Source organism: Duganella sp. GW821-FHT07F09, from assembly GCF_059418705.1.
Genome location: NZ_JBWKQJ010000006.1, coordinates 170963 through 227395, shown reverse-complemented (window position 1 = coordinate 227395; position 56433 = coordinate 170963). Strand labels below are relative to the sequence as shown.

Sequence of the window (56433 nt, the reverse complement as noted above, 5' to 3'; positions counted from 1 at the left end):
CGTTCGAGCAGCCCGACGTTCGCGCTCTCGGACATTGGTTCGTCGCCGTCGCCACGCATGGCCATCGTGATGACGCTTTCGTAGTTCCGCGTGTTGCGCAAGCCGCCGGCCCAGAACTCGCGTAGCGTGTCGCCGTTTCGCTGATAGTCCCACGGGCCTTTGCCATAGCGGTGCCATTCCTGCTGGGCTCGCATCATCGGCTCATGGTGCGATGTGCCCATGACAATTCCCATCGTGTCAGCCAGCTCGCCATTGCCTTTGTCGTCGTCATAGAAAGACGAGTACCACATCGCGGGCCAGAGGTAATTCGCCCGCATGCGTAGCATCAGTTCAAACAGTTTCTCGTAAAACTGCCGGTTGAAGCCGCCGAAACGTTCCTTTGCCCAGTTGGTGAGCGCCGGCGCTTCGTCGTTCAGGAAAATGCCGCGGTATTGCACGACGGGCTTCTCCGCAACGCGCGTGGCGAGCGGAATGGTGAGCGAGCGGTGGCGGGGCGTCGGCACATCGGCCCACCAGTGCCACGGCGAGACGCCGATCTGTTCGGACAGCGTATACAGACCAAAGATCGTGCCGCGTTTGTCGCTGCCCGCAATGACCAGCGCGCGCTTCACGCCGGGCATAGGATCGACGACAGCCTGGATCAGAAAACCTTCCCATTGTCCGGAAAGGTTCGTTACATCGATTTTTCCGTCCTTTGCCAACCGGTCGATCACCGGGTGCCGGCCCAGCGTGCCCGCGATGATGATGTCGTCCGCCATGGTCACGGTGTCCGTGCGCCAGGCCGGGGTGGCGCCGCTGACCTTGCCAATATCACGTTGCACATCGCGCGCCGCCCGCAGCACGCCGGCGAAATCGCCGGGCGACACCAGCAGCGGCGCCGCGCGCCCTTTGGCTGCAACGACCACGCCGTCGCCGCCGTCCAGCTGTACAAAGCGGGCTGTGCCGAGCGCATGGGCCGTGTTTGCGGCCACCAGCCAAGCCAACGCCGCAAGCAGCCGGGTAAGCCGGGCAAGGTTGACGGTGCGGCCTCGGGTCGCCGTGCGAGTAGTCGGCAACATCACCGCAGCATGCAAGGCATCTTGTTATTGAACTTCCAGCCGGGGATCAAGTACTGCATCGCCACGCCGTCGTCGCGCGCGCCCAGGCCCATGCCGAGGTAGAGCTGGTGCGCGGCCTCGACGGCCTCCATGTCCAGCTCGACGCCCAGGCCCGGCTTGGCCGGCACCTTGACCATGCCGCCCTCGATCTTCAACGGATCGCGGGTCAGGTGCTGGCCGTCCTGCCAGATCCAGTGGGTGTCGATGGCGGTGATTCTGCCCGGCGCGGCGGCGGCCACGTGGGTGAACATCGCCAGCGAGACGTCGAAGTGGTTGTTCGAGTGCGAACCCCACGTCAGGCCCCATTCGTGGCACATCTGCGCCACCCGCACCGAACCCTGCATGGTCCAGAAATGCGGATCGGCCAGCGGAATGTCGACCGATTGCAGCTGGATCGCGTGGCCCAGCTCGCGCCAGTCGGTGGCGATCATGTTGGTGGCGGTCAGCAGGCCGGTGGCGCGGCGGAACTCGGCCATCACTTCGCGGCCGGAGTAGCCGTTCTCGGCGCCGCACGGATCTTCCGCGTAGGCCAGCACGTCGTGCTGGTCGCGGCACAGGCGGATCGCGTCCTTGAGCAGCCAGCCGCCGTTGGGGTCGAGCGTGATGCGCGCCTCCGGGAAGCGTTCGGCCAGCGCGGTGACCGCTTCGATTTCCTCCTCGCCCCTGAATACGCCGCCCTTGAGCTTGAAGTCGTTGAAGCCGTAGCGCTGGTACGCCGCCTCGGCCAGGCGGACCACCGCCTCCGGCGTCAGCGCCGCCTCGGTGCGCAGGCGCAGCCAATCGTCGGCGGCGTCGGCCGGCGTGTCGGCGTAGGGCAGGTCGGTGGCCCTGCGGTCGCCGATGTAGAACAGGTAGCCGAGCATTTCGACGGCGTCGCGTTGCTGGCCGTCGCCAAGCAGGGCGGCGACCGGGACGTTAAGGAACTGGCCCAGCAAATCGAGCAGCGCCGCCTCCAGCGCGGTGATGGCGTGGATCGCCACGCGCAGGTCGAAGGTCTGCAGGCCACGGCCGCCGGCGTCGCGGTCGGCGAAGGCCCGGCGCGCGTGGTTCAGCACGGCGTTGTAGTCGCCCAGCGCGCGGCCGACCACCAGCTCGCGCGCGTCCTCCAGCGTCTGGCGGATCGCCTCGCCGCCGGGCACCTCGCCGACGCCGGTGCGGCCGGCGCTGTCGGTCAGGATCAGCAGGTTGCGCGTGAAGTAGGGGCCGTGGGCGCCGCTCAGGTTGAGCAGCATGCTGTCGCGGCCGGCGACCGGGATGACGCGCATGGCGACCACGCGCGGAGTGTCGAGGGAAGAGGGTTTAGGTTGTTGTGGCATTGTGATTCCTGGTCGGTGCGTGCTAATGATTGCGCTATCATTCGATCATACCGGCCGCCCTTGGAAAATTCAACACAAATTTGCTCATCGGATTGACTTTTAAGCTCGCGGTAATGATTGAAAATGATGCGCTACTGTATAATCCGGTGTTATGGATAACAAAAAAACCACCAAGCCCGCCGTGAAGAAGGCCAAGCCCGCCGCTAAGGGCGCCGCTAAAGCCAGCGGCAAAAACGCCGCGCCAGGCGCGACAGCCAAGGTTGCCGCCAAAAACGCCGATAAGAACGATCTGCGGGTGTTGCATACGCCCACCGCCGACCTGAGCGTCAGCGGTGCGACCCTGATCGATGTCGCCAAGGTGGCCGGGGTGTCGCCGATCACGGTGTCGCGTGCGCTCAACCAGCCGCATCTGGTCCGCCCGAACACGGTGGCCAAGGTGCAGGAGGCGGTGCAGCAGACCGGTTATGTGAAGAACATGATGGCCGGCGCGCTGGCGTCGAACCGCAGCAAGCTCATTTCGCTGGTGCTGCCGACCATCGCCACGCCGATCTTCGCCGACATGGTGGAGGCGGCCAGCGACCGGCTGACGCAGGCCGGCTACCAGGTGCTGCTGGGCTTGTCGCGCTACGAGGCCTGGCGTGAAGAGGTGCTGGTCGAGACCATTCTGAGCCGGCGTCCGGACGGCGTCATGCTGACCGGTACGCTGCACACCGATATCACCCGGCGGCGCCTGCAACTGGCCCGGATACCGGTGGTCGAGGCGTGGGACATGTCGCCGTCGCCGATCGACATGGTGGTTGGTTTCTCGCACGAGGGCGTCGGCCACGCGCTGGCGCGGCATCTGGTCGAGCACGGCTACCGGCGCATCGCCGTGCTGTCCGCGGACGATCCGCGCGCCGAGCGGCGCAACCAGGGTTTGCAGGCCGAGCTCGCTAGAATGGGGATCGCCGTGGCGGCGGTGCAGACGATGCCGCCGCCGACCACCATGCAGGCGGGGCGCGAGGGGTTGACGCGGCTGCTGGCGCTGGCGCCGGACATCGACGCTGTCTACTGCAGTTCGGACACCCTGGCGCACGGCTTGATGATCGAGGCGATGAGCCGTGGTTTGAAGGTGCCGGAGCAACTGGCGGTGATCGGCTTCGGCGATTTGAATTTTGCCGCGCATACGCATCCGCCGTTGTCGACGGTGCGGGTGGACGGGCGCAATATCGGGCTGGTGGCGGCGCAGGCGATACTTGACCGCATCGATGGCGTGGGCGGGGACCAGGCGGCAGCGTCGCGCGTGTTCGATACGGGGTTCGAGTTGATTCAGCGCGGTAGTACGTAAATTTGCCCGCGATGGACGCGTATCCCGGATGCGGACCTCGATACATTTTGGTGCGTTTCGACGGCGCGTGCATTGGCGGATTACGGCGTGCCGCCTAATCCGCCCTACGTGTTTTAGAAGTTGTTCATGTCGATGGACATGGTTCATTCCCTTCGGCGGCCGTCCCACCTAAGCTTGAACACCGTCCAATGCGCCAGCAACCGGTTCAGCACCGGCAGCGCCAGCCCATGGCTGCGCGCCACCTTCTGCTGCATCGCCAGCGCCGGCGACGGCGCGCCACCTTTGACCGCGAATAGAATCCGGTTATTCCCCGCAATGCCGCGAAACCAGCAAATCCGCCCCTGGAAAGCGTGCCGCAGCCGCCGCAACATCGCGCCATAGTGCGGGTCATAGCTGAATATATTTGCCACCAGTACGCCGCCGGGCCGCAGCGCGCGGCGGCAATCGGCGTAAAACGCCGCGCTGCCCAATTCCGGCGGCAGGCCGGCGGCGTCGAAGCCGTCGACCAGCAGCACGTCGACCGCGCCGCGCAACTGCCGCATGTACAACGCGGCATCCGCTTCGACCACGCGAAAGCGCGCATTGTCGCGCGGGATGGCGAATTGCTCGCGCAGGGCGATGACGTCGGCGCGCAACTCGAGCACGGTGATGCGGCTGTGCGGCAGGTAGCGGTAGCAGAACTTGGCCAGCGACCCGCCACCGAGCCCGACCATGACGATGTGCTCGGGCCGTGGATGAAACAGCACAAAGCACATCATCGCGCGCGCGTAGCCGAGGATCAGGTCGTCCGGGCGCGACAGCCGCATCTCACTTTGGATCATGCCCGGTTCGAATTCAAGCGAGCGCTTGTCGCCGCGCGTGTGGACCAGGGGACGAAGGGGAGGTGGCGTCAAGATTTGTTGTCTTGTGGATTTACATGGGCGATTTATAGTAGCATGCCGGTCCGGCGACAAGGGCTAAAAGCGGCGCGATTGTGTCACAGGCGGTCGCGGCCGCCATGCTTGCATTTACAGACGGAAAAATAATAGGTACATTGACGTTAGCCCCGGCAGCCCCCTGGCTGCCATCTTGGAGAGAGACGATGTTTTTAGATCACCCTACGCTTACCGCCACCAACAGCTTGACCGAACCGGACCGCATCGAGCGCCTGACCCGGGTCTACGGTTACGTCGTCGCACTGGCTGACGTGGCCGGCAAGCAGACTTTCATCGAGAAGGTCAGCCAGCTGCACGACCACAAGGGCACGCTGATCGTGTTCTGGCACGACGCGCCGACCGAGGACGAAAAAGTGTACTTCACCCAGGCATGGGCCAGCAAAATGGGCGACGGCAGCACCAACGTCGAGCACGAGGTCTGACCAGCCCCCGGTCATGGATATAAAAACCCTGGTACTGGCGCTGGCGCTGGGCAATCTGAGCCTGTGCGCGGCGCTGTTCTTTTTTGAGCAGCAGCAGAGCACCAGCGGTGCCGCTGCCGGCCCCGCGCGCACCGCCACCTGGTCCCGGGCCAAGCTGTTCCAGGCCGTGGCCTGGACCCTGCTGTACCTGCGCGGCACCTTGCCCGACTTCCTGACGATCCCCTTCGCCAACGCCTTGCTGTTCACCGGCTTCGCGCTGGACGCCTCCGCCCTGTGGGAGCAGGCCGGCCGGCGCGTGTGGCGCCGCTATCTGGTGCCGGTGCTGGTGGCGGCGATCACGATCTTCGTCAGCGCCTGGCTGCTCGACAAGCCGGCGCCCGAGCGCATCGCCATCACCTCGGTCGTCATGGGCTTCTTCTTCGTCGCCGGCGCGGCCGCGCTGGGACGCGGCTGGTCGGCCGGCACCATGCTGCGCCGCTATCTGGTGGTGGCCATGCTGGTGCTGGCGCTGGCCGTGGTGGCGCGCGGCTTGCTGTCGCTGGCGCTGCCCGAAGGCTGGGGCTGGGTGAGTCCGGCGCTGATCCAGGGCGTCGGCATCGCCGCCCTGTATTTGATGATGCTAAGCAACGCTTTCGGCTACCTGCTGCTGGCGCACGAGCGCCTCGACGGCGAACTGGCGCGGCTGGAGGTGCTCGACGCGCTGACCGACGTGCCGAACCGGCGCGGCTTCTACCAGGCGCTGACGCCGTGGATGGCGCTGGCGCGCCGCCCGGGCCTGCCGACGGCGATGATCATCCTCAATCTGGACCATTTCAAGCGCATCAACGACGATTACGGCCACGCCGTGGGCGACATGGTGCTGGTGGCGATGGTCGATGTCTGCAAAAAACAGCTGCGCGACAGCGATTTGATGGGCCGCCTGGGCGGCGGCGAGTTCGCCATCCAGCTGCCGCGCACCACCCAGGACGACGCCATGATGGTGGCAGAGCGTATCCGCAACGCCATCGCCCTGCTGCCGGTGAAGGCGGAAAAAGCCGTCATCAACATGACGGCCAGCCTGGGCGTGACCACCATCCGCGCCGACGACAGTGCCGTGAGCCTGTTCAAGCGCGCCGACGAAGCGCTGCGCGAGGCCAAGGCGTCCGGCCGTAACCGGGTGGCCGAGGCGCAGTCGCCCGCCGGCGCGCTGGAGGCGTAGGCCCGCACAGACATGTTTGGCGCGCGTTTCATGGCGTGCGCGTGGCGTGCGCGAGCATGGGCGTCATCACGCTGTCATAATGGGCGCATATCGTGATGATTTTCGTAACCGTGTAAATCGTTTAGTTTGATTCCGGTCTTATCCGAACCAACGCAAGCCTTCGTAGCCGTTTGCACAGAGAGGCTTTCATTTATGTACGCAGCAGTAGATTTGGGTTCCAATAGTTTCCGCCTCCACGTCGGCAAGCATGACGGCGATGCGATCCGCGTGCTGAAAAGCGTGCGTGAACCGATACGCCTGGCCGCCGGGCTGGACGACAAGGGCAACCTGACGCCGGCGGCGATGCAGACCGCGCTCGCCTGCCTGAAGAATTTCCGCGCCGTGCTGGACGGCTACAAGCTCGACGGCGTGCGCGTGGTCGCCACTTCGGCGATGCGGGTGGCGCGCAACGCCGCCGCCTTCCTGCCGCAGGCCGAACTGGCCATCGGCCATCCGATCGAAATCATCTCGGGCGAGGAGGAGGGGCGCCTGATCTACATGGGGGTGGCCAACGCGCTGGCCACCCCCGGCGAGCGCCGGCTGGTGATCGATATCGGCGGCGGCTCGACCGAGTTGATACTGGGGCGCGGCCAGGAGATCGAGAAGGTCGAATCGTTCAGCGTCGGCACGGTCAAGCAAAGCTTGGCGTTCTTCGTCGGCGGCCGGGTCGACGCGCCGTCGTTCGAGGCGGCCATCCTGTCGGCGCGTAGCCATTTCGAGGACGCGGCACCGCCTTACCGGCCGCAGTTCTGGAAGCAGTGCTACGGCTCGTCGGGCACCGCGCGCACGATCGCCGACATCATCGTCAAGAACGGCATCGGGCGCGAAGTCAACGCCACCACCCTGAGCGCGCTGAAACAGCGCTTCATCGAATTCGGCCATGTCAGCAAGATCGAGATGGCCGGCCTGCGTCCGGACCGCGCCGGCACCATCATCGGCGGCCTGGCGATTTTGATAGGCCTGGTGCGCGAGCTCGATATCCCCGTGGTGCAGCCGATCGAGGCCGGCCTGCGCATGGGCGTGATGTGGGATTTGCACCTGCGCTCGACCAAGCGCGATCGGCGCGAGCAGTCGGTGCAGGCCTGCCTGCGGAAGTTCCACGTCGATGAGCGCCGCGCCAACCGCGTGGCCGACGACGCGCTGGCCCTGTACCTGCAGACCAAGCCGGCCACCGAGGAGTACACGCGCCATCTGTACTGGAGCGCGCTGCTGCACGAGGTGGGGCTGGTGGTGTCGCAGACCGGCTATCACAAGCACGCCGCCTACATGATCGAGAACGCCGACCTGCCGGGCTTCACCACCCGCGAGCAAAAGGTCATGAGTCGCCTGATCGTCGCCCACAAGGGCAATCTGCGCAAGGTGGTCGAGGTGCTGGCCGAGCCGGATTTCGCCAAGGCGGTGGTGGCTCTGCGGCTGGCGGTGCTGTTTATGCACTCGCGCATCGATATCGATTTCAGCCTGCTCAAGCTGCGCGTGAAGAACCGCATCGAGCTCGAGATCCGCCGCGAATGGGTGGCCGAGCATCCCACGCTGTCGTACTGGCTGGAGAAGGAACAGGAAAACTGGGACGAAGTGGGCGTGGATTTCACCATCCGCACCAGCGGTTAACGAAGATCGAGACGGGAGACGCCGATGACCGACCGCACGCAGCGCCGCCTTAGTGGGCCAACCCATGGGCCAACCCATGGGCGAACCATTGAAGGTCCCTTTGGGCGGGCCTTTGCCGCCGCCTTGCTGGCGCTGGCGTTGCCGCTGGTATCGCACGCGGCCGACAAGCCGAAGGAAGTCGTCTCCCTGTGCTTCGAAGCGCAGGACGTGCTGCCGTGGCGTACCGAGAAGGGCGGCGGCCTCAATTTCGAGCTGCTCAAAATGGTCGAGCAGCGGCTCGACATCCAGTTCAATTACCTGAGCATCCCGTGGAAGCGTTGCCTGGCGCAGCTGAAGGCCAACGCGGTCGATGGCGCCTTCGCCGTCAGCTACAAACCTGACCGGCGCGAGCTGGGCGAGTACCCCGGCGGCGAGAAAATCGACGTCGGCAAGCGCATGCACGTCGACCGCTATGTGGTGCTGCGCAAAAAAGGCAGCAAGGTCGAATGGGACGGCAAGAGCTTCCGCAACCTGGACGGCCCGATCGGCTTCCAGCTGGGGTATTCGGTTGGCGACGTGCTGCGCGCGCAGAACCTGGAAGTGGACGAGGGCAGCCAGCGCGCCGTCGAACTGGCCCGCAAGCTGATCGCGGGCCGCGTGGCGGCGGCGGCCATCGGCGGCAGCGACGCCGGTGGCTTGATGCGCGGCCCGCTCAAGGCGGAACTGGAGCAGTTGCCGATTCCGATCATCGAAAAACCCTATTTCCTGATCCTGTCGCACGCGATGGTGGCGTCGCGGCCGCAGTTGTCCGAGCGGATCTGGCGCGCCGTCGAACAGTCGCGCAACAGCGCGGCGTACAAAAAGCTGGAACGGGCGGAAAGTGCCAGTCATTGACACCAGGCCGCCCGCCGCCGCCAGCGACGCCGCCGCCGACGCGGTGTTGATGCGCGGGCGTGGCCCGCTTGCGCGGCTGCGCGGCGCGTGGCGCAGCAATATCTTCCTGCGGCTGGGGTGCGGCATCTTCTTCGCGCTGGCCGTCTCCACCGCCATCTACACCACCTATGTGATGCAAACGCTGCGCACCGAGGCCGAGCAAAACCTGCGCGAGAGGGCGGAGCGGTGGACGGCGGTGCTGTCGCGGGCGCTGGCGCGGCCGCTGTTCGATATCAACAGCGCGGCCGTCTCCAGCGTCGTCGACGCTTCCGGCGCCACGCCGGAAGTGCTGGTGCTGCGCGTGCTGGCGCCCAACGGCGCCGAAATCGCCAGCTATGTCTCGCCGCTGCGCGAGCCGGTGGCGGCGATCCACCTGCGGCGCGACATCAGCTTCAACGACGCGCGCCGCACCTATGAACTGGGGCATATCGAGCTGGCCTTCTCGCGCCAGAAAATGGACGAGGACCTGCGCCGCCGCATCTTCGACACGGTCGCCGCCAACCTGCTGCTGGCGCTGGGCATCGGGCTGTCGATCTTCCTGGTCGCGCGGCGCGCGGCGCGGCCGTTCTCCGACATCCAGGCCAGCCTGGAGAAGCTTACGCACGGCGAGACCGACATCAAGCTGTCCGGCATCGGCCGCGAGGACCAGGTGGGGCGCATGTCCGAAGCGGTACTGCGTTTCCGCGATACGCTCACGCGCCTGCGCGACGCCGAGCGCGAACTGCGCGACCTGAACGCCGATCTCGAAATGCGCATCAGCGAGCGCACCCGCGAGCTGACCGAGTCGATGCTGATCGCCGAAGAGAGCGAGGCCAAGCTGCAAACCATCGTCGACACGGCCCTCGACGCGGTGGTGCGCATGAATCCCGAGGGCTGCATCGTCGGCTGGAATACCCAGGCCGAACGGATATTCGGCTGGAGCCGCGACGCGGCGCTGGGGCGTGAACTGGACCAGACCATTATTCCTCCGCGCTTCCGCTACGACCATCATCGCGGCATGCGGCGGCATTTGTCGGGCGGCGGTGGCGGCGTGCTCGATACCCGCATCGAGGTATTCGCGCTGCGCCGCAACGGCGAGGAATTCCCGATCGAGCTGTCGATCACCAAGGTGAGCACGGACGCGCAGGGCGGCTATGAGTTTTGCGCCTTCATCCGCGACATCAGCATACGCCGCGAGCGCGAGCAAAAACTGGTCACCGCCAACGTCATGGCGGAAGCGGCCAATGTCGCCAAGTCCGAATTCCTGGCCAATATGAGCCACGAGATCCGCACGCCGATGAGCGCCGTGCTGGGCATGGCCTATCTGGCGCTGCGCACGGAGATGACGCCCAAGCAGCACGATTACATTAGCAAGATCCACCTGGCGGCGCTGTCGCTGCTGGGGATCATCAACGACATCCTCGATTTCTCCAAGATCGAGGCCGGACGCCTGGAGCTGGAGTCGATTCCGTTCCTGCTGGACGACGTGCTGGCCCATGTCTCCAGCGTGACGGCGCAGCGCGCCCTCGACAAGCAGCTCGACTATGTGATCGATGTCGCCCCGGACGTGCCGCGCTATCTGGTGGGCGATCCGCTGCGGCTCGGTCAAGTGCTGATCAACCTGGTCAACAACGCGGTCAAGTTCACGCCGGCCGGATCGCTGGAATTGCGCTGCGCGCTGGCCGGCGGCGCCGCCACCGCACCCGATGGCAAGGCCGGGCTGTGTTTTTCGGTGCGCGATACCGGCATCGGCATGACGCCGCAGCAGAAAGGTAAGCTGTTCCGCGCCTTTATCCAGGCCGACGGATCGACCACGCGCCAGTACGGGGGAACCGGCCTGGGGTTGTCGATTTCGCAGCAACTGGTGCGGCTGATGGGCGGTAATATCGACGTCGAGAGCCGGGTCGATCACGGCTCCACCTTCCGCTTCGAGGTGGTGCTCGCGGTGTCCGACGCGGCCGCGCTGGCGGTGCGCGCGGCGGTCTACGAGGGCCCTGTGGCGGAGCTAAAGCTCGACGCGTCGCCGCGCCGCACCGCGCGCGTGCTGCTGGCCGAGGACAGCGCGGACAACCAGGACGTCACCAGGGAGCTGCTGGCGTTGCAGGGCCTGGACGTGGAAGTTGTCGGCAACGGCCAGTTGGCGGTGCAGCGCCTGCTGGCGGCCGGGCCGCACGCCTACGACCTGGTGCTGATGGATCTGGGCATGCCGCTGCTGGACGGCTACGAGGCCACCCAGCAACTTCGCAAGGATGGCCGCTTCAACGAGCTGCCGGTTATCGCCGTGACCTCGCATGCGCTGGCCGACGTGCGCGCGCGCTGCCTGGCCAACGGCATGCAGGACTACGTCACCAAGCCTATCGATCCGCAGCGGCTGTACCGGGTGCTTTCGCGCTGGCTGGGGATGTCGATGAAGGTGGTGCCGCCGCTGCCGCCGCGCGCGGAAGTGCAAAATGTCAGCGAGGAGGATGCGCGCCGGGCGATCGCCGAGCTGCGCGTGCTGTTGGCGGAGTTCAGCGGCGAGAGCCTGGATTACTTCGAGAGCGTGCGCGCGAGTCTGGCGACGATATTGTCGCCGCAGACCATGGGACGTCTCAAGCATCACATGGAACAGTATGAGTTTGAAGCGGCGGGCAAGTTGCTGGCCGCCGTGGCTGATGAAGACGAATGAGGAGGTGCCATGAACACGAAAGCCGATGACCGTGCAACGGTGTTGATCGTTGACGATACGCCGGACAATCTGACCTTGATTGCCGGTTTGTTAAAAGACCGCTACAACACCAAGGTCGCGACCAGCGGCGCGACCGCGCTGCAGATCGTCGCCTCGGCCAAGGTGGATTTGATTCTGCTAGATATCATGATGCCCGACATGGACGGCTTCGAGACCTGCCGCCGGCTGAAGGCCGATCCCGCCAGCAGCGCCATTCCCGTGTTGTTCCTGACGGCGAAAGGGCAGGCCGAGGACGAGGTGATGGGCCATAAAGCGGGCGGCGTGGATTTCCTGCGCAAGCCGGTCAGTCCGCAGCTGCTGTTCGCCCGGGTCGCAGCGCATTTGCGATAACGCAAGCAAAATTTACGTAAATGATATATATTGTTTATATTGTTGATTAATTTGGAGTAAGTATGAACAAGCCCGTAAACGGTCTGGCCAACGGAAAAGCGCCAACGACCAAAGCCGCCGCCAAGCCAGCCGCCGCAAAAATCGCCGTCACCCCGGCCGCCAAGCCAGCCGCGAAACCAGCCGCCAAGCCAGCCGCCGCAAAACCCGCGGCAGTGAAACCGGCCGCCAAACCGGCAGTCAAGGCAGCCGCCAAACCTGCAACCAAGCCCGCCGCCAAGCCAGCACCAAAAGCTGCCGCTAAACCGGCTCCTAAGGCAGCCCCTAAAGCAGCCCCTAAGGCAGCCCCTAAGGCAGCCGCCAAGCCAGCTCCAAAAGCCGCCGCCCCCAAGGCCGCCGCGCCAAAAGCTGCGCCGAAAGCGGCCGCGAAATCGCCTGTGGAAACTTCCAAAACCGCAGCCGCCAAGCCGGCCGCGCCGGATGTCGCCAAGCAGAAACTGCCAAAGGAAAAGCTGGTACGCGACAGCTTCACGATGCCCGAACAGGAATACGCGGTGCTAAGCCAGGTCAAGAAAGCCTGCCTGAAAGCCGGTTTCGAGATCAAAAAGAGCGAATTGTTACGTATCGGCGTTGCGCTGATCAGCCAGATCGACATGGCGACGTTGCAAAAAGTGCTGGCCAGCCTGCCACAGCTGAAGACCGGTCGCCCGAAGAAAGGCTGATTTAAAAACAACACTTGTGCGCATGTCACGGAACTGACATTAAGTTGTCATTTCCTTGAAGTATTCGACCGGTACGCTTGCTTCGTCTTCCACAGAAAGGATGAAGCATGCAAACCTCGATCATACAAGCGGACGTCCGAGCGACCTCCGGCAAGCTGGTGCTCAGTATGGCAAGCACGCCCGAAGAACTGCGTGAAGTACAGCGCCTGCGCTACAAGGTGTTCATCGAAACGATGGGACTGAGTTCGCTGGTGCGCGAGGATGGCCTCGACAGCGACGAATTCGACGAGCATTGCGATCATCTGATCGTGCGCGACGCCAACACCCTCAAGGTGGTGGGCACCTACCGCCTGCTGAGCGCATCGCGCGCCCGCAAAATCGGCCGTGTCTATTCCGAAGGCGAGTTCGATCTGGGCCGCCTGAACAATCTGCGCAACCGCATGGTTGAAGCGGGCCGCGCCTGCATCCATCCCGACTATCGTGGCGGCAGCGTCATCATGCTGTTGTGGTCCGGCCTGGCCGAGTACATGCGTCGCGAGAATTGCGACTATCTGGCCGGTTGCGCCAGTATCAGCCTGGCCGATGGCGGCCACAATGCCGTCGCCGTGTTCCAGTCGCTGATCGGCCAGCACATGGCTCCTTCTGAATACCGCGTCACCCCGCATCTGCCGTTCCCGTTTTCGAAGCTGGAAGCCGCGCAAAAACCGCAGGTGCCGCCGCTGCTCAAGGGCTACCTGCGTTCTGGCGCGTGGATTTGCGGCGAACCGGCATGGGACCCTGATTTCGAAAGCGCCGATTTGTTCCTGCTGCTGCCGTTGGCGAATCTGGATGGCCGCTATGCGCGTCATTACGGCGTGGCCAACGAGCCGTTGGCCGCGTAAGGTAAAGCTGAAATTCGTCTAAATTACGTAGGGCGGATTAGCGCGGAGCGCGTAATCGGCCATCGATGCGCCGCCGGCGGCTCACCGATGGCCGATTACGGCGTTCCGCCCAATCCTCCCTACGTGTATCTGCATGACGCTGGCGCCCCGTGTAAAATGGTTTATTTGCGGGGCGGCGGCGATGATATTGGACGATGAAGTAGAACGGGCCGGCTTTCAGCTGCGCCCAGCGGTGCGCCGTCGCGGCGCCGCGCCGCGGGACGCCTCCAGCACCACCGACCGCGTCGCCGAGGAGCTGCCGGTGGCGCTGGTCGTCAATGGCATATCGCATGCCGTCATGATGGTCACGCCGCGCGAGTTGCAGTCTTTCGCCGTGGGCTTCGCGCTCACCGAGGGCCTGGTGGCCCAAGCTTCCCACGTCTACGATATCGAACTGCGCGAACATGCGCGCAGCTTCGAGGTGGAAATCACCATCGCCCAGGAAGATTTTGTGCAGCTCAAGCAGCAGCGCCGTTCCATGGCGGGCCGCAGCGGTTGCGGCGTGTGCGGCATCGAGAGCCTGGAGTTGCTGGACCTGAAGCCGGCCCACATCACGGCGCCGGCGTTGCATGACGATGTGTCGTTGCCGCCGGCGATCGCGCGCGCGGCATCGGAGCTTGGCGCGCATCAGCAGTTGATGAAGGCTACGGGCGGTGTGCATGCCGCCGCGTGGTGCGATGCCGATGGTGCGGTGCTGAAGGTGTGCGAGGACGTGGGACGCCACAACGCGCTCGATAAGCTGATCGGCCATCTGGCGCTGGACGGGGTGGATATGCGGTGTGGGTTTGTCTTCATGTCGAGCCGCGCGAGCTATGAGCTGGTGCGCAAGGCGGCGCGCATGAATATTCCGATGCTGGCGACGATCTCGGCGCCAAGCACGCTGGCGATCGATATCGCCAGCGAGGCCGGGATTAAGCTGGTGAGTTTTTGTCGGCAGGATGGGTGTGTGGAGTACACCTGACGAGCCGCTGGCGGCGCTTGGCGGATTACGGCGTTCCGCCTAATCCGCCCTACGTGTCTCCGTGGTGTTTCCGGAGAGCGTCGCCATTGTGCGGTTATTCGGCCGCCGATTGATCGACTGACAGCGACAATAGCACCGGTATTGATTTCGATGTCGGCGTGCCGGCGCCGTCGGCGGTGCTGTGCAGCGGGATCAGGCCGTTCGTCTCCGGGAAGTAGGCGCCCAGGCAGCCGCGCGGAATGTCATATTCCACCAGCACGAAGCGCTCGGCGCGGCGTTCGACGGCGTCGTCCCACACGCTGACCATGTCCACATACTGACCGTTCTTCATGCCCAGCATCGCCAGATCTTCCCTGTTGATGAACACCACGCGGCGCAAGCCGAACACGCCGCGATAGCGGTCGTCCATGCCGTAGATCGTGGTGTTGTACTGGTCGTGCGAACGCGCCGTCATCAAGACCATCAAACGCTCGCCGTGCAGGGCGCGGGCGCGGTGGATCGGCGTGTCGGTATCGACCGCGTGCACCACGAATTGCGCCTTGCCGCTGGCGGTGCGCCATTCGCGCTCGCGCGAGGCCACCTTCAGGTGGAAGCCGCCCGGCTTGGCCACGCGCGCGTTGAAGTCGTAGAAGTCGTCGAACACCTTGGCGACGGCGTCGCGGATGCTGGCGTAGTCGCTGCCATAGGCGTTCCAGTCGATCTTGTCGCTGCCCAGCGTTGCATGCGCCATGCGCGCGACGATCACCGTCTCCGACAGCAGGTTGTCCGACGCCGGCTGGTTCATGCCGTACGACAGATGGACCATGCTCATCGAGTCCTCCACCGTCACGCCCTGCGGTATGCCGTTTTGCATGTCGATCTCGGTGCGGCCCAGGGTCGGCAGGATCAACGCTTCCTTGCCGAGGATCAGATGGCTGCGATTCAGTTTGGTGGCCACGTGCACCGTCAGGTCGCAGGCGCGCAGCGCGTCGAAGGTGAGGGGCGTGTCCGGCGTCGCCATGGCGAAATTGCCGCCCATGCCGAAGAAGACCTTCACTTTCCCGTCCAGCATGGCCTGGATGCTTTCGACCACGTCGTAGCCATGCCCGCGCGGCGGCTCGAAATCGAAGACCTTTTGCATGCGGTCGAGGAAGGCCTTGGTCGGCTTTTCCTCGATGCCCATGGTGCGGTCGCCCTGCACATTGGAGTGGCCGCGCACCGGGCACAGGCCCGCGCCCTTGCGGCCGATGTTCCCGCGCATCATCATCAGGTTGGACAGCATCTGGATCGTCGCCACCGCGCCCTTGTGCTGGGTCAGGCCCATGCCCCAGGTGCAGATGACGTTCTTGCCGTTGATGTAAACCTCGCTCAGTTCCTCGATCTGCGCGCGCGGCACGCCCGATTCGGCCACCAGTTGGTCCCAGTCCTGGGCGCGCAGGTCCTGCGCGAACGCTTCGAAGCCGCTGGTGTGTTCGGCGATGAAGGCGCGGTCCAGCAGGCCGGCCTGGCCGGCGGCCATGGCCTCGTCGTCGCGTTCGACCAGGCGCTTGGCCAGCGCCTTGATCAGCGCGAAGTCGCCGCCCAGCGTCGGCTGGATGAACATGGTGCTGATGGTGGTGCTCGAATTGGTCAGCATCTCCAGCGCGTGGGCCGGGCTGGTGAAGCGTTCCAGTCCGCGCTCGCGCAGCGGATTGATGGAGACGATGCGGGCGCCGCGCTTGGCGCAGTCGCGCAATTCGCCCATCATGCGCGGGTGGTTGGTGGCCGGATTCTGGCCGAAGATCAGCAAGGTGTCGGCGTGCTCGAAATCCTCCAGCGTCACCGTGCCCTTGCCGATGCCGACGGTGCCCGGCAGTCCCCGGCTGGTCGGCTCGTGGCACATATTGGAGCAGTCCGGGAAGTTGTTGGTGCCGTACATGCGCACGAACAGCTGGAACAGGAAGGCCGCCTCGTTGCCGGTGCGGCCGGAGGTGTAGAACGCGGCCTGGTTCGGATCGGGCAGGGCCTTCAGGTGGCGGGCGATCAGCGCGAAGGCGTCGTCCCAGGCGATCGGCAGGTATTTGTCGCTGGCGCGGTCGTAGACCATCGGATCGGTCAGGCGGCCATGCTGCTCGAGCTCGTAGTCGGACTGGCGCAGCAGATCGGCGACGGTGTGCGCGGCAAAGAACGCCGGCTTCACGCGCTTGCTGGTCGCTTCGGCGGCGACGGCCTTGACCCCGTTCTCGCAGAACTCGAAGGTCGACGCGTGTTCGCGGTCGGGCCAGGCGCAGCCGGGACAGTCGAACCCGTCAGGCTGGTTTTGCTTGAGCAGCGTCTTGTAGTTGCCGCCGCTGACCTTTTCGCGCACCAGGTTGATGGCCACCTGTTTCAGCGCGCCCCAGCCGCCGGCGGCGTGGTGGTACGGTTCGATGTGGCCTTCGGGTTTATCTTTTTGCATGTTGCTTTCCGGTAATATAGCTTATTTCCGAGAGTATAGTGCAGAATCGCTTTGGCGACAGAAAACAGATCAAGGATAGCGGTAAATGGATGATGAAGTAATGGCGGCCCTGATCGGGGTGCTCGAAGTGCTGTGGCGGATCGAAGCCGGGCATCCCGGCAAACCGTGCTCGCTGGCGAAGCTGAGCAAGCAGGCCCAGCGCCCGATGAGCGCGCTGCGGCGCCAGCTGCTGATGTTGGTGGAGGCGGGCTGGATCGAGCTGCGACTGGACGAGGGCGGCATCACCGGCACCGTGCGCTTGAGTGCTAGCGGACTGCAACTTTCGAACGAATTGTTCACCTGAAAAAATCACTTGCGTCCAAATCGGCAACGCCGTAGACTGGTTGTACCGTTTGGTACAACTCTGGAAAGCCCGCCATGACACGTCCGCCGCTCCCTCCCTTTACCCGCGACACCGCGATCCAGAAAGTCCGCATGGCCGAAGACGGCTGGAACACCCGCAACCCGGAAAAAGTTTCGCTGGCTTACACGGAAGATTGCCAATGGCGCAACCGCGCCGAATTCGTCACCGGCCGCGCCGACATCGTCGGCCTGCTCACGCGCAAGTGGACACGCGAGCTGGATTACCGCCTGATCAAGGAACTGTGGGCGTTCGAAGGCAACCGCATCGCGGTGCGCTTCGCCTACGAATACCACGACGATTCCGGCCAGTGGTACCGCGCCTATGGCAACGAGAACTGGGAATTCGCGCCCGACGGCCTGATGCGGCTGCGCCTGGCCAGCATCAACGAGGCGCCGATCGCGGCGGCCGAGCGCAAATTCCACTGGGACGCCAGCGGCCCGCGTCCTGCCGATCACGCCGGCCTGAGCGAGCTGGGTTTCTAGCCATGGCTAGGGTGATGGGCGAGCGCGGCGATGTGGTGCCGTTGCTGGCCGAAGTGTTTCGCACCTATGGCTTCGAGGGCGCCAGCCTGGCGCGCATCGGCGAGGGCACCGGCCTGGGCAAGGGCAGCCTCTACAATTTTTTCCCCGGCGGCAAAGAGGAAATGGCCGAGGCGGTGCTGGCCAACATCGACGGCTGGTTCCGCGACCAGGTGTTCCAGCCGCTGCGCGAGCGCGATGACGCCGGGCGGGGCGTGGCCGATATGTTCACGGCGGTCGGCCGCTATTTCCTGTCCGGCCGCAAGGTCTGCCTGGTGGGCGTGTTCGCGCTCGGCCATGAACGCGACCGCTTCGCCGTCAAGGTGCAGGCGTATTTCGCCGAATGGATAGCCGCGCTGGCGTCGGCGCTGGAGCGCGGCGGGCGCACGCCGGAGGCGGCGCGCGAACTGGCCGAGGACGCCGTCGGCGGCATCCAGGGGGCGCTGGTGCTGGCGCGGGCGGCCGGCGAGCCGGAGCTGTTCATGCGGGCGCTGGAGCGGATGCGGGCGCGGCTGGGATAGCGGCGGCTCTGTGCAACCGGTTGGCTAAACCGGCCGCCGAACCGAATCGGCTGCTGCCGGTCAAACTTGTTTTGACGGGTGCTCGCCATGACTCCTCCGCTGACCGCCGTCCTGGCCCCCGAGCTCGCTCCCGATATCCTGCTGCGGCAGATTTATCTGAACGTGCGCGACTTCGCGATCTTCACGATCGATCCGTGCGGGCTGGTCACCAGCTGGAATATCGGCGCGCAGTTGGTCTTCGGCTTTGCGCCGGAGGAAATCATCGGCAAAAGCATCGACGCCATCTTCACCTTCGAGGACATCGCGCTGGGCCAGCCGGAGTTCGAGCGGCGCACGGCGGCCGAGTGCGGCCGCGCCACCGATTACCGCTGGCACGTGCGCAAGGACCGCTCGCAGTTCTGGGCCGACGGCATCCTGACGCCGATCCCGGGCCCCACCGCGCCGGCCCCGCCCATCGGTTTCCTCAAGATCCTGCGCGACGTGACCGACCGCAAGCTGGCGCAGGACGAGATCCACCGGCTGGCGGCGATCGATGTGCTGACCGGCCTGGCCAACCGCGCCGCCTTCGACGCGCACCGGGCCGAGATGGTGGCGCTGGCCGGGCGCACCGGCCAGCTGCTGCTGTTGCTGATGATCGATCTCGACCAGTTCAAGGAGGTCAACGACCTGATGGGCCACCATGCCGGCGACCACTTGCTGCAGCAGGTGGCGCAGCGCATCCGCGCCGTCAGCCGCGAGAGCGATTTCATCGCCCGCATCGGCGGCGACGAGTTCGCGATGCTGCAGCTGCACGCGCCGTCGCCGACGTCGGGCGGAGCGCTGGCGGAAAAGCTGCTCGAGTCGCTGCGGCAGCCCTTCCTGATCGACGAGCGCGACATCCGCATCAGCGCCAGCATCGGCATCGCCGTGTGTCCGGTCGACGCCACCACGCCGGACCATCTGCTCAAGAAGGCCGATCTGGCGATGTACCACGCCAAGAACGACGGCCGCAACTGCTTCCACTATTACACGCGGGAACTCGACGAGATCGCACACCGCAAAAACGCCGACCACCGCGAATTGAAACGCATCATCACCGACAAGCTGTTCCGGCTGGTCTACCAACCCATCATCGACGCCGTCAGCGGCCGCACGGTGGCGATGGAGGCGCTGTTGCGGCTGCCGGGCCGGTTGTCGCGGCATCCGGTCGAATACGTGATCGGACTGGCGCAGGAAAGCGGCCTGTTGCCGGACGTGGGGGCGTGGGTTCTGCGGCACGCATGCGCACAGTTGCGGCAATGGCGCGACGCGGGATTCGCGCAGCTGCGCATGTGCGTCAACACGTGCGTCGACGAATTGCGCGGCGCCGACTATCAACCGCGTCTGGAGCGGGTGCTGGCCGAATCCCGGCTTTTGCCGCAGGATATAGAAATCGAGCTGACCGAGCGTGTCGCGATCGAACTCGAACGCAGCGGCAGCAATATCATTTTTCGCTTGCGCGAGCGGGGCTTCCCCTTGTCGCTCGACGATTTCGGCACCGGCTATTCGTCGCTCAGCTATCTGCGCATCCTGCCGGTGACGACCATCAAGCTCGATAAAAGTTTTCTGCACGGCGTGCCGGAGAACGCCGACGCCAAGGCGGTCGCCAGGACCGTCATCCAGCTGGCGCAGGACCTGCGCTTGCGGGTGATCGCCGAAGGCGTGGAGAGCCCGGCGCAGGCCAGCTTTCTCCAGCAACTCGGTTGCGGTGCGTTCCAGGGACATTTATATTCGCCGGCGCTGTCGGCGGAGGAGGCCACCGAGTGGCTGGCCGCCGACGGTTCAGATCAAGCCTAGATCCTGGCCTTGGGTGCCGAAAATGCGCCCCACCTGCCCCGCATCGAGACCATACATGCGCGCGAACAGGCCGCCGAACATGGCGCGGTATTCGTTGAGCACCGGGTAGTCGCGGTTCTGGAACAAGGTGTTTTGCTCCAGCCGTATCTGCTCGCCGCGCACCCTGCCGCCGGCGACGCCGCCGCCCAGCACCCAGTAGACGCTGCCGTGTCCATGATCGGTGCCACGGTTGCCGTTTTCGCGGAAGGTGCGGCCGAATTCGCTGACGACTACCACCACCGTGTCCTTCCAGTCCGGTCCCATTTCCTTCGCGTAGGCGGCCAGGCCGCGTCCCAGTTCCTCGAAGCGGCCCGCCAGATAACCGGTGGCGCCACCCTGGCCGACGTGGGTGTCCCAGCCGCCGACATCGACAAAGCCGATATTGTATTTTTCCTTCATCAGCCTGGCGACGCGGCGCGCCTCCAGCTCGAAGCCCTTGGCGGTGATGGCGTTGCGGTTGGCCGCGTCCATCTCGCCGATCATCTCCTTCATCACATCCTCGCGCACCACGAAGCCGTCGCGCACCTGCCGCGCCAGCGCGGTGTCGCCGTACATCGAGGCGATCATCTTGGCCTGGCGCGCGTCGACTCCGGGTTTGCCGATCGAGCGCAGCGCCATGTTGGGCAACTGCGCGCCGCCCTGCATGATCAGCGGCAGCTGGTCGGTGAAGGAGATGGCGCTGGCACGGTCGGTGTTCAGGGTCGCCGCCAGCCGGTTCAGGAAGCCGGAGCGGTAGTCGCGCGTGCCGTCGAGCGCCTGGCCCAGTTCTATGCTGTCCTGCGTCTCGAAGTGGCTGCGCGAGATATCCTCGGTGCCGGCGAACGGCACGAACGCCACCTGGCCGATGGTGAACAGCGGATAGATGGTCTCGCGCAGTGCCGGGTGCAGGCCCCAGTCGGCGTTGACCGGCAGCGCCGCATTGAGGTCGTCGCCCGGTCTGGGCACCGCGATGTTGGGCCGCGCCTTGTAGTAAAACTGGCTGGAGATCGGCACCAACAGGTTGGTGGCGTCGTACCCGCCGCGCATGAAGACGAACAGCAGCCGCGTCTTGCTGGCCGGCGCGGCCCACAGCTTGCCGGCCATCGTGGCGACGGGCAGGGCGGCCAGTGACTGGAGCAGGGTGCGGCGTTTCATCGTGCGTCTCCTCTTCAGCGGTGCATCAGCTCCGGCGACGACAGCAGGAAGGTGTTCCATTCCTGCGGCGACGTGGCCTGTTCGAGCACTTGGCGCGTGGGCCGGCCCAGTGTTTTTTGCAGCGTGTGGTAGTACAGCGCGTTGGCCAACTGCGGGAAGGCGGCGCGCTCGGTGGGCTGCGGGCCGTCGGTCTTGAACAGGCCCGCGTTGCCGGAGCCGATGGCCTTGGCGATTTCAAAGCGCGTCGTCATCTGGCCGGGACTGGCCCAGCCGGATTCGGTGAGCGGATAGCCGTCCGGCGTCTGGCGCCCGTACAGCGGCTCCGCCATGCGGTTGAGCCAGGACAGCATCGGGCCGGTGTTGAGGATCACCTTGTCGTCGTAGGTCAGGCGCACGGCGGAAACCACGTAGTGCACCGGGTCCTTGAATTTTCGGCCCAGCGACTGCGCGAATTCGTCGGAGGTGAACATGGTGCGCAACACCGCCGCGATGTCGCCGTCGCCGGAGAGGAAGGTCGCGGCCATGCGCTCGACCAGCGCCGCCGGCGGTTCGTCGGCGACGAAGTACACCGCCAGCTTGCGGCTGATGAAGCGCGCCGTCGCCGGGTGGCGGCTCAGGCGGTCGATCGCCTCGTCGACCTCCGCCAGCCCCCGTCCCTTGACGGCCTGGCCGAGGAATTCCTTGTCGCCGTAGTCGTGGCGGTTGGGATTGAACTCGAACAGGCCTTGCCGCACGTACTGCGCCTGCAGCTCCTTCTTCACCTTCGGTTCGCCCGTGCCCAGGTTGACGCCGACGCCGGTAAGGATGCGCGCCAGTTCCTGCACGTCGCGCTGGCTGTAGCCGCCGTCCACGCCCAAGGTGTGCAGTTCCATCAGCTCGCGCGCGTAATTCTCGTTGATGCGGTTGGCGGCGTTCTGTTCGTTGTCCAGGTAGCGGATCATGGCCGGATGGCGCAAGGTGGCGGCCAGCAGGTCGCGGAACTTGCCCAGCGCGCGCGGGCGCACCGCCTTGTCCTCGTAGTCGCCGACCAGCACGCGCAAATTGCTCTTGCCCTGGTGGACGCTGAAGTGGTTCATCCAGAACCACGTCATCTGCTCCTGCAGCTGGTTGGGCGAATACAGGTCGCGCAGCAGCGAGCGCGCCGCCGCTTCCTTGGCCACGCGGTTCAACTCCTGCTGGTAGGCCTGCTGGGCCGACTTCTTGTCGTCGTCGACTGTGATCTTGTCGATGTCCTTGCGTTGCTGGTCCAGCTCCTGGATCAGTTGCTGCAGCGGCTTTTGGGTGATCGTCATGGCGTCGATCTGCGCCTGCGCGGCCGGCGGCAGCACCGCCGGGGAAGGATGCAGCTGCCGCTCGAGCCAGGTGTCGTAGCCGAGTTTTTCGGCCTGCTGCCAGGTGCTCTGGTTGACGCCCCAGCTGACGCGGTTCAAGGCGCCGGCCAATTGGTCCGGTTTGACCGCCGAGGTGGCGGGGGCCTGGAAGGGCGTGGCGCAGCCGCCGAGGATCAGCAGCGCGGCGCAGGCGGCCAGGGATCCGATGCGCATGGACAGTGTGGGCATGGTTGTCATCATAAGGCTCTAGAGTACGCCAATCCCGGCGAACTGCTATATTTGCTATGTATCGTGTGCTACAACATGTTACCGTGGCGCGCTTCCTCCCCAATAATTAATCGACTAGGCGATAGAGAAACCATGGTCCGACACCCGCTTCGCCTTCTGTCGTTTTGCGCCGCGCTCCTGGCCGGCCACTCCGCTTTCGCGGCCGTCACGCTGCAGGTCACCTCCTCGGTGCATACCGAATCGGTCAAAGGCGTGACCAATCCGCCGGCCGATACGCGCCAGGTGATGGACGTGACGCTGTCCGACGACTACACCGCCGTGAAAATGCCCAAGGTCGAATTGATCTACGATTTCAAGTCGCGGCGCTACTACGTGCTCGATACCGTCAACAAGGTCTATGTCGACTACTCGCTGTACAGCATCGCCGGCTTCCGCACGATGGAACTGAAGAACCGCGAAAACATCACCGCCATGCTGGCCAAGGCGAAGATCGATACGCCCCTCAGCCGCCAGGTGGACCGCGAACAGGAGCTGGCGGTGGCGGACGGCGACGCGGTGAAGATCGACGAAAGCGCCGGCGACGGTACCCTGGAGTTTTCCAGCGAGGGCCGTAAGCTGGCCTCGTGGAGCAAGGCCGGCGCCAAGGTCGGCGCGGCCGACGCGGCACGCTTCGCGCAGTTCCTGCGCTACACGCAGGCGGGGCATCCGCAGCTGCTGGCCAGGCTGGCCAGGGATGGCGTCATCCCCGGCCGGTTGACGTTCACCGTCTACACCGGCGTGGGCGTGCGCACCGTCAGCATCGGCATCGCGGAAGTGAAGAGCGCGCGGCCGCCCGCTTACGATCTGAAAGGCTACGCGCCCCGCGCGGCGCAGGCGGGCGAACCGGCGGGGGAACTGGATATCATGCTCGACCGGATGGCGTCGCTCACGCCGGAGCGGCTGGCGGCGATGCGCGCGGCCCATCCCTGCGACACGGCCGCCGACTACCGCGACGACCAGTTGCTCGACACGATGCTGGGGCGTACCGAGTGTGTGCTGGCCACCGGCGAACCGATGCCGCCCTTTACGCCGGCGCAGCTGGAGAAGATGCGCGAGGACCCGGCGGTGGCGCTGATGCTGGCTTCCGTCAGCCCGAAGAACAAGGAGGAGTACGAGGGCGCGGTCAAGACGCTGGTGGAGCTGCGCAAGCAGGCGCCGCGCAAGGCCTATGTCCTCAAGCTGCTGGAGGCGAACAACCGCCTGCGGCTTGGCCAGCGCAAGGAAAGCCTGCAGCTGTTCGGCGAGGTGTTGGAAGCCAATCCGGTGTTGGGTGGCGCGTACAAGGATCTGGGGGACTTGCTGCTGTTGACCGGCGATAGCCCGCGCGCGTGGCGCAGCTGGGACATCGGACGCGGCATCGCGCCGAAGGTGCCGAACTTCACGGCCGTCAATGACTTCGAGGCGCAGCTGCTAAAGCGGCATCCTGAATTCTTTTGATTGGGTTTCGATGGAGCCGGTGTGGCTCGTAGGGGACTTAATGCTGCGTTCAGCGGGGTTTGGGCTGACGCGTTGGTGCATTAAGGGGGCGCCGGTACCGCATGCCGGCGCCTGGCATGGCAAGATCAGCTGAGCTGCTCAATGCATTGAAGCGGTCGACAGATCTTTCAATTCCCGTATGCTGATCTCTGACTTTTCATGCATACGCAGCAAAATCGTGGCTCCAACTGCCAGCTTGCGGTGTCGGATTTTGCTGATGATGGGAGGCTGCACTTCCAAAACTCGGCACAATTCGGCGTCGTTTTTTAAGTTCATTTTTTCGATCAAGGTATCAAGCAACTTGTTCGGGACAAAGCTGGATGGTTCCAGCGCCCGAGCACGATTCATGGCCTCGATCAGTTCCAGCTTTTTTTGCCGTACGTTCATGATTTGCTCCTCCTTTGCTCAAACGTGTCAATAAAGACGTTTCCCAGCAAGGCTAGCGCCCACATTTTTGATCCGAATGTGGCACGCGACTCAACATTCTTGATAACCATGCAAGTTAATTTAAATAATACTACTTTGCGCGGAAAATTGCTGGGTTTAACAAATGAATTATCTTGTTTATTGCTTAAACGGGTTGACGTTTGTTGTTTCTTGTATGCAGCTTTTCGATAGTTGTAGGACTTTGTCTGTCATTTCGGCGGCAATGCGGGAGTGGGTCACCATAATGGCGCACGCGCCGGTCGATTTGATTTCGCGCCGTAACAAGGTGAGGATGCTGTGCGCGGTGTCCGGATCGAGGTTGCCGGTCGGCTCGTCGGCCAGCACCAGCGCCGGACGGTGCACCAGCGCGCGGGCGATCGCCACGCGCTGCATTTCGCCGCCGGAGAGCTGGTGCGGAAAGTCGTCGCCGCGCCCGCCCAGGCCGACGGCGTCCAGCATCTCCGCCGCGCGCGCGGTCGGCAGGCCGTTGAGCAGCAGCGGCAGCGCGACGTTTTGCAGCAAGGTCAGATGCGGCAGCACATGGAAGGCCTGGAAGATGAAGCCCATGCGCGCGCGCCGCAGTTTGGTGGCGGCGTCGTCGTCGAGCCCCGACATCGGCACGCCGTCGACGATGATCGGCGATTCGCCCGGGGCCGCGCCGGGGGCGGCATCGGGGGTATCGAGGCCGGCGATGAGGTTGAGCAGCGTCGATTTGCCGACGCCGGAGTCGCCCATGATGGAGACGAATTCGCCCGCCTTGAAGGTCCACGAGAGGTTCGACAGCACCGGACGGCCGCTGGCATAGGATTTGGACAGGTTGCGCAGTTCGAGCATGGGACAGAGCTCCTGTAAGGAAGCGGATTAGCGCGTGAGCGCGCGGCGCATCGCGAAGCTGATGGCGTCCACCAGCGCGACCAGCAGCAGCATGGCGATGATGACGGTGGCGGCCTTCTGCATCTGGAACAGCGACAGGTGATATTTGAGCATCTGCCCCAGGCCGCCGGCGCCGACCACGCCGAGGATGGCGGCGGCGCGGATATTGTTCTCCCAGCGGTACAAGGTATAGGACAGCATCTGCGGCAGCGTTTGCGGCAAGGTCGCGTAGAAGAAGGCGCTGGTGGCGGAGGCGCCGTTGGTGCGCAGGCTTTGCTCGGGCAGCGGGGCGGCGTTTTCCAGCGCATCGGCGAACAGGCGCCCCAGCACGCCGGCGGTGTGCGCGGCCAGCGCCAGCGTGCCGGCGAACGGTCCCAGGCCGGCGGCGATCAGCAGGATCGAGGCCCACACCAGTTCCGGGATCGAGCGCAGCACATTGAGCACGGCCCGAACCAGCGCGCGCGGCGCGCGGCCGAAGCGGCCCGACGCCGGCAGCGACAACGCCAGCCCGGCGGCCACCGCCAGCAAGGTGCCCAGCGCCGACATCGACATCGTTTCTATCGTGGCCCACGCGGTCTTGGCCAGGAAGCGGGGCGACAGGTCCGGCGGCGCGAAGCCGGCCAGCAGTTCGACCACGCTGTTGACCGCGTCGGCGGTGAAGAACTCGCGCCATTTCAGCGGCAGCGCGGCGAAGCTGGCCACGATCAGCACCACCACCAGCGCCATCAGCGCCAGCACGGTCCAGTCGCGGGCCGGTGGTTTTAGCATATCCGTATTCGGTTTGACGCCGTTCATCCGAGCCGCCCGCGCAGGATTTTGGAGAACAGGTCCGCCAGCGCGACCAGCGCCACGAACACCAGCAACATCGAGGACACCTCGGCGCCGGCCAGCATTTTCATCGATTCATCCATGCGCTGACCGAGGCCGCCGGCGCCGACAAAGCCCATCACCACCGAGCCGCGTATCGCGCATTCCCAGCGGTAGACCGTGTACGACATCAGTTCCGACGCCGATTCCGGCAGGGCGCCGTACAGCAGCGCGCCCAGCCTGCCGCTGCCGTTGGCCATCAGGGTGTCGGTGGCGTGGGAGTCGGACGACTCCAGGATTTCGGCGTAGACCTTGCCCAGCATGCCGCAGTAGGTGAGGGCGATGGCCAGCACGCCGGCGGTGGGGCCGAGGCCGATGATGCGCACGAACAGCAGCGCCCACACCAGCTCCGGCACGCTGCGCAACAACACCAGCAGCCAGCGCACGCCCTGGCGCAGCAGTTTGGCCGGAAGGCGCATGCGCCCCGTGCCCAGCGCGGATATCGACAGCTTTTCGTTGATGATCAGGGTGGCGGGGATGGCGCCCAGCAGCGCCAGCGCCAGTCCGGCGGTGGCGATGGCGACGGTCTGCCAGGTTTCGCGCAGCAGCATTTGCAGGAATTCGGCGCCGTGCGCGGGCACCAGGAAGTCCGACAGGAAGCGCCCGGTGGCCGACAGGCTTTGCCAATCCCACAGTATCCACGGCTTGAATTCGCTGACGACCAGCATCGGCCACAGGACGATGACGGCGACCGCGCAGGCGATGAGCCGGCCGCGCCAGGCCGGATCGGCGTGCAGACTGGGTGGAAAGACGGCCATTACAGACAAGCGCCGATGCCCAGCTTGACGGCCAGCGCCTCATGTTCCGGCGGCGGGGCGCTGATGGTTTGCTCGCCTTGATACAGCTCGTCGATCATCTGTTGCGTGACTTGCGCGCGCGGCAGGTCGAATTCGATGCGGCCGTTGCGCAGGGCGACGATGCGCGGGAAGTGACGCAACGCCAGCTCGACCTGGTGCAGGCTGCAAATCAGGGTGGCGCCGCGCGACGTGGCTTCCTCGCGCAAGACGGCCAGGGTCAGCTCGGACAGCGCGGGATCGAGCGCGGACAGCGGCTCGTCCACCAGCAGGGCCTTGGCCGGCGACAGCAGCAGGCGCGCCAGGCCGCAGCGCTGGCGCTCGCCGCCGGACAGGCGGTCGACGCGCGAATACAGTTTGTCGCCGAGGTTGAAGCGCGACAGCGCCTGCCACGCGGCTTGCGGGTCGGCGGGTTTGAACAGCGAAACGAGCGCGCGCCACACGCTCCATTGCGGCAGGCGCGCGGCCAGCACCGCCGTCACCACGCGCTGGCGCGGCGGCAGCGGCGGCGTTTGCGGCGCCAGGAACAACTGCGCGCGCAGGCGGTGGCGCGCGGCTTCGTTCAATGCCCACGGATCGGCGCCGAAGGCTTCGAAACCGCCTTCGGCCGGCCGCTGGGCGCATGCCAGGGTCGCCAGCAACGTCGTCTTGCCGGCGCCGGAAGGACCGATCAGCGCCAGTTGCTCGCCCTGTTCCACCGTCAGTGAGATCGCGTGCAGGGCCGGAGCCGCAGCGGCAGCCGATGCGCCAACGTGGCGCACCGTCAGGTTCCGCAATTGGTAGGTCGGCATGAAGTACTTTTAAACCTTACTTCTTCAGCAGGCCGGCGTTCCGGGCGGCCGCTTCGATGGCGGTGTAGTTCTCGGCCTTGGTCGGGATGAACTTCGAGGCGCGCTGCAGATCCATGATGATCTTGTCCTGCGGGTTCTTCGGATCGAGGGCCAGGAAGGCGTCGGTGATCTTCTTCTTCAGGTCCGCGCTCATGTCGGTGCGCACGGTCCAGTTGTAGTCGTAGTAGCCCGGGGTGGTGTAGAACACGCGCACCACGGCCGGATCGACCTTCTTCTCGGCGACCAGTTTTTCCCAGACCGAGATATTGAGCGCGCCGGCATCGACCTTGCCGCCGGCGACAGCGGCGACGGTGGCGTCATGCGCGCCGGAGAAGGCGATGCGTTTCAGATCGCTGTCCGGATCGATTTTCGCGGCCAGCAGGAAGGAGCGCGGCATCAGGTGGCCCGAGGTCGACGACTCCGAACCGAAGCTCAGCGTGCGGCCTTTGAGGTCTTCCAGCTTGTTGATGTCCTTGTTGGTGGTAATGAACACCGAGCGGAATTTTTCATCTTCGGCGCGCTGCACCAGCGGCGTGACCTGGTTCTTGCTGCGGTCCTTGGCCTGCACGAAGGTGAAGCCGCCGAACCAGACCATGTCCACTTTTTTGTTGATCAGCGCTTCGACCGACGCCGCGTAATCGGTGACGGGGGTGAATTCGACCTTCATGCCGGTCTTCTGCTCCAGGTACTCGCCCAGCGGCTTGAACTTGCGCTGCAGTTCGGTCGGCGCCTCGTCCGGGATGGCGGATACGCGCAGCACGCGGTCGGCGGATTGCGCCTGGGAATGGGCGGCGGCCAGCAGCAGGCCGGCGGCCAGCAGGGATTTGAGCGTGTTCATCGGGGAAAATTTCATCGTCGGTGCCTTATGTAAAGGATTTATGTTTCTATTTATATGCCTGTAACTCTGTCGAAAGTGAAAAGCCGCACGGTCATCCGCCATGCGGCGCCTCAAAATGGATATTCAGCTATCATAACAAAAAGTTTGTCTGCGGCAGGGGAGACCACTGGCGGGACACGCACCTTCAGTCAAAGGCAGAGTCACCATGCAAATGTCCCGCCCTCACGGCAGCGATGCGGTCATCGCCGAAATCAGCGCCGGTCTGCTGGCCCCCGACGCCAATACGTCGCCCAAATATCTGTACGACGGCCTGGGCTCCAAGCTGTTCGAGGCGATTTGCGAACTGCCGGAGTACTATCCCACCCGCACCGAGGCTGGCATCTTCGCCGCGCACGGCGCGGACATGGCGCGCGACATCGGCACCGGCACTTCGCTGATCGACCTGGGCGCCGGAAATTGCGCCAAGGCCGCCGGCCTGTTCCCGCTGCTGCAACCGGCGCAGTACGTGCCGGTCGATATCTCGCGCGATTTCCTGCTCGATGCCGTCTCGCGCCTGCAACAGCGCTTCCCGCAAATCGACATGACGCCGCTGGGACTCGATTTCTCCAGCGGCTTCGCGCTGCCGGACAGCGTGCGCCATCGGCGCCGCCTGTTTTTCTACCCCGGCTCGTCGATCGGTAACTTTTCGCCCGAACAGGCCAAGGTCTTCCTGCGCGGCCTGCACGCCAACGCCGGCGACGACGGCGGCCTGTTGATCGGCGTGGACCTGATCAAGGACAGCGCGGTGCTCGATGCTGCGTATGACGATGCGATCGGCGTGACGGCGGCCTTCAACCTGAACATGCTGCGGCATGTGAATCATTTGATCGGCGCCGATTTCGACGTGCGTCAGTGGCGGCACATCGCTTTCTTCAACCAGGAGGAAAGCCGCATCGAAATGCACCTGGAGGCGCGCAGCGCGTTGACGGTGCACTGGCAGGGCGGCGAGCGCCGCTTCGCGCAGGGCGAGCGCATACACACCGAAGACAGTTATAAATATACGCGGCAGTCCTTCGTCGGCCTGCTGGAGCAGTCCGGGTTCGCCACCACCCGTGCCTGGACCGATCCGGCGGGCTGGTTCGCCGTCATTTACGCCCGCGTTATCCGCGACTGACAGGAAGAGACACGATATGGACATGCGTTTGCCGCAGCAGCCACTGTTTGCCCAACTCGGCGCCCGCTTTCACACCGTGCGTCAGCGCTCGCTGCTGCTGGCCGAGCCACTGACCGACGAGGATTGCGGCGCGCAGTCGATGCCGGACGCCAGTCCGATCAAGTGGCATCTGGCGCACACCACGTGGTTCTTCGAGACCTTCATCCTCGAGCGCATGGAGGCCGGCTTCCAGCCCTTCCATCCGGCGTTCCGGGTGCTGTTCAACTCCTATTACAACGGCGTCGGCGAAAAGCATCCGCGCGCGCAGCGCGGCCTGCTGACGCGGCCGGCGATGGCGCAGGTGCGCGCCTACCGGGCCGATGTCGACGCGCGCGTGGCGCGCCTATTGGGCGGCGTGGCATCCGGACTCGATGCGCCGCAACGCGAACAGCTCGAGATGCTGATCGCGCTGGGACTGGAGCACGAGCAGCAACACCAGGAACTGATGCTCACCGACGTCAAACACCTGCTGGCGCAAAGCGCCTTGCTGCCCGCGTATATGGAGGCGGCCATGCCTGCGGCTCCCGTGGCGCCGCAATTGTCGTGGGTGGGCTTCGACGGCGGCCTGACCGAGATAGGCTATGACGGCAACGGCTTTTGCTTCGACAACGAGCTGCCCCGCCACAAGCAGTATGTGGCGCCGTTCCAGCTGGCGTCACGCCTCGTGACCAACGGGGAGTACCAGGCGTTCATCGCCGCCGGCGGCTACTTCAATGCGGCGCTGTGGCTGGCCGAGGGCTGGGATTGGGTGCGCAGCCAGAATTTGAAGTGCCCGATCTATTGGCGACAGGACGACAACGGCGAATGGCGGGAATTCACGCTGCGCGGCGTTCAGGCGCTGGACCCGAACCTGCCGGTGACGCATCTTTCGCTGTTCGAGGCGGACGCCTATGCACATTGGGCCGGCGCCCGCCTGCCCACCGAGGCGGAGTGGGAGGTCGCCGCCGCGCGGGTGGCAATCGACACCGGCGAGCTGCATCCGGCCGGCGCCGGTGCTGCCGCCGTTACCGATCCCGGGCTGCTGCAGATGTTCGGCCATTGCTGGCAATGGACCAGCAGCAGCTACTCGCCGTACCCGGGCTATCGGACCGCGCCGGGCGCGCTGGGCGAATACAACGGCAAATTCATGTTGAATCAGTATGTGCTGCGTGGTTCCTCATGCGCCACGCCCGTCGGGCACGCGCGCGCCAGCTACCGCAACTTCTTCCCTGCCGGCGCCCGCTGGCAGTTCACCGGCATCCGGCTGGCGCGGCAAGTCTGAATGTGGCGCCGCCGTCGCCGTCGTCGCCCAACCGCGCGGCGCCCGGCTGCGAGTCCTGAAATTCATCCTGGTGATGGCTGTGTTGTCCCGGTTTTTGTCCGCGCGTGGCGCGGCGACGGCCGGGCGCCAGTCTCCATAACGGTTTGGTCCGGCCAAAATCCGGACACATAAGCGGCATAAGGCCTGTCATAAATGTCATACGAACGATCTTAATTACCATAAGCCGGTTAAGTTTCATCCGGGCGCCCCTATTCGCTTGCTATTGGTAGTGAGGTAAATGATAATTTATGCATCGTTCGATTCCACTTTTTTATCTTTCTCTTATTATGCCTATCCTCATACGCCGATTAACGCCTTCAGACGCCGCAGCTTTCCAGTCATTGCGCCTTTCCGGCCTTCGTGAAACCCCAACCGCTTTCACCTCCAGCTATGAAGAGGAGTGCAATACGCCTATCCCCGTGACCGAGGCTTACTTCGAATCGGAGGCGGGCCGCAACCGTTTCGGCGCCTTTGACGGCGACCGCCTGGTCGGCATGGTCGGTGTCGGCCGCGAATCGCAGATCAAGCTGCGTCACAAAGCCTACATCCGCGGCATGCAGGTCGATGTCGCCTATCGCGGCACCGGCGTTGGCCGCCAGCTGATGGAGCACGCGATGGAGTTCATCTCGACGATGGAGGGCGTGACCAAGGTCACCCTGGCCGTCACCGTCGGTAACGCGGCGGCGATCACCTTGTACGAATCGATCGGCTTCAAAGTCTATGGGCGCGAACATTGCGCGTTGATCGTCGACGGCGTGCCGTACGACGACGTTCTGATGGATATCCAGCTGTAAGCGCAGGGCGCCACCCGACACCGTCGACGCCAGCGATGGATACTTGCGGCGGGATGAACGTCAGGCTGCTATTGAGAGTAATTCTCATTCATGATGTCTGATGCCAGCCCACGCTGCCCGCCAGGCCCGACCGCTGCACCCGCTACCGGGTCACGGTCGGCCTGAAAAACAAATGATGCGCTCTTAGGCCGCTACCGCGCCTTTGGCTTGCGCCGCTTCGATGGTGTTCAGCTGGCGGTTGACCGCGCTGAGCACCGCCTTGAACGAGGCGGTCAGGATGTTGCTGTCGGTGGCCGCGCCGAACAGGGTCGGGCCGTTGGCCAGGCGCAGTTCGACATAGCAGGCCGCCTGGGCGTTGGCGCCCGAGCCGATCGAGTGCTCGTGATAGTCCATCAGTTTGATGTCCAGGCCGAGCGCGTCGACGAAGGCGTCGATCGGGCCGTTGCCGCCGCCTTGCAGCGCCATCGGCGCCTGGCGGTGGGTCAGGTTGATGTCGATCTGCACCGGCTCGTCGCTGGTGGTGTCTTCCACCATCTTGTGCGAGTTGTAGGCGTACGGCGCGTTCTGTTCGAAGTACTCCTTGCTGAAGATGTCGTAAATGCCTTCGGCGGTGATTTCCAGGCCGGTGGCGTCGGCCACCGCCTGCACGGCGCGGCTGAACTCAATCTGCAGGCGGCGCGGCAGCACCAGGCCGTAATCCTGCTCCAGCAAGTAGGCCATGCCGCCTTTGCCGGACTGGCTGTTGACGCGGATGACGGCGTCGTAGCTGCGACCCAGATCGGCCGGATCGATAGGCAAGTACGGAATTTCCCAGATCGCGCCTTCCTTCTGCTGCGCGAAGCCCTTCTTGATCGCGTCCTGGTGCGAGCCGGAGAAGGCGGTGAATACCAGGTCGCCCACGTACGGGTGGCGCGGATGCACCGGCAACTGGTTGCACTCCTCGACGCACTTGCGCACTTCGTCGATGTCGGAGAAGTCCAGGCCAGGGTGCACGCCCTGGGTGTAGAGGTTCAACGCCAGGGTGACCAGGTCGACGTTGCCGGTGCGTTCGCCGTTGCCGAACAGGCAGCCCTCGACGCGGTCGGCGCCGGCCATTACGGCCATCTCGGCGGAGGCGACGGCGGTGCCACGGTCGTTGTGCGGGTGGACGCTGATGATCAGCGAATCGCGGCGCGCCAGCTTGCGCGACATCCATTCGATCTGGTCGGCGTAGACGTTCGGCGTGCTGCATTCGACCGTCGACGGCAGGTTGATGATCATCTTCTTGTTAGGCGTCGGCTCCCAGATCGCGGTGACGGCGTCGCAGATATGCTTGGAAAAATCGAGTTCGGTGGTGGAGAACGATTCCGGCGTGTATTCGAAGCCCCAGTCGGTTTGCGGGTGCTGCTTGATCAACTCCTTGACCAGGGTGGTGCCGGTGGTGGCGATGTTGGTGATCTCTTCGCGCGACATGCCGAAGACGACCTTGCGGAACACCGGCGCGACCGAGTTATACAGGTGGACGATGGCGCGCTTGGCGCCGGCCGCCGCTTCCACCGTGCGGCGGATCAGTTCATCGCGCGACTGGGTCAGCACGATGATGGTGACGTCGTCCGGAATGCGGTTTTCGTCGACCAGTTTGCGCACGAAGTCGAAGTCGGTCTGCGAGGCCGAAGGGAAGCCCACTTCGATTTCCTTGAGGCCGATCTTGACCAGCAGTTCGAAGAAGCGCAGTTTTTTCTCGGGGCTCATCGGCTCGATCAGCGCCTGGTTGCCGTCGCGCAGATCGGTGCTCATCCAGATCGGCGGCTTGGAGATGATGTTATTGGGCCACTGGCGGTCGGACAATTGAACTGGTGGGAAGGCGCGGTACTTCGCTGCTGGGTTCTGCAACATCATGGGGTGCTCCTGGGTCTTTTAAATTGGGAAGTGCTTGGATGCCTGCTTTGCGCCGGCGCTGCGTGTGGCGAAAGGCTGCCGGGCGGCCACGGAACGCTAGGCCAGGCAACCGATCGGTAGCTTTAGCGGTAGCAGCGCTGGGCCAAACGCACGCGCGTCAGCCCGCGGCGCGATCGAATCGCCGGTGCGGGATGGAGCATGGGTGGCCGTGATGAGCATCGGTGCGGACTTTCCTGGGTTTTGAAGACGGGTGCGGCTTATGGCCGGCACGGGGTGCAGCTGGAACGCGGATTAAGCGCGTGCTAGTAGGCGCGCTGCTAGCGATAGGCTAGCAGACGGCAGCAGGAAAGCGGATAGGTGCAGATGCGAAGTCATAGGCCTTAATGTACGAGATCGGCGGCGTTGCTGTCAAGGGAATTGATGAGCGGCGCCGAAACGCGCTGCTAGTCTGGCAAGGCGTTGGTCCAATGTCCACAGCTTCGCGCCAGGGGTGAGCAGGGTAGATGTCAATAAAACCAGGTCAACCAGCCCGCACCCCAGGCCATACAGCGATTCTCGTTCTATGAATTCCATTGTCTCGCGCAGGCTGGCATGCTGGATCGTCGGCAGTAGCCCCAGGTCGCGCAGGGTTCTTGATCTGGGTGCCGGCGGCGTGCCGCAGGCGAGTTCCCCGACGATCATCGGATGGATGCACGCCAGGTCTTGCCGCAGCAGGACCTCCAGCGCGGTGCTGCGGTGCCGGAAGTGGTCAATCCATACAGAGGTATCGACGAGCACGCCGATCATCAGCTTGGCTCGCCTGGGCGACGGGGCACGTCGGCCATGTCTGGCGCGGTGCCGCCCAACGCTGCCAATCGCTTGGCGGCTTGGACACGCACGAAGGTTTTTATGGCCTCGCGAAACAGGTCCGCCTTGTCCATGGCTGGGTCCGCGACCTCCAGAGCTCGGTTGTAAAGTTCATCGTCAATGGTGACCGTGGTTCTCATGGCGCTCCTGAATCAATTGTGATGTTAAAGCGAATCTATTCTAACATCTCCACAACCGTCCAGATTACCTTTGGTTGTGCTCATGATTAAACCTCCTGATTGACGGAAAAGTACCGCCCGAGAAAGGCCAGCCAAGGATAACCCCGTCCTGATCGAAACATCGTTGCGCGGATCGAGCGTATCGGTCCTGTTAGAGCAGCAGGCCGCCGGAGGCTTCGATGCGCTGGCCGGTGATCCAGCCACCGTCGCCGGTCAGCAGCGCCGTGACCACGCCGGCGATGTCGTCGGCGCCCGCGTTGCGGCCCAGCGCCGTCATGCCGGCCAGTTGCGCGTTCAGGGCGGCGTCGTCGCGTACCTGGCCGCCGCCGAAGTCCGTCGCCGTCGGCCCCGGGGCGACGACGTTGACGCTGATGTCGCGCGCGCCCAGTTCCAGTGCCATGTAGCGCGTCAGCACCTCGACCCCGGCTTTGGCCGACGCGTAGGCGGCGTAGCCGCCGAAGGTGAAGCGGGCCAGCCCCGACGAGGTGTTGATAATGCGGCCGCCATCCTCAATCAGTGGCGCCAGCTTCTGGGTCAGGAAGAAGGTGCCTTTCAGATGGGTGTTGATCATCAGGTCGAATTGCTCCTCGGTGGTGTCGGCCAGTGAGGCGTGGATGCCGCCGCCGGCGTTGTTGACCAGATAGTCGAAGCGCTCGCGTTGCCAAATGTCTTTCAGCGCGGCGCGGACGCTGTCGGCGAAGGCGGCGAACGTGCCGGCGGCGCCTACATCGAGGCGCAACGCTACCGCGCGGCGGCCCAGGGCTTCGATCTCCTTGACGACGGCGGCGGCCTGCGCTTCGCCGTTCAGGTAGGTGATGATCACATCGACGCCACGGGCGGCCAGTTGCAGCGCGTGGCTGCGGCCGATGCCGCGGCTGGCGCCGGTGATGAGGGCGATGCGGGTTGGTGTGGTGGTCGTGTTCATGGATGCTCCGAATGGATGAAAGAAGCCCCACTTTACCGTTCTGTCTATCGGAGATAAATCGTTATAAAATGAATGGACTGTTTCGTCAAAAAGAACAATGGCATGGACCTGAATGAGTTGAGGATATTTAGCCGCGTCGCCGAACTGGCCAGCTTCACCCGGGCGGCCGAGGAACTGGGCATGGCCAAGGGCCGGGTCTCGACGCTGGTGCAGGCGCTGGAGGCGGAGGTGGGCGGGCGCCTGCTGCAGCGGACCACGCGCAGCGTGCGGCTCACGCCCGACGGCGAGGCCTTCCTGGCCCGTTGCAAGGAGCTGCTGACCGAGGCCGATCAGTTGCAGGGGATGTTCCGGCCCGCCGCCGGCGCGCTGCGCGGCAAGGTGCGCATCGACATGCCCGGCATGTTCGCGCAGGAGCTGGTGATGCCGCATCTGCAGTCGCTGCTGGCCGAGCATCCGCTGCTCGACCTGGGGATCAGCGTCAACGACCGCCGCATCGACATGGTGCGCGAAGGCTTCGACGCGCTGGTGAGGATCGGGCCGCTGCCCGATTCCGATATGGTGGCGCGGCCGATCGGCGCGATGGCGATGTGTAACGTCGCCAGTCCGGCCTATCTGCGCCGGCACGGCACGCCGCGCACGCTGGCCGACCTGGCAGACCATCGCATCGTCCACTACGCGGCCAATCTGCGCAGCGACGGCGCGGCGTTTCGCTACGACGTGGACGGCGTGGTGCGCACCGTGCCGATGCGCGCGGCGCTGTCGGTCAACAGCTCGACTTTCCTGCAGGCGGGCTGCCTGAACGGACTGGGAATAATGCAGGTGGCCGTGCCGACCAACCGCCGCCTGATCGACAGCGGCGAGCTGGTCGAGGTGCTGCCGGAATTTCGGCCGCCGCCGATGCAAGTGTCGTTGATGGTGCCGCAGCGGCGCCACATCGCGCCACGCGCGGAGGCGGTGTTCAACTGGCTTATGCAAATCACCCGGCCTGCCATGCTGGATGGCGCGAACGATTAGTCGGCGGGTCGGACGATGCGCCCGACCCGCGGCCGATTAGTGGCCTTCGCCGGCGTTGAACATGGTTTTGGCGTAGATCAGGCCCAGGCCATAGCCGCCGCCGTGCGCGATCGAGGTGGCCACGGTCTCGTTGTAGGTCTCGCCGCGCGCCCAGTCGCGCTGCAGTTCGAGCAGGTACTGCAGCGAGGTCATTGGGCGGGCGCCCAGTTGCACCATGCGTTCGACGGCGCGTTCGTGCGCTTCGTCGGAGACGTCGCCGCTGGCGTCGGTGATGACATAGACTTCGAAGCCCTGGTCGAGCGCCGAGAGGGCGGGGCCGACGATGCATACCGACGTCCACAGGCCGGCCAGCACGATCTTGTCCTTGCCGATGGCGTTGACGCGGTCGGCGATGCGCGCATCTTCCCAGGTGTTCATGGTGGTGCGGTCGATCGCCACCTCGTCGGGGAACACCGATTTGATCTCGTCGAAGATCGGACCGGAGAACGATTTTTCGGCGACCGTGGTCAGGATGGTCGGGACGGCGAAGCCTTTGGCGGCCTTGGCGACCAGCGCGACGTTGTTGCGCAACTGGACCGGGTCGATCGACTTGGTGGCGAACGACATCTGCGACTGGTGATCGATCATGATCAGGGTGTGGTTGGTCGGGTTCAGCAGAGTGTTGCCTGGATTGGCGATGGCGGTTGGCATAATAAGCTCCTAAGTATGTTGAATAATTTCGATAGAGTGGTTCGCGTTTTTCGCGGCTTTTGTATCGCGTTGCTCGCTGCTGGAATGAAGTATCCGCGACGGCAGGGGAAAATAAAAGCGGAAAAATTACGGGTCTATGTTCGAAAATATCGACAATTACTTTTGGATGCGGAAGTACGTGGCATGCGCCGCCGACGGCTCATACATGGCGGATTACGGCTTCGCCTAATCCGCCCTACGTGATTGCGGGGTTATTTCGTTTGCGCGATTACTCGACGCGCACGCGCGCCTCGCCTTCCGCCATGCGGCCGATGACGGCGGCCTCGCCGAAGCCTTCGCGGCGGAATAGTGCCAGGACTTCCTCGACGCTGTCGGCGTCGCACGAGACCAGCAGGCCGCCGGAGGTTTGCGGGTCGGTCAGCAGCATGTGCTGCGCCTGCGAGACGCCCGCGCCCAGGGTCACGTCCTTGCCGTACGCGTCCCAGTTGCGGCCCGAGGCGCCGGTGAAGTAGCCGTCGTGCGCCAGCTGCTCGACACCCGGCAACAGCGGAATCTTCGCCATCTCCAGGTGCGCTTCCAGCTTGGCGCCGCGCGCCAGCTCCAGCAGGTGGCCCAGCAAACCGAAACCGGTGACGTCGGTCAGCGCGTGCACGCCGGCCATCTCCGACAACGCCTTGCCGGGCTTATTCAGCTTGGTGGTGTTGGCGATCATCGCCTTGTAGCCGTCGGCGTCCAGCTTGTCCTTCTTCAGCGCGGCCGACAGCACGCCCACGCCCAGCGGTTTGCCCAGCACCAGCACGTCGCCCGCCCTGGCGTCGGCGTTGCGTTTGACTTTGGACGGGTGCACGAGGCCCAGCACCACCAGGCCGTAGATCGGCTCGACCGAGTCGATGGTGTGGCCGCCGGCGATCGGGATGCCCGCTTCGGCGCAGATCGATTCGCCGCCCTTGATGATCTGGCCGATGGTTTCGATCGGCAGTTTGTTGATCGGCATGCCCACCAGCGCCAGGGCCATGATCGGCGTGCCGCCCATGGCGTAGACGTCGGAGATGGCGTTGGTGGCGGCGATGCGGCCGAAGTCGAACGGGTCGTCGACGATGGGCATGAAGAAGTCGGTGGTGGCGATCAGCGCCTGTTCGTCGTTGAGCTTGTAGACGGCGGCGTCGTCGGCCGTCTCGATGCCGACCATCAGTTCCTTCGGCACCGGGAAGCCGGTCGAATTCTTCAGGATCTCCGACAGCACGCCGGGCGCGATTTTGCAGCCGCAGCCGCCCCCGTGGGAGAAGGAGGTCAGTTTGATAGCGTCGTTGCTCATTTGTTCATTCCTTGGTTGGGCTCATTCGTTAATGCAGCAGATTATCCACTAACTCGAGCAGGGCCGCGCGTTCGGCGGCCGGCGCGAACAGCGGCGCGCGGGCGTCGCACTGGGCGCGCAGCAGCGCGTGGAAGGATGGGTCTTCGATGGTGCGGTCGATCAGACGCGCCAGCGCGGCGGCGTCGCCGGGCGGGAAGTAGCCGGCGTAGTCGTCGCCCAGCATGCCGCGATTGCCATTGATGTCGCTCGCCAGCACCGGCACGCCGGCGCTCACCGCTTCGATGATGACGTTGGCGCCACCCTCCATGTGCGACGTCAGCGCCATCGCGTGGCTGCGCTTGAGGCGCTGGCGCGTGGCGCCGTGCGGCATGGCGCCCAGCCAGCGGTAGCGCGGCTCCTTGCCGGCGGTGACCTGGGCGGCGGTCGCCAGCGCCGGCTCCAGCGCGCCGCCGATATGGATCAGGCGCGCGGACGGCGACGTCACTTGCGAGGCGGCGCGCATGAAGGTGTGCGGGTCTTTTTCGGTGCGCAGGTGGCCGATCATGCAGATGTCCGCGTGCCGCCTGGTCGTCGGAGGCGCCGGCCGCAATGTGGCGGCGGACTGGTAGATGACGTGGGTCTTGGCGTGCAGCGGCGCGGGCAGCACTTGCAGGCCTGCCGCTTGCAGCAGCACCAGCGCGGTGGCCTGGTCCAGCGAGCGCCGCGCGCTGGCGTCGGTGTCGATGTCGCGATACAGGTCGGTGCCGGTCAGCAGCAGGATGGACGGCCGGTCCGGCCAGGCTTGGGTCCAGGCGTCCAGCGAGGGTGCCGAGCGGCGCGCGTGCAGCGCGATCAGCAGGTCGGGAGGCGCGCCCGGCGAGGGCGTGTCGGCGTCTGGCCAGTGCAGGCTGACCGTGACGCGGCAGCGCGTGCGCAGGAAACGCGCCCAGCGGCTGGCGCTTTGCCAGTTGCCGTTGTTGGCGCGTGCCGACGCCGGGCTGACGATCCAGATATGCGGTCGTGTCACTGGTGTTTTGCTTAAAAGTCGTTACAATCGCCCCATGAATTCCAGCCCATCCTCGTTCCGGAACGCCAGTCCGCAGCAATTGGCGCAGTCGCTGCGGCATGCGCGGGATTATACGCTGCTGCTGTTCGATTGCTTCGCCGCCGCCGGCATGGACGTGCCGGCCCGCGTGCCGCAACTGCGCATCATCAATCCGCCGCTGTGGGAGCTGGGGCACATCGCCTGGTTCGCCGAGTGGTTCATCCTGCGCGAGGCGACGTCCAGCCATCCGGCCGACGGCAACGGCAACTGTCTGCTGAGCCGTGGCGACGACTGGTTCGATTCGGCGCTGGTGCCGCACCGCAGCCGCTGGACGCTGGACCTTCCCGGCACCGGCGCGCTGAAGACCTACTGCCACGAAGTGCTCGACCGGGTGCTCGACAAATTGTCGCGCGAGCCCAACACCGACGAGGCGCTGTACCCCTACCGGCTGGCGCTGGCGCACGAAGACATGCACGGCGAGGCGCTGCTCTACACGCTGCAGACGCTCGGTTTGCCGGCGCCGCAGACCGCCGCCGCGCCGGGGCAGGCGATGTTCGCGCCGTCCGAAATCGGATTCCCCGGCGGGACCATCGAGATGGGCAGCGCCGGCGGCGGCTTCGTGTTCGACAACGAGCGCGCCGCGCATGCCGTGCGGGTGGCGCCGTTCACCATCGACAGCAGCCTGGTGACCAACACCCAGTATGCCGATTTCGTCGCCGATGGCGGTTACGACAACCGCCAGTTCTGGAGCAACGCCGGCGCCGAATGGCTGATGCGCCAGGAGCGCTCGGCGCCGCGCCACTGGCAGCGCGACGGCGGCGTGTGGCGCACGATGCGCTTCGGCGAGTTGACCACGCTCGGTGGCGCGGAGCCGGTGCGCCATCTGACCCTGTACGAGGCGCAGGCCTACTGCGCCTGGGCCGGACGCCGCCTGCCGACCGAGGCGGAGTGGGAGTACGCGGCCCTGTCGGGCCATCCGGCGTTCCGCTGGGGGCAGCTGTGGGAGTGGACCTCGACGCCGTTCGAGCCCTATCCGGATTTCGCGCCGGACCGCTATCGCGAATATTCGCAGCCGTGGTTTTCCACCCACCAGGCGCTGCGCGGCGCCTCGTTCGCCACGCAGCCAAGGATGGCCTCCGCCAAATACCGCAACTTCTACATGCCCGAGCGCGACGACATGTTCGTCGGCCTGCGCACCTGCGCCTGGCAAAAGTAGCTACGCGGTTCCATGGTTGCTCTGCTATCCTTTTCTCTTTTTGAAAAGGGCGCACGCCATGAAGTTCAAGCATCTCCCGATCACCGCCACCGTCCTCTGCGCCCTGGGCGTGGCCCTGCCGTCGTTTGCCGCCGACGCCAAGGCGGAAGCCAAAGTGGTCGCCATCCGCGCCGGTAAGCTGGTCGACGTGGTGGCCGGCACGGTGCTCAAGGACCAGACCATCGTCATCACCGGCGAGCGTATCACCTCAGTCGGCCCGAGCGCCTCGGCCAGGATTCCGTCCGGCGCCCAAGTGATCGACCTGTCGTCGCAGACGGTGCTGCCTGGCTTGATCGACATGCACACCCATTTGACCAGCGACGCTTATCTGGGCGGCTACAACGCGCTGGGCGTCTCCGACACGCGCGCCGCGCTGTACGGCGTGCGCTCGGCGCGCAAGACGCTGGAGGCGGGCTTCACCAGCGTGCGCAATGTGGGCGCGGGCGGCTTTGGCGACGTCGCGCTGCGTGACGCGATCAACGAGGGGGATTTCATCGGGCCGCGCATGAGCACCGCCGGCTACGCCATCGGCATCCAGGGCGGCCATTGCGACGAGAATCTGCTGCCGGCCGATAAGAACGTCGTCGGACGCGGCGTGGCGGACGGTCCGTGGGAGGCGCGCGCCAAGGTGCGCGAGATGGCCAAGTACGGGGCGGACGTGATCAAGATCTGCGCCTCCGGCGGCGTGCTCTCCAAGGGGAACGAGCCGGGCGCGCAGCAGTACACCTTGGAGGAGATGCAGGCCATCGTCGGCGAGGCGCACAAGCTTGGCCGCAAGGTCGCCGCGCACGCGCATGGCGCCAGCAGCATCCGCGATGCGATTCTGGCGGGCGTCGATTCGGTCGAGCATGCGAGTTTGATCGACGACGAGGGCATCAAACTGGCGCGCGAGAAGGGCACCTATCTGGTGATGGATATTTACAACGACGATTTCATTCTGCAGGAAGGCGAGAAGGCCGGCATGCTGCCCGAGTCGATCGCCAAGGAGAAGGTGATCGGCCAGCTGCAGCGCGATAACTTCCGCAAGGCGTTCACCGGCGGGGTGAAGATGGCGTTCGGCAGCGATGCGGGCGTTTACCCGCATGGCGACAACGCCAAGCAGTTCGCTTACATGATTAGGTACGGCATGACGTCGATGCAGGCGATCCAGGCGGCGACCATCAACGCGGCGGATTTGTTGGGGTGGAAGGACAGGGTGGGGTCGATTGCGGCCGGCAAATACGCCGACATCATCGCGGTCAAGGGGGATCCGGCGGAGAACGCGACGGAGTTGACCAAGGTGTCGTTTGTGATGAAGGGTGGCGAGGTGATACGTGGGCGGTGACGTTCGCGTGGCGTCACCGTGGAGACACGTAGGGCGGATTAGCGTAGCGTAATCGGCCATGCATGAGCCGTCGTTGACGCATGCATGGCCGATTACGGCGTTCCGCCTAATCCGCCCTACGTGTTTCCGAGACGGCTATCAGATCAGCGATTCGGCCAGATCGGCCAGGTCGTTCGCGTAGTCGATCTCGATCAGCTCTTTACGCGCGACGCCGCTGCGGTACGCGGCGGTGGCGATCTTCGGCGTGACGCCGCGCAGCAGGCGCGGGTCCAGCAATCCAGGCACCACGTAGTCCTTGCCGAAGCGCGCGTCGGCGCGCGCCATGTCGGCCAGCGCCACCACGCAGGCGCGCTTCATCTCCTGGTTGATCGTCGAGGCGCCGCAGTCGAGCGCCGCGCGGAACAGATACGGGAAGCACAGCGCGTTGTTGATCTGGTTCGGATAGTCCGAGCGGCCGGTGGCGATGATGGCGTCGGGCGCCACTTCGCGCACCAGTTCCGGGCGCAGTTCCGGCTCCGGATTGGCCAAGGTGAAGACGATCGGATGCGCGTTCATGCGCGTGATGTCGGCTTGCGACAGCACGCCCGGACCGGAGACGCCCAGGAAAACGTCGGCGCCTTCCATCACCTGCGACAGTGTCGTCGCGTCGGTGTTGCGCGCCCACGCGGCTTTTTCGCCGTCCAGCGCGCGCGCGGTGGTCAGCACGCCCTTGCTGTCGCAGACGAAGATGTTGTGCTTTTGCGCGCCCAGGTCGACCAGCAGGTCGAGGCAGGCGATGGCGGCCGCGCCGGCGCCGGAGCAGACGATTTTGACGGTGGCGATGTCGCGGCCCGTCATTTCGATCGCGTTGAGCATGCCGGCGCCGACGACGATGGCGGTGCCGTGCTGGTCGTCATGGAACACCGGGATCGACAGGCGCTCGCGCAGCTTGCGCTCGATGTAGAAGCATTCCGGCGCCTTGATGTCTTCGAGGTTGATGCCGCCGAAGGTCGGGTGCAGCGCGGCGATGATCTCCACCAGCTTGTCCGGGTCGGTCTCGTCGATCTCGATGTCGAAGGCGTCGATGCCGGCGAATTTTTTGAACAGGACCACTTTACCTTCCATCACAGGCTTGCCGGCGAGCGCGCCGATGTTGCCCAGGCCGAGCACCGCGGTGCCGTTGGTGATGACGCCCACCAGGTTGCCCTTGGCGGTGTATTCGTAGGCCTTGGCCGGCTCGCGCTGGATTTCCACGCAAGGGGCGGCGACGCCGGGCGAATAGGCCAGCGCCAGGTCTTCCTGGGTGCCGACGCTCTTGGTCACTTCGATGGCGATCTTGCCGGCCTTGCCGGCGCGGTGATAGGCCAGTGCTTTCTGTTCGATGGTGCTCATATTGTCCTTATTTTTGGTGACGCTCTATATGCGAAAAACGCCCGCACGGGCCAAAGCCGGTGCAGGCGCAAATTGCTGGGATTCGTTAAATCATGGGTACAGGCCGCGAACCTCGCGGGCTTGCAACACGCGCGTGCACGCCAAAATGAAGGTGGCGGTGCGCAGCGTAACCTTCTTCTCTTGTGACACGGACCACACGGCGTTGAAGGCCTCCTGCATGATGCGCGTCAGGCGGGCATTGATCTCATCCTCGCTCCAGAAGAAGCTGGAGAAATCCTGCACCCACTCAAAGTATGACACAGTTACGCCGCCGGCGTTCGCCAGCACGTCCGGCACGATCAGCACGTCCTTGTCGGTCAGGATGTCGTCCGCTTCCGGCGTGGTCGGGCCGTTGGCGCCTTCGAGGATGATTTTGGTGCGGATGCGCTGTGCGTTGTCGGCGGTGATCTGCTGTTCCAGCGCGGCCGGAATCAGGATCTCGGTTTCGATGTCCCAGAAGGCGTCGCGGTCGAGGAAGGCCTCGGCGCCCGCGAAACCGGTGACGCTGCCGCATTCGGCCACGTGGTGGTGCAGGCGGGCGATATCGAGGCCGCCCTGGTGCACCACGGTGCCGGTGTGGTCCTGCACGGCGACGACCTTGGCGCCGGCGTCGGCGAACATGGTGGCGGCGACGCCGCCGACGTTGCCGAAGCCCTGGATGGCGACGCGGGCCCCTTCGATGGCGACGCCGCGTTTGATGGCCGCTTCGCGGCCGACCACGAACACGCCGCGTCCCGTCGCTTCGCGCCGGCCCAGCGAGCCGCCCAGCGAGATCGGTTTGCCGGTGACGACGCCGGTCGACAGGTTACCTTCGATCATGGCGTAGGAGTCCATCATCCATGCCATCACCTGTTCGTTGGTGTTGACGTCGGGCGCCGGGATGTCTTTGTTCGGTCCGATGATCAGGCTGATTTCGCTGGTGTAGCGGCGCGTCAGGCGCTGCAACTCGCCGCGCGAGAGGGTTTTCGGGTCGACCCGGATGCCGCCCTTGGCGCCGCCGTATGGCACGTTGACCGCCGCGTTTTTCACCGTCATCCACGCCGACAGGGCCATCACTTCCGACAGCGTCACGTCCTGGTGGAAGCGCACGCCGCCCTTGCCCGGACCACGCGACATGTTGTGCTGCACGCGGTAGCCTTCGTAGTGGGCGATCGAGCCGTCATCGCGTTCGATCGGCACGTCGACGGTCAGGATGCGCTTGGGGCGCTTGAGCGTTTCGACCCAGCGCGACAGGCTGCCCAGGTGCGGCGTGACGCGGTCGATCTGCTGCAGGTAGACGCCCCATGGACCGAGGTCGTCGGGATTGAGGTAGGAAGGCAGTACGTGCTGTTGGTGTGCGGTGGTCATGCTCAGGCTCCGTTGGATTTTGTTTTGGTGAGCGCCGCTTTTGGCGGCGATCAGTGGAACGAATCATAGGACGGAGCCGCGCGGACGGGCCAATGCTGTATGCGCATTCGGTTATGCGTTTCATGCATAGTTATCTAGATATTAATTAATTTCCCTAGCGCTCCGAGACCGCGACGCGGCGTTTGCGGCCGCTGTCGTTGTGTTGCCGCTCGAGGAAATCCCACAGCCTTTCGACGATGGCCTTGCCGCGCCGCTGCGGCGACGGCCGTTCGCGATACAGGCGGATCTCCATTTCGATTTCCCATTCCGCGCTGTCGTTGTCGGCGCGCGCGAGCAGCTTTTGTTTGAGCTCGCGCGTGACGGCCGATTCGGGCAGGAAGGCGACGCCGCTGCCTTCGAGCGCCATCATTTTCAAGCCTTCGGCCATGTCGGTCTCGTAGTGCGGCTCCAGGTGGAGCGGGGTCTTGGCGTCGCCCAGGATCAGCTCCACCATGCGGCCCAGGTAGGCGTTGTTGGTGTACGATAAAAACGGCAGCGGCGCCTTCTTGGTGCCCGGCAGCGTGAATTCGGGCACCTTGTTCTTGTCGCAGCGGGCGTAGGGGCGCAGCGATTCGCGGCCCAGCACCAGCATGTCGTAGCGGCCCGGGTCGAGCTGCACCGGCTGGCGCGGATGGTGGTAGCACAGCAGCAGGTCGCAGCCGCCTTCGACCAGTTGCAGCACGGCGTCGTGCACGTTGAGCGCCATCAGGCGGCTGCTGATCGGCGCGAAGTCGCGTTCCAGGGCCGTCAGCCATTTGGGCACGAAGGTCAGCGACAAGGTGTGCGGCACGGCCAGGTCGATGCTGGTCTGGGCGGCGGCGCGCTTGGAGCGCAGCATGTCGCGCGCGCCGTTGATCTGCGCGAGCATCTCCAACGCCTGTTCGTAGAAGACGGTGCCGGCCGGCGTCAGGCGGGTGGGATAGGAGGTGCGGTCGACCAGGTCGGTGCCGAGCCAGTTCTCCAGCGACTGGATGCGGCGCGAGAAGGCCGGCTGCGTGACGTGGCGCAGCGCCGCCGAGCGGCTGAAGTTATTGGTCTCGACCAGGGAGATGAAGTCTTCCAGCCATTTGGTTTCCATACGGGTTATCCCTTATTACCTTTTGCTTAGTGCGGGTTCGACGTGATGCGGCGCATCGGCGTGAACACATACGCCAGCGCCGCGCACAGCACCAGTATCATGCCACCGCCGGCGAACAATTGCGACAGTGGGATCATCGTCAGCAGCCAGCCGGTGGCGCCGGCCGACAGCGGCGCCAGGCCCATGAAGATGAACATGAAGATGCTCATGGCGCGGCCCATCATGGACGGCGGCACGCGGCGCTGTATCCACGTGAAGACGTTGATCTGCATGAAGCCGGCCAGCACGCCGATCGCCAGCATCAGCAGGCCCGCCTGCCACGCCGCGTCGACCGCGCCGAGCGGCATGACGAGCAGGCCGACGGCGCCGTCGATCAGCAGGATCAAGGTGCCGAAGGTGGCGAAGCGCAGGCGCGCGCCGCCGATCGCCGCCGCGCCCATGCCGAGCAGGGTGCCGGCGCCGTGCACGCCCATCAGCAGGCCCAGGGTGGTGGCGCCGTGCAGCGCGGCGGCCAGCACCGGCAGCGCCACCTGCATGGCGCCGCCGACGAACAGCGAGACGGCGCCCCAGTAGATGAAGCAGGTGCGTAGCGGGACGTCGCGCCACACCATCGCCAGGCCGGCGCCGACGGCGCGCAGCACGGAGGCCGGCGCCTGCGCCGATGGCGCGGCCAGCAGCCGCACTTTCGACAAGGTCCAAGCCGACACCAGGAAACTGAGGCCATCGAGGCCGAACGCCAGCGCCAGGCCGCGGGCGTCGGCGACCATCGCGCCGCCGTGGCCCTTGACCTGGCCGTCGCCGCCGATCGCCAGCAGGCCCGCCGCGATCAGGGGGCCGATCAGCATCGACAGCTGGCGCAATCCCATCAGCATGCCGTTGGCCGCCTGCAGCTGCTCCGGCGCGATCGCCAGCGGCATGATCGAGGTGCCCGACGGGATGCCGAACGCCTGCGCCAGGCCGATGCCCAAGGCCAGCGCGTAGATGGCCATCAAGGTCAGATGCGGCGTCATGACGACGGTGAGCGAGACCGATGCGCCCACGTCCAGCGTGTGCGAGGGCTGGTGGTCGAGCACCAGCAAGGTCAGGACGGCCAGCAGCGCGGCGTTGGCGTATTTGCTGAGCATGAGCACGCGCTTGGGCGAGTGGCGGTCCACCAGCGCGCCGCCGACCAGGATGAAGACGGCGCGCGGAATGCTCATCAGCGCGATGACGAGGCCCAGCGCGACGGTGTCGCCGGTCAGCCGGAACACCAGCCAGGGCAGGGCGATCATCGTCAGCTGGTCGCCCAGCATGGAGATCACGCCGCCGCGCAGCAGCCATTGGAAGTTGGGGTCGCGCAGCAGCGCGGCGCGCGGCGGGATCGGTTCGGACATGGTGGGCTCTCGGACGGTGGGGCGAAGGTTACGAGTTCGAGGCGTTCATGCCGGCGATCAGGCCGAGCGCCTCGCTCAACTCGGCGAAGCGCTCTTGCGGGCAGTTGCGCAGCAAGTCCTTGCTGATCTGCTCGGCGACGACGACGGCGTTGTTGAGCAGCTCGCGGCCGGTGGCGGTGATGGCGGCGTAGGCGACGCGGGCGTCGCGCGGATCGTGCTGGCGTTCGACCAGGCCGATTTTTTCCAGCGGCAGCAGGGTGCGGGTGACGCCGGACGCCGTCAGTCCCTGGCGCTCGGCCAGGTCGACCCGGCGCAGGCGGCCGCCGGGCGCGCGGTTCAGGTAGTGCAGCAGCATGAAGTCGCCGAAGCTGATGCCGTGGTAGCCGCCCAGCACCTGGTCGAGCCGGCGCACCAGGGTGGCTTGGGCGCGCGCCAGGCGCAGCGCGAACTCCAGGCTGGGGCTGACGGCGGCCGGCGCGGCGCCGTTGTCGAGGTTATCCATAAAGTATCCTTTTGTTGTTGAGTTATATTTGATAAATGCTTGAGTAAGCAAGTATATACCGGTGGCCGAAGAAAGCAAGCGCGGCGGTGCAACGCGCCCGGGACCGCTGTGGCGTATACCACACGATTTGATCCGGACTACAGGGGCGTGGCTGGGCGGGACGATGAAAAGATTAACCTGGGATCACTTCCGTTAGCGCTTTCACCATACAATATTGCCTAAAGTTACGCCTCCATGCGGCGGCGCGACTTTTACTCAAACTACAATATAAGCAGGGGACATTTTATGCACATGGGCACCACCGAGATCTTCTTGATCGCGATGTTAATCATCTTTAGCGTGCCGTATCTGATTTGGCGCTTCGGCCGCACCGACTACTACGCGCCGCTGGTGGTGGTGCAGATCATCACCGGCATTTTGCTCGGGCCGGGCATCATGGGCCGCGCCTATCCGGAGTACTACAGTTTCGTCTTCAATCCCCAAGTAGTGCAGTCGCTCAACGGCATCGCCTGGTGGGCGGTGATGATCTTCGTGATGATCGCCGGCATCGAACTCGATTTGAGAAAAGCCTGGGAGCACCGGCGCGAGAGCACGATCACGGCCGGCCTGGCGCTGGGCATGCCGCTGGTGTTCGGCTGCGTCGCCGCGCTCGGCATGCTCGGCTACGCCGGCTGGGTGGGACCGAAGGCGCAGGACTGGCAGTTCGTGCTCGGCGTGGGCATGGCGTGCGCCGTCACCGCGTTGCCGATCCTGATACTGCTGATGGAAAAGCTGGAAATCCTGCGTCAGCCGATCGGCCAGCGCATCCTGCGCTACGCCAGCCTGGACGACATCGCCATCTGGGGCGTGCTAGCCGTGATCCTGCTCGACTGGGACCGGGTGGGCCGCCAGGCCGGCTTCCTGCTGGTGTTCTCGCTGGCGACCAAGCTGTTCCGCGCGATGATGGTGCGGCTCGAGGAGCGCGACCGCTGGTATATCGCGTTCATCTGGCTGGCCGTGTGCGCCTTCGCGGCCGACTGGTCCGGCCTGCACTACATGGTCGGCGCCTTCCTGGCCGGCGCGGTCATGGATACGGACTGGTTCAACCAGGAGAAAATGGACTTCCTGCGCGCCAACGTGCTGATGGCCGTGATGCCGGTGTTCTTCCTCAGCACGGGCCTGCGCACCAACTGGGAGGTGGGCGGCTCGGCCGTGTTCGTGGCGGCGGCGGTGCTGTTGGTGGCGTCGGTCAGCGGCAAGCTGGCGGGCGTCCACCTGGCCGGGAAAATCCTGAAATGGGGACCGGGCGAGGCGTCGATCATCGGCTGGCTGCTGCAAACCAAGGCCTTGATCATGATCATCTTCGTCAACATCCTGCTCGACAAGGGCATCATCACCAACGGCACCTTCACGGCGCTGCTGTTGATGGCCATCGGCAGCACCATGCTGACGGTGCCGGTGGTGTACCCGAAATTGCAGCGCGTGGCGCAGCTGATCTTCAAAACCAGCTGATATAATGGCGGGATGAACGATACTACTCAACTCCCTCCGCTGCCGGATCGTCTGTCGATCGATCCGCGCAGCCCGCACCATGTCGCCGCCGTGTTCGAACACGATGTCGGCATCCGTTTCAACGACAAAGAGCGTCTGGACGTCGACGAATATTGCATCAGCGAAGGCTGGATCAAGGTTCCGGCCGGTAAAAGCCTGGACCGCAAGGGCAATCCGATGCTGATCAAGCTCAAAGGCAAGGTCGAAGCGTTTTACCGTTAATTCGTCGTTCTCAAAGAAAAAAGGCCGCCCGGTTGATTCCGGCGGCCTTTTTTCATTGCGGGGGCTGTTCGCTGCGCAGCTTGTCGAGCATCTGCAAGGTCGACGGCACCAGGTTCATGATGCCGTGGTAGGCGCAGTATTCACAAAACGCCTCCTCCGGGCTCATCGCGTTGATGCTGCTGTCGGAGTGTCCGCGGCGGCGCAGCGCCCGCAGGCAAGCCGCATCCATATTTCTGGCGTTCATGGAATTCCTCCCTTTCGAGTTGAGTATTGAGAATCACTCCGCTCATTATAATTCCAAATAGTTCCATGTGGCAATTAAATTGAATTTTACTAATAGGATTGGAATTTTCGCCAATGTTGAGCGCTCGCCAACCCCGGGTCACAGGGCCGGCTGGACGGCCGCGAGGCCGCGTTGCAGCCGCCACACCAGTGTCAGCGCCACCAGCGAAGTGGCCACGACCACGTAGCCGATCACGCTGAAGTGCTGCAGCCTGCCGTCCGGCGCCTGGGTGACGATGTGGCCGGCCACGACCGAGGCCACGCCGCCCGACAGTTGCTGGATCGACGCGCTGATGGCGTTGAACGCGCCGCGTTGGGAGGCCGGCGGCACCGACGCGGCCATCGCCTGGTACGGGATCATGCGCGAGAAGATGCCGACGAACATCAGGGCGTTGACCGCCACCAGTGCCCACATCGGGATGGTGCCCAAGTGGGTGTAGACCACCACCATCACGATCGACAGCGCGGTGCCGAACACGAACACGGGGAACTTGCCGCGACGGTCGGCGGCCCGGCCGATCAGCGGGCCGGCGAAGATGGTGCACAGGCCGGTGACCAGGTATACGGTGGGCAGGTGCTGCATGTCGATGCCGAGGTTGTTGACGATGTAGGCGCTGCTGAAGGGCATGAGCATGAAGCCGCCGGTGGTGAGCAGGGCGGTGATGGAGAAGGCCAGCAGGTGGCGCGGCACGGTCACCGTGCGGTACAGGTGGACCCACGGGCTGTGGCGCTGCGGCTGGTCCAAGTGGGCGTTGACCGGCTGCATTTTCCACGCGACCAGCAGGCCGCCGGCCAGGCCGAACGCGGCCATGGCGAGGAAGGGGATGTGCCAGTCCCATTTGTTTGAAAGATAAATGCCTATCGGGATGCCGAGCACCTGGCTGGCGGCGAAGGCGGTCTGGATCAAGCCCATGACGCGGCCGCGCAGCTGCGGCGCGAACAGGTCGGTCGAGATGGCCAGCACGATGGAGCCGATGACGCCGCCGAACAGGCCGGTGACCACGCGCGCGGCCAGCAAGCTCTCGAAGCTTTGCGCCAGGCCGCACCAGACGGTGCCGAGGATGAAGCCGGTGTAAAAGAACAGCAGCAGCTTCTTGCGGTCGTAGCGGTCGGCGAAGCCGGCCGTCAGCAGGCCGGAGGCACCGGCGCTGAAGGCGTAGGCCGACACCACCAGGCCGAACTCCATCGGCCCGATGTCGAGGGCCGGCATGATCACCGCGCCCAGCGGCGACATCAGCATGAAGTCGAGGATCACCGCGAACTGCAGGAAGGCCAGCATCGCGACGACGATTTTTTGATACGGTGTGAAATTCGCCGCGACGGCGGCGTCGGTTTTTGTCATTGTTATTCCTTGGTGTTTTCTTTGTTCCATTCCCGGCCGTGGCCCCAGAAGCGGCCCTTGTGGGCGGCGCGGAATTGTTCGCGCTCCTCCGGCGTCATCGCCTGCCAGCGCTGCCAGCGTTGCGCGCCGCCGTCATGGTGGTGGTGGCGGCCGCCGAAGCCGCCGACCAGGATGCGGCACAGCACCAGCAGGCCGAGCGCGCGCCAATAATCCAGTGGCGCGCCGCCGGAGAACAGGTGGGGCACGATCCAGTTCCACAGCAGCATGACGATCCAGCCCAGTAGCGCCATGATAACCAGCATCTTGGGGATGAGCAGCAGTTTGTATTTCATCATTTCAACTCTCCTTTCATTCGTTGTACAGGTCCTGCAGCCTTGCGCGCAAGTGCAGCACGGCGTAGCGCTTGCGCGCCAGCAGGGTGTTGACGGACACGCCGCTTTGCAGCGCCATGTCCTTGAAGCTCAGCCCGTCGAGTTCGTGGGCGATGAAGACGTCGCGTTGGTTGGGCGGCAATTCTTCTAGCGCCGCCTGCAGTTGTTCGAGCAGCACGGCGCGGTGGTAGGCGTGTTCGGGGCCGGCATCGGCCGACGGCACCAGCAGGTCGAGGCGGTAGGCTTCGCCATCCTCGTCGACCATGTCGTCCAGCGGCACTTCCTTTTTCTTGCGGAAGCGGTCGATGATGCGGTTGCGGGCGACGCGGTAAAGCCAGGCGCTGACTTGCTCGATCGGCTCGGGCAGGCGGTGGGCCTGGGTGAATTCGTAGAAGACGTCTTGCAGGATGTCTTCGGCGTCGGTCTGGTCGGCCACCCGGCGGCGGATGAAGCTGCCCAGTTTCGAGCGCTCGCGCAACACCGTCGCGGTGATGGCTTGGTCCTGGTCGGTGGTGGTGGGTGTAGGCGGCGGCATGTAGGTGTAGACGGCCCGCCGTCGCGGATATTGTGTGAACGATACAAATTGTTGCCTGCTGGGCTGTGAACTACTCGGCCGACGTCACCTTGTTGGGCTCGATATAGACCTTGCCGCCCTGGTAATCGAACAGGATGTTCAATTGCCGCAAGATGCCGTTGCTGATGTTGCCGGCGAGGGTGGGGCTGTTGAGCGTGCCGCCGCCGCGCGTCGACAGTTCCAAGGTCGGGTCGGCGATCTGCACGCCGCCCATCTCGAACAGCTTGCCGCGCGTCGTCAGCACCTGGGTGGTGCCGCCGATGACTTGCGCGGTCTGCACGGTGTCGCCCGCGCCGTATTTTTCCACCAGACCGTAGCGGTCGACGAACGGTTTGCTCATCGTTAGCGAGAAGTCGCTGCCGGTGTCGATGGTGAACTTGCCCGGCAGGCCGTCGAGCACGGCTTCGATCTGCGGCGTCTTGTCATGGAACGACAGCGGCGTGGCGGCGGCCCGGCCGCGATAGACAAAGCTGTTGGGGTCGTGGAAGGTCAGCTGGCGCGCGGCGTAGTCGATCAACGTCGGCGTCAGCCACAGCCACTCGTAGCCGATGGTGCCGTCGATCGGCAGGTTGTCGAGGGTGGGACTGGTGAAGAAGGCCTGGCGCTCCAGCGTCAGGCCGGCCATGCCGATCTGTTGCACCGTGGTCAGCACGCCGCGCTCGGTCTGCTGGCCGAGGCCGGACAAGACGGCCACGCCCTGCGCGGGCAGGCGCAGGCGCCGGTACAGCTTGTCGCTGATGACGTTGCGGGCGCCGGTGTCGAGGATGAATTTGAACGGGCCCTGTCCGTTCAACGTCAGCATCACGCAGATGTGCGCCTGGCACGGCTCGAACGGCACCGTCACGACCGGCCGCTGGGCCGAGAAGCCCTGCATGACGGCCGGCTGCGGCAAGGAGAAATCCATCTGCACGGCGGGGCGGTTGAGCACGATGGTGGATACGCGCAGCGTTTCCTCGTCGGCGCTGTCTTTCGCGTCGCGCACGCTTTCCTCGAAGGGCAGGGTGACGGCCCCCACGCGGCGGAAATCGCGGTAGTCGATGGTGAAGGTTTTGCCGTCGACCACCTCCTGGCGACGCTCGATGCGGCGCGTGGTGTTGTTGATCCAGTAATCGAAGGCGATGCCCGATGCGAGCTCGACGCGCACGACCGCGTAGTCGACGCCGGCGTGGCGGCGCGGCGCCTTCAGTTCCAGCCGGCGCGCCTTGCCGCCGCGCGCGAACCACCAGGCATACGATTGGCGTCCCAGGTGCAGCTCGGGATCGCGGCCCGGGCCTTCCTGCTTTTCCAGCTTGCCCATGCGCTGGCGCCAGAAGTTCCGGCCGTCCGAGCGCGACATCAGGCGCGCCACCGCCGACGTGGGGATGCGCTGCGCATAGCGGCCGCTGGCGAAATCGAGGTCGCTGCTGCCCGCTTCGTCGTGGTCGAGGTAGGTGCGCACGAATTGCGTGTGCTGGGTCTTGACCTGCCGCCAGGCGTCGCCGCCGACCGCCTGGCGCGCCTGGGCGAGCAGCGCCGCCGCGCTTTCGGCGGCGACGCCGTGCAAGCTGGCGCTGGCCAGCAAAAGGCCGGCGACGACGCGCATGACGCCGATGGCGCCGATCACGTGGAGGGCGCGTATCGTGCTGATAAACTGGCGAACTAGCAAAAATGAATCCTTGGTTAGGCGTCACCTGCGGCGAGCGCGCCGGTGCAGGCAGCCATGTTAGCTGAAAAGCCATGCGCCGCGCCAGCCGTCCGGCGCCCGGACGCAAAAGCGGCCGCCAGATCGCTCTGGCGGCCGCTTCGATTTGTGGCTTACGCTGCGCTAACGATGACGATTAACGGTCGCCGTAGCTGCGGCGGGCGCCGTCGGTGCTGCGCGGGTTGCTGCCCTTGTAGCCGCCGCCGGTGCTGCCTTCCTTGCGCGGCGCGCTAGGCTTGCTGAACGTGCGCTGGCCCGGCTTGGCGCCGGTGCGGTTGTCGCCCGGCTTCCAGCCGCCTGGACGCGAGGTCGAACGGGCCGCCGAGGCGGTCTTCTTCGGCTCGTAACCTTCGATGACGTTGACCGGGATCAGCTGTTTCGTGAAACGCTCGATGCGCTTGACGTTCATGCCTTCGGCGTGGTTCACCAGCGAGATCGCCAGACCATTGCGGCCGGCGCGGCCGGTGCGGCCGATGCGGTGGACGTAGTCCTCGGGGAACTTCGGCAGGTCGTAGTTGAACACGTGCGTGATCGTCGGCACGTCGATGCCGCGGGCGGCGACGTCGGTGGCGATCAGGATCTTGACCTGGCCGCGGCGCAGGCTGTCCAGGGTGCGGTTGCGGGCGCCCTGGTGCATGTCGCCATGCAGCGCGGCGGCCGAGAAACCGGCGATGTTCAGGCGGTCGGCGATGGTGTCGGCGTCGCGCTTGGTGGCGGTGAACACCACGGCCTGGTCGAGCGAGTCGTCGCGCAGCAGGTGGTCGAGCAGGCGGTTTTTGTGCGACAGGTCGTCGACGAAGTGCACGCGCTGGGTGATGTTCTCATGCTTGTTGGCGGCGCTCAGCACCTGGATCACTTGCGGATCCTTGGTGATGCGGCGCGCCATGTTGCCGACGACGCCGTCGAGCGTGGCCGAGAACAGCATGGTTTGACGGGTCGACGGGGTGGCGTCGACGATTTTTTCGATGTCGTCAATGAAACCCATGTCCAGCATGCGGTCGGCTTCGTCCAGCACCAGGATTTCCAGTTGCGAGAAATCGATCTTGCCCGATTCCATGTGGTCGATCAGACGGCCAGGGGTGGCCACCAGGATCTCGGGATTCTTGGCCAGCAGTTGCATCTGTTTCGGGTAAGGCATACCGCCCAAGATCGACACGGCCTTCAAACGGCGCAGGTTGACACTGTATTTGTCGGTATTGGAGGTCACTTGCAGGGCCAGTTCGCGGGTCGGGGTCAACACCAGCATTTTTGGCTGTGCGGCTTTGAAACGCGGACGCTCGCCACGGGCGCGGGCGGCCTGCATTTCCTGGTTCGGCGTCTTGCCGGCGGCGGCCGGGTCGATCTCGGACAAACGGTGCAGCGACGGCAGCATAAATGCGGCGGTCTTGCCGGAACCGGTTTGCGAGGAAACCAACAAGTCCTTGCCTGCGATGGCGGCAGGGATGGCCTGCTGCTGAACCGGGGTCGGCGCGGTGTAGCCGGCGTCGGTCAGGGCTTTGATGATGGACGTGTTGAGACCTAGTGCTTCAAATGTCATGCTGTTCTTTCGTAAAAAACCTGCGCCCGTGCAAACGCCGAACGCGAAATAGCAACGCCTACCAAAACGAAATGACTCAATCAAAATCGAAAGAAATTTCGGCACAAAAGCTTTGCGCCGGGACGGTGTCAGGTGCGACACCAAAGGCGGGAGGGCTTCATAAGCGACATCAGGATGATGCGCTAAGGCTTGCGTAGCTGCTAGTAATACCTGGCTGATCAATCGGCGCCGCTGGTTGTCGCGGCGCGCTCACTGCAGCGCACAGGCGACACTATACAGTAGTTTGGCCCCGCCTGTACAGTTAATTGGCGGTTTTAGTGTGCGCCGCAGCAAAACTACTCCGGGGTCGGGTCCACCATTACTACACGGA

General features: G+C 64.8%; 53 protein-coding genes (1 of these 53 running past the window's edge). 23 read left to right on the top strand and 30 right to left on the bottom strand.

The genetic code is table 11. The annotated features are described in order from the left end of the window. Positions 1–1058: the 5' portion of a glycosyl hydrolase 115 family protein gene (locus AC07P1_RS17645; protein ID WP_494697044.1), read on the bottom strand. The gene continues 1888 nt to the left of window position 1, outside the view; only the first 1058 of its 2946 coding nucleotides appear in the window; the start codon lies at positions 1056–1058; its stop codon lies off the left edge, out of view. Then, complete coding sequence (gene gudD / locus AC07P1_RS17640; protein ID WP_494697043.1) at positions 1058–2413, bottom strand: glucarate dehydratase; 1356 nt, start codon at positions 2411–2413, stop codon at positions 1058–1060. The genes AC07P1_RS17645 and gudD overlap by 1 nt, the downstream gene beginning before the upstream one ends. 151 nt (positions 2414–2564) lie before the next feature. Here gudD and AC07P1_RS17635 point away from each other — a divergent pair, with 151 nt between their 5' ends. Beyond that, a complete protein-coding gene (locus AC07P1_RS17635) occupies positions 2565–3740 on the top strand; it encodes a LacI family DNA-binding transcriptional regulator (RefSeq protein WP_494697042.1) in 1176 nt (391 codons plus the stop codon). A 143-nt stretch (positions 3741–3883) separates the two neighbouring features. Here the strand turns inward: AC07P1_RS17635 and AC07P1_RS17630 are convergent, their stop codons facing one another. Continuing rightward, the gene (locus AC07P1_RS17630; protein ID WP_494697041.1) at positions 3884–4633 is read right to left on the bottom strand and encodes a spermine/spermidine synthase domain-containing protein; all 750 of its coding nucleotides are present in this window, start codon (positions 4631–4633) and stop codon (positions 3884–3886) included. A 188-nt stretch (positions 4634–4821) separates the two neighbouring features. On the opposite strand from AC07P1_RS17630, the gene AC07P1_RS17625 reads away from it, so the two are divergent. The 9 genes from AC07P1_RS17625 (at position 4822) to fdhD (ending at position 14491) form a co-directional block, all read left to right on the top strand. After that, complete coding sequence (locus tag AC07P1_RS17625) at positions 4822–5097, top strand: hypothetical protein (protein ID WP_315218359.1); 276 nt, start codon at positions 4822–4824, stop codon at positions 5095–5097. 13 nt (positions 5098–5110) lie between these two features. Further along, positions 5111–6295 (top strand): GGDEF domain-containing protein, encoded by a 1185-nt coding sequence (locus AC07P1_RS17620; RefSeq protein WP_494697040.1) that lies wholly within the window; start codon positions 5111–5113, stop codon positions 6293–6295. Between the two features lie 192 nt (positions 6296–6487). Next, a complete protein-coding gene (locus AC07P1_RS17615; RefSeq protein ID WP_494697039.1) occupies positions 6488–7942 on the top strand; it encodes a Ppx/GppA phosphatase family protein in 1455 nt (484 codons plus the stop codon). A 24-nt stretch (positions 7943–7966) separates the two neighbouring features. Continuing rightward, positions 7967–8815, top strand: a complete 849-nt coding sequence (locus AC07P1_RS17610) for a substrate-binding periplasmic protein (protein WP_494697038.1) — start codon at positions 7967–7969, stop codon at positions 8813–8815. Further along, the gene (locus AC07P1_RS17605; RefSeq protein WP_494697037.1) at positions 8802–11501 is read left to right on the top strand and encodes an ATP-binding protein; all 2700 of its coding nucleotides are present in this window, start codon (positions 8802–8804) and stop codon (positions 11499–11501) included. The genes AC07P1_RS17610 and AC07P1_RS17605 overlap by 14 nt, the downstream gene beginning before the upstream one ends. 9 nt (positions 11502–11510) lie before the next feature. After that, positions 11511–11891, top strand: coding sequence for a response regulator (locus tag AC07P1_RS17600; RefSeq protein WP_315218365.1), 381 nt, complete (start codon positions 11511–11513; stop codon positions 11889–11891). A 62-nt stretch (positions 11892–11953) separates the two neighbouring features. Then, positions 11954–12610 carry a hypothetical protein gene (locus AC07P1_RS17595; RefSeq protein WP_494697036.1) on the top strand — a complete coding sequence of 219 codons (657 nt, stop codon included), beginning with the start codon at positions 11954–11956 and terminating at the stop codon, positions 12608–12610. A gap of 107 nt (positions 12611–12717) precedes the next feature. Continuing rightward, positions 12718–13491 (top strand): GNAT family N-acetyltransferase, encoded by a 774-nt coding sequence (locus AC07P1_RS17590; RefSeq protein ID WP_494697035.1) that lies wholly within the window; start codon positions 12718–12720, stop codon positions 13489–13491. 181 nt (positions 13492–13672) lie between these two features. After that, positions 13673–14491, top strand: a complete 819-nt coding sequence (gene fdhD / locus AC07P1_RS17585) for a formate dehydrogenase accessory sulfurtransferase FdhD (protein WP_494697034.1) — start codon at positions 13673–13675, stop codon at positions 14489–14491. 94 nt (positions 14492–14585) lie between these two features. Here fdhD and AC07P1_RS17580 read toward each other — a convergent pair whose 3' ends face one another. Continuing rightward, positions 14586–16907, bottom strand: coding sequence for an FdhF/YdeP family oxidoreductase (locus tag AC07P1_RS17580; RefSeq protein WP_494697033.1), 2322 nt, complete (start codon positions 16905–16907; stop codon positions 14586–14588). 85 nt (positions 16908–16992) lie between these two features. On the opposite strand from AC07P1_RS17580, the gene AC07P1_RS17575 reads away from it, so the two are divergent. From AC07P1_RS17575 to AC07P1_RS17560, 4 genes are all read left to right on the top strand, one after another. Next, entirely contained in the window at positions 16993–17250 is a 258-nt protein-coding gene (locus AC07P1_RS17575; protein WP_494697032.1) for an ArsR family transcriptional regulator, read from the top strand. A gap of 74 nt (positions 17251–17324) precedes the next feature. Continuing rightward, complete coding sequence (locus AC07P1_RS17570) at positions 17325–17792, top strand: nuclear transport factor 2 family protein (RefSeq protein ID WP_494697031.1); 468 nt, start codon at positions 17325–17327, stop codon at positions 17790–17792. A 2-nt stretch (positions 17793–17794) separates the two neighbouring features. Then, positions 17795–18349, top strand: a complete 555-nt coding sequence (locus AC07P1_RS17565) for a TetR/AcrR family transcriptional regulator (protein WP_494697030.1) — start codon at positions 17795–17797, stop codon at positions 18347–18349. A gap of 87 nt (positions 18350–18436) precedes the next feature. Further along, positions 18437–20164, top strand: coding sequence for a putative bifunctional diguanylate cyclase/phosphodiesterase (locus AC07P1_RS17560; protein WP_494697029.1), 1728 nt, complete (start codon positions 18437–18439; stop codon positions 20162–20164). On the opposite strand, the gene AC07P1_RS17555 is transcribed toward AC07P1_RS17560, so the two are convergent. After that, positions 20150–21337 (bottom strand): DUF1501 domain-containing protein, encoded by a 1188-nt coding sequence (locus AC07P1_RS17555; protein WP_494697028.1) that lies wholly within the window; start codon positions 21335–21337, stop codon positions 20150–20152. The two genes, AC07P1_RS17560 and AC07P1_RS17555, sit on opposite strands and share 15 nt — an antisense overlap. A 14-nt stretch (positions 21338–21351) precedes the next feature. After that, positions 21352–22896 carry a DUF1800 domain-containing protein gene (locus AC07P1_RS17550; protein ID WP_494697027.1) on the bottom strand — a complete coding sequence of 515 codons (1545 nt, stop codon included), beginning with the start codon at positions 22894–22896 and terminating at the stop codon, positions 21352–21354. 132 nt (positions 22897–23028) lie between these two features. Between AC07P1_RS17550 and AC07P1_RS17545 the strand changes: the two genes are divergently transcribed. Then, positions 23029–24372, top strand: coding sequence for a hypothetical protein (locus AC07P1_RS17545; protein ID WP_494697026.1), 1344 nt, complete (start codon positions 23029–23031; stop codon positions 24370–24372). 138 nt (positions 24373–24510) lie between these two features. Here AC07P1_RS17545 and AC07P1_RS17540 read toward each other — a convergent pair whose 3' ends face one another. The 6 genes from AC07P1_RS17540 to AC07P1_RS17515 all read right to left on the bottom strand — a co-directional run bounded on the left by AC07P1_RS17540 (position 24511) and on the right by AC07P1_RS17515 (position 29054). Next, the gene (locus tag AC07P1_RS17540) at positions 24511–24798 is read right to left on the bottom strand and encodes a hypothetical protein (protein ID WP_090320664.1); all 288 of its coding nucleotides are present in this window, start codon (positions 24796–24798) and stop codon (positions 24511–24513) included. Positions 24799–24975: 177 nt separating this feature from the next. Beyond that, on the bottom strand, positions 24976–25671 hold the full coding sequence (locus AC07P1_RS17535) for an ABC transporter ATP-binding protein (protein ID WP_494697025.1): 696 nt from the start codon (positions 25669–25671) through the stop codon (positions 24976–24978). 27 nt (positions 25672–25698) lie between these two features. Beyond that, a complete protein-coding gene (phnE, locus tag AC07P1_RS17530; RefSeq protein WP_494697024.1) occupies positions 25699–26478 on the bottom strand; it encodes a phosphonate ABC transporter, permease protein PhnE in 780 nt (259 codons plus the stop codon). Between the two features lie 23 nt (positions 26479–26501). Then, the gene (locus AC07P1_RS17525) at positions 26502–27335 is read right to left on the bottom strand and encodes a PhnE/PtxC family ABC transporter permease (RefSeq protein WP_494697023.1); all 834 of its coding nucleotides are present in this window, start codon (positions 27333–27335) and stop codon (positions 26502–26504) included. Then, the gene (locus AC07P1_RS17520) at positions 27335–28162 is read right to left on the bottom strand and encodes a phosphonate ABC transporter ATP-binding protein (RefSeq protein ID WP_494697022.1); all 828 of its coding nucleotides are present in this window, start codon (positions 28160–28162) and stop codon (positions 27335–27337) included. Before AC07P1_RS17520 ends, AC07P1_RS17525 begins: the two co-directional genes overlap by 1 nt. Positions 28163–28178: 16 nt before the next feature. After that, positions 28179–29054, bottom strand: a complete 876-nt coding sequence (locus AC07P1_RS17515; protein ID WP_494697021.1) for a putative selenate ABC transporter substrate-binding protein — start codon at positions 29052–29054, stop codon at positions 28179–28181. Between the two features lie 190 nt (positions 29055–29244). Between AC07P1_RS17515 and egtD the strand changes: the two genes are divergently transcribed. The 3 genes from egtD (at position 29245) to AC07P1_RS17500 (ending at position 32325) form a co-directional block, all read left to right on the top strand. Next, positions 29245–30192, top strand: a complete 948-nt coding sequence (gene egtD / locus AC07P1_RS17510; protein ID WP_494697020.1) for an L-histidine N(alpha)-methyltransferase — start codon at positions 29245–29247, stop codon at positions 30190–30192. A 16-nt stretch (positions 30193–30208) separates the two neighbouring features. Beyond that, entirely contained in the window at positions 30209–31492 is a 1284-nt protein-coding gene (gene egtB / locus AC07P1_RS17505) for an ergothioneine biosynthesis protein EgtB (protein WP_494697019.1), read from the top strand. Positions 31493–31779: 287 nt separating this feature from the next. Next, positions 31780–32325: a GNAT family N-acetyltransferase gene (locus AC07P1_RS17500; protein WP_494697018.1), complete on the top strand. Its 546-nt coding sequence runs from the start codon at positions 31780–31782 to the stop codon at positions 32323–32325. A 183-nt stretch (positions 32326–32508) separates the two neighbouring features. Here AC07P1_RS17500 and leuA read toward each other — a convergent pair whose 3' ends face one another. The 4 genes from leuA to AC07P1_RS17480 form a co-directional block, all read right to left on the bottom strand. Continuing rightward, a complete protein-coding gene (gene leuA, locus AC07P1_RS17495; protein WP_494697017.1) occupies positions 32509–34203 on the bottom strand; it encodes a 2-isopropylmalate synthase in 1695 nt (564 codons plus the stop codon). Positions 34204–34611: 408 nt separating this feature from the next. Then, on the bottom strand, positions 34612–34986 hold the full coding sequence (locus AC07P1_RS17490; RefSeq protein WP_494697248.1) for a PIN domain-containing protein: 375 nt from the start codon (positions 34984–34986) through the stop codon (positions 34612–34614). Positions 34987–34988: 2 nt separating this feature from the next. Next, the gene (locus AC07P1_RS17485) at positions 34989–35189 is read right to left on the bottom strand and encodes a type II toxin-antitoxin system VapB family antitoxin (protein ID WP_494697016.1); all 201 of its coding nucleotides are present in this window, start codon (positions 35187–35189) and stop codon (positions 34989–34991) included. Between the two features lie 190 nt (positions 35190–35379). Further along, on the bottom strand, positions 35380–36153 hold the full coding sequence (locus tag AC07P1_RS17480) for an SDR family NAD(P)-dependent oxidoreductase (protein WP_494697015.1): 774 nt from the start codon (positions 36151–36153) through the stop codon (positions 35380–35382). A gap of 102 nt (positions 36154–36255) precedes the next feature. Between AC07P1_RS17480 and AC07P1_RS17475 the strand changes: the two genes are divergently transcribed. After that, positions 36256–37167: a LysR family transcriptional regulator gene (locus tag AC07P1_RS17475; protein WP_494697014.1), complete on the top strand. Its 912-nt coding sequence runs from the start codon at positions 36256–36258 to the stop codon at positions 37165–37167. Positions 37168–37203: 36 nt separating this feature from the next. Here the strand turns inward: AC07P1_RS17475 and AC07P1_RS17470 are convergent, their stop codons facing one another. From AC07P1_RS17470 to senB, 3 genes are all read right to left on the bottom strand, one after another. After that, positions 37204–37857: a hydrolase gene (locus tag AC07P1_RS17470; protein ID WP_494697013.1), complete on the bottom strand. Its 654-nt coding sequence runs from the start codon at positions 37855–37857 to the stop codon at positions 37204–37206. A gap of 268 nt (positions 37858–38125) precedes the next feature. After that, positions 38126–39172 (bottom strand): selenide, water dikinase SelD, encoded by a 1047-nt coding sequence (gene selD, locus AC07P1_RS17465; RefSeq protein ID WP_494697012.1) that lies wholly within the window; start codon positions 39170–39172, stop codon positions 38126–38128. Positions 39173–39200: 28 nt separating this feature from the next. Beyond that, positions 39201–40178: a selenoneine biosynthesis selenosugar synthase SenB gene (gene senB, locus AC07P1_RS17460; protein WP_494697011.1), complete on the bottom strand. Its 978-nt coding sequence runs from the start codon at positions 40176–40178 to the stop codon at positions 39201–39203. Positions 40179–40212: 34 nt separating this feature from the next. On the opposite strand from senB, the gene senA reads away from it, so the two are divergent. Then, entirely contained in the window at positions 40213–41412 is a 1200-nt protein-coding gene (gene senA / locus AC07P1_RS17455; RefSeq protein WP_494697010.1) for a selenoneine synthase SenA, read from the top strand. Positions 41413–41470: 58 nt separating this feature from the next. Continuing rightward, positions 41471–42775: a Xaa-Pro dipeptidase gene (locus tag AC07P1_RS17450; protein ID WP_494697009.1), complete on the top strand. Its 1305-nt coding sequence runs from the start codon at positions 41471–41473 to the stop codon at positions 42773–42775. 138 nt (positions 42776–42913) lie between these two features. Here AC07P1_RS17450 and AC07P1_RS17445 read toward each other — a convergent pair whose 3' ends face one another. The 5 genes from AC07P1_RS17445 to AC07P1_RS17425 form a co-directional block, all read right to left on the bottom strand. Beyond that, entirely contained in the window at positions 42914–44146 is a 1233-nt protein-coding gene (locus AC07P1_RS17445) for a malic enzyme-like NAD(P)-binding protein (RefSeq protein ID WP_315218420.1), read from the bottom strand. 90 nt (positions 44147–44236) lie between these two features. Next, positions 44237–45532, bottom strand: coding sequence for a Glu/Leu/Phe/Val family dehydrogenase (locus AC07P1_RS17440; protein ID WP_494697008.1), 1296 nt, complete (start codon positions 45530–45532; stop codon positions 44237–44239). Between the two features lie 154 nt (positions 45533–45686). Then, positions 45687–46649, bottom strand: coding sequence for a LysR family transcriptional regulator (locus AC07P1_RS17435; protein WP_494697007.1), 963 nt, complete (start codon positions 46647–46649; stop codon positions 45687–45689). Between the two features lie 26 nt (positions 46650–46675). After that, on the bottom strand, positions 46676–48022 hold the full coding sequence (locus AC07P1_RS17430) for an MFS transporter (RefSeq protein ID WP_494697006.1): 1347 nt from the start codon (positions 48020–48022) through the stop codon (positions 46676–46678). A gap of 28 nt (positions 48023–48050) precedes the next feature. Beyond that, on the bottom strand, positions 48051–48524 hold the full coding sequence (locus AC07P1_RS17425; protein ID WP_494697005.1) for a MarR family winged helix-turn-helix transcriptional regulator: 474 nt from the start codon (positions 48522–48524) through the stop codon (positions 48051–48053). A gap of 285 nt (positions 48525–48809) precedes the next feature. Between AC07P1_RS17425 and AC07P1_RS17420 the strand changes: the two genes are divergently transcribed. Together AC07P1_RS17420 and AC07P1_RS17415 are read left to right on the top strand one after the other, a co-directional pair. After that, positions 48810–50015, top strand: coding sequence for a cation:proton antiporter (locus tag AC07P1_RS17420; RefSeq protein ID WP_494697004.1), 1206 nt, complete (start codon positions 48810–48812; stop codon positions 50013–50015). 12 nt (positions 50016–50027) lie between these two features. After that, entirely contained in the window at positions 50028–50276 is a 249-nt protein-coding gene (locus AC07P1_RS17415; RefSeq protein ID WP_090320741.1) for a DUF3297 family protein, read from the top strand. Between the two features lie 52 nt (positions 50277–50328). On the opposite strand, the gene AC07P1_RS17410 is transcribed toward AC07P1_RS17415, so the two are convergent. The 6 genes from AC07P1_RS17410 to AC07P1_RS17385 form a co-directional block, all read right to left on the bottom strand. Further along, positions 50329–50520, bottom strand: a complete 192-nt coding sequence (locus AC07P1_RS17410) for a hypothetical protein (RefSeq protein ID WP_494697003.1) — start codon at positions 50518–50520, stop codon at positions 50329–50331. Between the two features lie 138 nt (positions 50521–50658). Continuing rightward, on the bottom strand, positions 50659–51900 hold the full coding sequence (locus AC07P1_RS17405; protein WP_494697002.1) for an MFS transporter: 1242 nt from the start codon (positions 51898–51900) through the stop codon (positions 50659–50661). 2 nt (positions 51901–51902) lie between these two features. Beyond that, positions 51903–52232, bottom strand: a complete 330-nt coding sequence (locus AC07P1_RS17400) for a hypothetical protein (RefSeq protein WP_494697247.1) — start codon at positions 52230–52232, stop codon at positions 51903–51905. A 16-nt stretch (positions 52233–52248) separates the two neighbouring features. Continuing rightward, positions 52249–52806 carry an RNA polymerase sigma factor gene (locus AC07P1_RS17395; protein WP_494697001.1) on the bottom strand — a complete coding sequence of 186 codons (558 nt, stop codon included), beginning with the start codon at positions 52804–52806 and terminating at the stop codon, positions 52249–52251. Between the two features lie 70 nt (positions 52807–52876). Beyond that, entirely contained in the window at positions 52877–54490 is a 1614-nt protein-coding gene (locus AC07P1_RS17390) for a retropepsin-like aspartic protease (RefSeq protein WP_494697000.1), read from the bottom strand. A 172-nt stretch (positions 54491–54662) separates the two neighbouring features. Further along, positions 54663–56063 carry a DEAD/DEAH box helicase gene (locus AC07P1_RS17385; RefSeq protein WP_494696999.1) on the bottom strand — a complete coding sequence of 467 codons (1401 nt, stop codon included), beginning with the start codon at positions 56061–56063 and terminating at the stop codon, positions 54663–54665. Between the last annotated feature and the right edge of the window lie 370 nt (positions 56064–56433).

Excerpts from the sequence above, each read along its gene's own strand:
- AC07P1_RS17405 (WP_494697002.1), bottom strand. The coding sequence starts at position 51,900 with ATGACAAAAACCGACGCCGCCGTCGCGGCGAATTTCACACCGTATCAA.
- AC07P1_RS17480 (WP_494697015.1), bottom strand. The coding sequence starts at position 36,153 with ATGAACACGACCACCACACCAACCCGCATCGCCCTCATCACCGGCGCC.
- AC07P1_RS17575 (WP_494697032.1), top strand. The coding sequence starts at position 16,993 with ATGGATGATGAAGTAATGGCGGCCCTGATCGGGGTGCTCGAAGTGCTG.
- AC07P1_RS17525 (WP_494697023.1), bottom strand. The coding sequence starts at position 27,335 with ATGGCCGTCTTTCCACCCAGTCTGCACGCCGATCCGGCCTGGCGCGGC.
- AC07P1_RS17535 (WP_494697025.1), bottom strand. The coding sequence starts at position 25,671 with ATGCTCGAACTGCGCAACCTGTCCAAATCCTATGCCAGCGGCCGTCCG.
- AC07P1_RS17545 (WP_494697026.1), top strand. The coding sequence starts at position 23,029 with ATGGTCCGACACCCGCTTCGCCTTCTGTCGTTTTGCGCCGCGCTCCTG.
- leuA (WP_494697017.1), bottom strand. The coding sequence starts at position 34,203 with ATGATGTTGCAGAACCCAGCAGCGAAGTACCGCGCCTTCCCACCAGTT.
- AC07P1_RS17500 (WP_494697018.1), top strand. The coding sequence starts at position 31,780 with ATGCATCGTTCGATTCCACTTTTTTATCTTTCTCTTATTATGCCTATC.
- AC07P1_RS17565 (WP_494697030.1), top strand. The coding sequence starts at position 17,795 with ATGGCTAGGGTGATGGGCGAGCGCGGCGATGTGGTGCCGTTGCTGGCC.
- AC07P1_RS17400 (WP_494697247.1), bottom strand. The coding sequence starts at position 52,232 with ATGAAATACAAACTGCTGCTCATCCCCAAGATGCTGGTTATCATGGCG.
- AC07P1_RS17635 (WP_494697042.1), top strand. The coding sequence starts at position 2,565 with ATGGATAACAAAAAAACCACCAAGCCCGCCGTGAAGAAGGCCAAGCCC.
- AC07P1_RS17485 (WP_494697016.1), bottom strand. The coding sequence starts at position 35,189 with ATGAGAACCACGGTCACCATTGACGATGAACTTTACAACCGAGCTCTG.
- AC07P1_RS17430 (WP_494697006.1), bottom strand. The coding sequence starts at position 48,022 with ATGTCCGAACCGATCCCGCCGCGCGCCGCGCTGCTGCGCGACCCCAAC.
- AC07P1_RS17445 (WP_315218420.1), bottom strand. The coding sequence starts at position 44,146 with ATGAGCACCATCGAACAGAAAGCACTGGCCTATCACCGCGCCGGCAAG.
- AC07P1_RS17540 (WP_090320664.1), bottom strand. The coding sequence starts at position 24,798 with ATGAACGTACGGCAAAAAAAGCTGGAACTGATCGAGGCCATGAATCGT.
- AC07P1_RS17570 (WP_494697031.1), top strand. The coding sequence starts at position 17,325 with ATGACACGTCCGCCGCTCCCTCCCTTTACCCGCGACACCGCGATCCAG.
- fdhD (WP_494697034.1), top strand. The coding sequence starts at position 13,673 with ATGATATTGGACGATGAAGTAGAACGGGCCGGCTTTCAGCTGCGCCCA.
- AC07P1_RS17560 (WP_494697029.1), top strand. The coding sequence starts at position 18,437 with ATGACTCCTCCGCTGACCGCCGTCCTGGCCCCCGAGCTCGCTCCCGAT.
- AC07P1_RS17620 (WP_494697040.1), top strand. The coding sequence starts at position 5,111 with ATGGATATAAAAACCCTGGTACTGGCGCTGGCGCTGGGCAATCTGAGC.
- AC07P1_RS17610 (WP_494697038.1), top strand. The coding sequence starts at position 7,967 with ATGACCGACCGCACGCAGCGCCGCCTTAGTGGGCCAACCCATGGGCCA.
- selD (WP_494697012.1), bottom strand. The coding sequence starts at position 39,172 with ATGAGCAACGACGCTATCAAACTGACCTCCTTCTCCCACGGGGGCGGC.
- AC07P1_RS17415 (WP_090320741.1), top strand. The coding sequence starts at position 50,028 with ATGAACGATACTACTCAACTCCCTCCGCTGCCGGATCGTCTGTCGATC.
- senA (WP_494697010.1), top strand. The coding sequence starts at position 40,213 with ATGAATTCCAGCCCATCCTCGTTCCGGAACGCCAGTCCGCAGCAATTG.
- egtD (WP_494697020.1), top strand. The coding sequence starts at position 29,245 with ATGCAAATGTCCCGCCCTCACGGCAGCGATGCGGTCATCGCCGAAATC.
- AC07P1_RS17615 (WP_494697039.1), top strand. The coding sequence starts at position 6,488 with ATGTACGCAGCAGTAGATTTGGGTTCCAATAGTTTCCGCCTCCACGTC.
- AC07P1_RS17395 (WP_494697001.1), bottom strand. The coding sequence starts at position 52,806 with ATGCCGCCGCCTACACCCACCACCACCGACCAGGACCAAGCCATCACC.
- AC07P1_RS17450 (WP_494697009.1), top strand. The coding sequence starts at position 41,471 with ATGAAGTTCAAGCATCTCCCGATCACCGCCACCGTCCTCTGCGCCCTG.
- AC07P1_RS17600 (WP_315218365.1), top strand. The coding sequence starts at position 11,511 with ATGAACACGAAAGCCGATGACCGTGCAACGGTGTTGATCGTTGACGAT.
- AC07P1_RS17470 (WP_494697013.1), bottom strand. The coding sequence starts at position 37,857 with ATGCCAACCGCCATCGCCAATCCAGGCAACACTCTGCTGAACCCGACC.
- gudD (WP_494697043.1), bottom strand. The coding sequence starts at position 2,413 with ATGCCACAACAACCTAAACCCTCTTCCCTCGACACTCCGCGCGTGGTC.
- AC07P1_RS17475 (WP_494697014.1), top strand. The coding sequence starts at position 36,256 with ATGGACCTGAATGAGTTGAGGATATTTAGCCGCGTCGCCGAACTGGCC.
- AC07P1_RS17435 (WP_494697007.1), bottom strand. The coding sequence starts at position 46,649 with ATGGAAACCAAATGGCTGGAAGACTTCATCTCCCTGGTCGAGACCAAT.
- AC07P1_RS17550 (WP_494697027.1), bottom strand. The coding sequence starts at position 22,896 with ATGCCCACACTGTCCATGCGCATCGGATCCCTGGCCGCCTGCGCCGCG.
- AC07P1_RS17440 (WP_494697008.1), bottom strand. The coding sequence starts at position 45,532 with ATGACCACCGCACACCAACAGCACGTACTGCCTTCCTACCTCAATCCC.
- AC07P1_RS17580 (WP_494697033.1), bottom strand. The coding sequence starts at position 16,907 with ATGCAAAAAGATAAACCCGAAGGCCACATCGAACCGTACCACCACGCC.
- AC07P1_RS17520 (WP_494697022.1), bottom strand. The coding sequence starts at position 28,162 with ATGCCGACCTACCAATTGCGGAACCTGACGGTGCGCCACGTTGGCGCA.
- phnE (WP_494697024.1), bottom strand. The coding sequence starts at position 26,478 with ATGCTAAAACCACCGGCCCGCGACTGGACCGTGCTGGCGCTGATGGCG.
- AC07P1_RS17410 (WP_494697003.1), bottom strand. The coding sequence starts at position 50,520 with ATGAACGCCAGAAATATGGATGCGGCTTGCCTGCGGGCGCTGCGCCGC.
- AC07P1_RS17425 (WP_494697005.1), bottom strand. The coding sequence starts at position 48,524 with ATGGATAACCTCGACAACGGCGCCGCGCCGGCCGCCGTCAGCCCCAGC.
- AC07P1_RS17515 (WP_494697021.1), bottom strand. The coding sequence starts at position 29,054 with ATGAAATTTTCCCCGATGAACACGCTCAAATCCCTGCTGGCCGCCGGC.
- AC07P1_RS17385 (WP_494696999.1), bottom strand. The coding sequence starts at position 56,063 with ATGACATTTGAAGCACTAGGTCTCAACACGTCCATCATCAAAGCCCTG.
- egtB (WP_494697019.1), top strand. The coding sequence starts at position 30,209 with ATGGACATGCGTTTGCCGCAGCAGCCACTGTTTGCCCAACTCGGCGCC.
- AC07P1_RS17625 (WP_315218359.1), top strand. The coding sequence starts at position 4,822 with ATGTTTTTAGATCACCCTACGCTTACCGCCACCAACAGCTTGACCGAA.
- AC07P1_RS17420 (WP_494697004.1), top strand. The coding sequence starts at position 48,810 with ATGCACATGGGCACCACCGAGATCTTCTTGATCGCGATGTTAATCATC.
- AC07P1_RS17555 (WP_494697028.1), bottom strand. The coding sequence starts at position 21,337 with ATGAAACGCCGCACCCTGCTCCAGTCACTGGCCGCCCTGCCCGTCGCC.
- AC07P1_RS17595 (WP_494697036.1), top strand. The coding sequence starts at position 11,954 with ATGAACAAGCCCGTAAACGGTCTGGCCAACGGAAAAGCGCCAACGACC.
- AC07P1_RS17590 (WP_494697035.1), top strand. The coding sequence starts at position 12,718 with ATGCAAACCTCGATCATACAAGCGGACGTCCGAGCGACCTCCGGCAAG.